This is a genomic window from Mycobacterium hippophais (assembly GCF_027529605.1).
In the GTDB taxonomy this organism is placed as follows: domain Bacteria; phylum Actinomycetota; class Actinomycetes; order Mycobacteriales; family Mycobacteriaceae; genus Mycobacterium; species Mycobacterium arseniciresistens.
In genome coordinates this window covers 171,815-226,943 of the sequence record NZ_JAPZPY010000005.1, presented here as the reverse complement: position 1 = coordinate 226,943, position 55,129 = coordinate 171,815, and the positions used below count along the sequence as shown (strand labels likewise).

Genomic DNA, 55,129 nt, shown 5'->3' with positions numbered 1-55,129 from the left:
GGGTGGCTCGGCGGCCGGCGAGCAGTGAACGGCGCGCAGCGGGTCGCGGCCGCGCCGGCTCGCTGACCGGGCGCTCGACGTGCGGGACCGGCTGGGTGACCGTCATCGGGCACTCCTCGTCGATAAAAGTGATAACGAATGTTTCCTGATATTGCCCTGCGCCGCTGACGGGTGTCAAGATGGGCAGATGGCACAGGTCCGGCCGTACCGCGGCGTCGAGGCGCCCGAGCGGCTGGCCCAGCGCAGGCGCCGGTTCCTCGAGGCAGGCCTCGCCCTGCTCGGCTCCGCCGGCGACGACCTGGCGGACCTGACCGTGCGAGCGATCTGCCGCGAGGCCGGTGTCGGCGTCCGGTACTTCTACGAGGGCTTCACCGACAAGGACGACTTCGTCGGCGCGGTGTTCGACTGGGTGATCGCCGACATCGCGGCCACCACCCAGGCCGCGGCGGCCGCCGCGGCGCCGAAGGACCAGACGCGGGCGGTGATGGCCGAGATCGTGCGCACGGTCGACGGCGACGCCCGCATCGGCCGCCTGCTGTTCAACTCGCAGCTGTCCAATGCCGTGGTGGTACGCAAGCGTGCGGAATCGGGCGCCCTGTTCGCGATGCTCTCCGGCCGGCACGTCAGTGCCGCGCTTCGCCGCGACGAGAACGAACGCATCAAGGCGACAGCACATTTCGTCGTCGGCGGCGTCGGGCAGACCATCAGCGCCTGGCTGGACGGCGAGCTGGCACTGGCTCCGGATCAGCTCGTCGACCAGCTGACCGCGATCATCGACGACCTCAGCGAACCGCGGCTGTTCCGCGACTGAGCGTCCGGTCGGCCGCCGTCTTCGGCGGAGTCTGCGCTTCCTCGTCGGTGAAATCTCGTGTCCAGCAAGCGAACTCGAGCGTGACGCCATCGGGATCGAAGAAGTAGAACGATCGCACGTAGACGCCGGGATGGACCGTCGCCGACACCTGCATCTCGCTCTCGTCGTGATTGAGGATGGGCCCGACGCGGACGCCCTTCTCCTTCAGTTTCCGGCGGTACTCGTCGAACTTCTCGGCGGGCACGTGGAAGGCGAGGTGGTTCATCGAGCCGGTGGCACTGACGATCTCGCCGATGCCCGGGATCGCCGCGGGCGAGGACACCCCCGGCACCCCGTCCGGCGCGTCGCGGAACCAGAAGAACGCGACGCAGTCACCGTTTCCGGCGTCGAAGAAGAAGTGCTGGCCGACGCCACCCGGCAGGTCGAGCGACTTGATCAGCGGCATCCCCAGCACGTTGCTGTAGAAGTCGACCGTCTTCGCCATGTCCGAACAAACCAGTGCCACATGGTTGATGCCGCCGAGTTCGAACTCGCGGTTCGGATTGTGCGGCTTGATCATGCTCGGCTCCTGTGGTTATGGCGAAAAACCGGTCAAGCGGCAGAACTGAATCTAACATCGGTTTCAGACCCGCTCAATGCCCGGAGAGGGGTTCACCGGCTGTGACGACTGCGCCCCGCCACGCCCGCCGCCGGCATTCCCGTGCGGCCGCCGGCTCCTCCGCGCGTGCGGCACTCATCCACGGCGCGGGGGCGTCCTCAGTCCACCTCGATCTTGCTGAATGCCGTTCCGAGATGCGTCAACTGCCGATGTGCCGTGGCGGTGCTGTGGATGCTTGACCACTTCTGCTACACACGATGGACGGGGGGCAGGGCCGCGCGCGACGTCGACGACGACGCGTGCGTCTCGACCCCCGCCGACATCTTCTGTCGGACGATCTACGGCCGGGGGGCTGGGGGAACATGACGAGGACAGTAGGCACACCGGGGGTCATCCGCGAATTCGTGGGGCTCGACTCGCCCACTGCGCGACGGGCCGGCTCGGGCGGGCACCCGTGCCAGGGCATCTACTACCGGGGCGTGGGCCGCAAGCCCAAGGTGGCGATGATCGCCGCCCACTACCAGATCGACTTCTCCGAGCACTACCTCGCGGAGTACATGGCCACCCGCGGCATCGGCTTCCTCGGCTGGAACACCCGGTTCCGCGGCTTCGAGAGCAGTTTCCTGCTCGACCACGCACTGGTCGACGTCGGCGTCGGTGTCCGATATCTGCGCGACGTGCAGAACATCGAAACGGTTGTGCTGCTTGGAAACTCAGGTGGCGGGTCACTGATGGCCGCGTACCAGGCGCAGGCGCTGGACCGCCACATCACGCCGCTGGACGGTATGCGCCCCGCGGCCGGCTTCATGGACCTGCCGCCCGCCGACGGCTACATCGCCAGCGCGGCGCATCCCGGCAGGCCCGACGTGCTCACCGCCTGGATGGACGCCGCCGTGACCGACGAGAACGACCCGGTGTCATCCGATCCCGATCTCGACCTGTTCGACATGGGCAACGGGCCGCCCTACTCGGCCGAGTTCGTGAAGCGCTACCGGGCGGCGCAGGTCGCACGCAACGAGGCGATCACCGACTGGGCCGAGGCCGAACTGAAACGGGTGCAGGCCGCCGGTTTCTCCGACCGCCCGTTCAATGTGATGCGCACCTGGGCGGATCCGCGCATGGTGGACCCCACCCTCGACGCCAGCAGGCGCCCACCGAACATGTGTTACCTCGGACCGCCGGCGAAGGCCAACCGCTCGGCGCACGGCGTCGCCTCGGTGAGCACGTTGCGCAACTGGATCAGTATGTGGAGCTTGCGGCACTCTCAGACGCGCGCAGAACCGCACCTCGCGCGCATCACCTGCCCCGCCCTGATCATCAACGCCGAGCAGGACACCGGCGTGTTCCCGTCCGATGCCCAGCGCATCTGCGGTGCGCTGGCGAGTGAGGACAAGACGATGCGCTCCATCGACTCCGACCACTACTTCACCACTCCGGGCGCGCGAAGCGAGCTGGCCGATCTCGTCGCGAAGTGGATCGGTAAGCGTTGGCGCTGAGGGTGCTGGCGCACTTCACCCCCGGGGGCAAGGTGCTCGATCTGCTGGCCGCCGAGTCCGACTGGCTCGACGTACGGTTCTGCGCCGAGGACGACGACGCCACGCTGCACCGGGAGCTGCCCGACGCCGAGGTGATCTGGCATGTGCTGCGTCCACTGTCAGGAGACGATGTCCGGCGGGCCACCCGCTGCAGGCTGATCCACAAACTCGGCGCCGGGGTCAACACCATCGACGTCGGTGCGGCGTCCGAACGCGGTATCGCGGTCGCCAACATGCCCGGCGCGAACGCCCCTTCGGTGGCCGAGGGCACCGTCCTGCTCATGCTCGCCGCGCTTCGCCGGCTTCCGGAGCTCGACCGCGCCACCCGCGCCGGCGCAGGCTGGCCGACGGATCCTCGTCTCGGCGAGACCGTCCGCGACATCGGCGGCGGAACCGTCGGGCTGGTCGGCTACGGCAACGTCGCGCAGCGGGTGGCGACGATCGTCAGTGCGATGGGTGCGACGGTGCTGCACACCAGCACTCGCGACGACGGACATCCGGGCTGGCGGGCGCTGCCCGACCTGCTGGCCTCCAGCGACATCGTCTCGCTGCATCTTCCGCTCACGCCGGGCACCGCCGGACTGCTCGACCGGGCGGCCCTGGCCCGCATGCGGCCCGACGCGGTGCTCGTCAACACCTCGCGCGGCCCGATCGTCGACGAGTCGGCCCTGGCGGATGCGCTGCGTTCCGGGCGACTGGCGGCGGCCGGGCTCGACGTGTTCGGCGAGGAGCCCGCACCCCCGGACCATCCGCTGTTCGGCCTGCCGAACGTGGTGGTGACCCCGCACGTGGCGTGGTACACCGCGGACACCATGCGCCGCTACCTGGCCGAGGGAGTCGAGAACTGCCGTCGCCTGCTGGACGGCCGGGACCTGGTGAACGTGGTGAACCAGGCGGGGTAACCTGGCCCCCAACCGACCGGTTAATAGGGACGGCCCTCAGGAGGCACGGCATGCCCATCGCGATCACCCCCGAACACACCGACCTCGCCGAATCGGTGCGGTCCCTGGTGGCGCGGGTTGCGCCCTCGGAGGTGCTGCACGAGGCGCTCGAGAACCCGATCCCCAACCCGCCCCCGTTCTGGAAGGCCGCCGCCGAGCAGGGCCTGCACGGGGTGCACCTGGCCGAAGGCGTCGGGGGTCAGGGGTTCGGGATCCTCGAGCTGGCCGTCGTTGTCGCCGAGTTCGGCTACGGCGCGGTGCCGGGGCCGTTCGTGCCGTCGGCGATCGCGAGTGCGCTCGTCGCCGCGCACGACGCCGGGGCCGACGTGCTGAGCGGACTGGCATCGGGCGAGGTGATCGCCTCGTACGCCATCGACTCCGGCCTGACCGCCACCCGCCACGGTGACGGCCTGATCATCCGCGGCGAGGTGCGCGCCGTCCCTGCGGCCGCCCAGGCCTCGGTGCTGGTGCTGCCCGTCGCCATCGAGAGCGGCGAGGAGTGGGTGGTTCTCGACGCCGAGGCCCTCGAGATCGAACCCGTCCAGAGCGTTGACCCGTTGCGCCCGGTCGCCGACGTGCGCGCCAACGCGGTCGAGGTGTCCGAGGACCGGGTGCTGGCGAACGTCAGCCGCACCCTGGCCCGCGCGCTGATCTCGACGCTGCTGTCCGCCGAAGCCGTCGGCGTCGCGCGGTGGGCCACCGACACCGCCACCGGCTACGCCAAGATCCGCGAGCAGTTCGGCAGGCCGATCGGCCAGTTCCAGGCGATCAAGCACAAGTGTGCCGAGATGGTCGCCGACACGGAGCGGGCCACCGCCGCGGTGTGGGACGCCGCCCGCGCGATCGACGAGGCGCGCGAGAACCCCCACAACAGCTATGAATTCGCCGCCGCGGTGGCGGCCACCCTCGCGCCCGCCGCGGGTCAGCACTGCGCGCAGGAGTGCATCCAGGTGCACGGCGGCATCGGGTTCACGTGGGAACACGACGCCAACGTTTACTACCGGCGCGCGCTGGCGCTCGCGGCGAGCTTCGGCCGGTCCGCCGACTACACCCAGCAGGTCGTCGATACCGCGACTGCCACCGGCATGCGCAGCATCGACATCGACCTGGACCCCGACACCGAGAAGCTGCGCGAGGAGATCCGCGCGGAGGTCGCCGCGCTCAAGGACATGGAGCGGGGCGAGCGCATCACCGCGATCGTCGAGGGCGGCTGGGTGCAACCACACCTGCCGAGGCCTTGGGGCCGCGCGGCCGCGCCCGTCGAGCAGATCATCATCGCCCAGGAGTTCGCCTCCGGGCGGGTGAAGCGTCCGCAGATGGGCATCGCCGCCTGGCTGATCCCGTCGATCGTCGCGTTCGGCACCGACGAGCAGAAGCAGCGGTTCCTGCCGCCGACCTTCCGCGGCGAGATGATCTGGTGCCAGCTCTTCTCCGAGCCGGGCGCTGGTTCGGACCTGGCCAGCCTCACCACCAAGGCCACCAAGGTCGACGGCGGGTGGCGCATCACCGGCCAGAAGATCTGGACCACCGGAGCGCAGTACTCGCAGTGGGGCGCCCTGCTGGCGCGCACCGATCCGAGCGCGCCGAAACACAATGGCATCACCTACTTCCTGCTGGACATGGCGAGTGACGGCGTCGAGGTCAAACCGCTGCGCGAGCTGACCGGCAACGCGATGTTCAACACGGTCTTCATCGACGACGTGTTCGTTCCCGACGATCTGGTGCTCGGGGAGGTCGACCGCGGGTGGGAGGTCAGCCGCAACACGCTGACCAATGAGCGGGTGTCGATCGGCAGCAGTGAGCCGCCGTTCCTGGCGAATCTCGAGGGCTTCGTGGAGTTCGTGCGCGACGGGCAGTTCGACCAGATCGCGCAGCACCGTGCCGGTCAGCTGATCGCCGAGGGCCACGCCGCCAAGCTGCTCAACCTGCGCTCGACGCTGCTCACCCTCGCCGGCGGCGACGCGATGCCCTCGGCGGCGATCTCCAAGCTGCTCTCGATGCGCACCGGTCAGGGTTACGCCGAGTTCGCGGTCTCATCCTTCGGCACCGACGGCGTGATCGGGGACCCGAAGACGCTGCCGGGCAAGTGGGTCGAGTACCTCCTGGGCAGCCGGGCGACCACCATCTACGGCGGCACCACCGAGGTGCAGCTGAACATCATCGCCGAACGGCTGCTCGGACTGCCGCGCGACCCGTAGTCCGCCGCCCGCGAGTGTGAACCTGGCGACGGTTTCGGTGCCAGACTCGTCGTGGAGTTCACACTCGCGAGGAGGGGCCACCACGAGCGCCGACGTCACGCTGAGGCAGCTGCGGTACTTCGTCGTGCTCGGCGAGGAACTGAACTACCGGCGCGCCGCCGAACGCCTCTTCATCACGCAGCCCGCACTGTCGACGGCGATCAAACAGCTCGAGCACCAGTTCGGCGTGCTGCTGTTCAACAGGAGCACCCGCGAGGTGGCGCTGACCGACCTGGGGGCGGCGTGGCTGCCGCAGGTGCAGCAGGCGATCTCCGGAGTAGACGCCGTCGTCGACAACCTGGTCATCCTGTCGGGCACCCGGCAGGGCGTGCTGCGGGTCGGGTATCTCATCGGCACCGGCGCGGACCTGCTGTTCCGCGTGGTCCGCCATTTCGAGGCGGCCTATCCCGAGGTCAGCGTCGAGCCCATCGAGTACGACTTCTCCGATCCGACAGCAGGTCTGGCCGACGGCAGCACCGAGGTCGCGATCATCCGGCCACCGGTCGACCTGCCGGAGCACCGGATGCTCGTGCTCGACTCCGAGTCGTGGATGGCGTGCCTGCCGCGGGATCACCCGCTCGCCGACCGCCGCGAGGTCGAGATCGCCGAACTGCTCGACGACCCCATCGTGTGCGCTCCGCTGACGGCGGGCACCTGGCGCGACTACTGGCTGGCGATGGACGCCCGCGGCAACCGGCCGCCGGCGATCGCCGCCGTGGCGGCGACCTACGAGGCCGAGACGACGTCGATCGCGCGTGGTCTCGGCATCAGCTTCACCACCTCGTCGGTGGCCCGGTTCTACGACCGGCCGGGCATCGTTTACGTGCCGATAACGGACCGGCCGCCAAGCTACACCGCGCTGGCGTGGCACCCGCAGAAGCTCTCACCGCAGGCGGATGCGCTGGTCAGGCACGTGCAGTCGCAGTGGAGCTTCGGCGAGGCGGCGCCCGACGCCGACCATTCATAAGCCGTCGTTATGAGTACATCAATACCTCGAACTTCCGGTGTCCGGCCGATGACGCTTTTCTGTCTTCAGGTGTTCTTCCCATCGGTTTGACCTGGAGCGACCATGACTGACGCAATGACATCACCCACTCATTCAGAACAGCGACCTCCGACGCCGGACGCCGAGGACGCCAAGCTCGCCGAACTCGGCTACACGCAGAAGCTCGACCGCTCGGTCGGCACGCTGGCCTCGTTCGCCATCGGCTTCGCGACGATCAGCGCCACCACCGCGGTGTTCACCGGCTTCGGCGCCGGCTACTTCACCGCGGGCGCACCGTTCGTGTGGACGCTGCTGCTGGCCGGCGCGGTGTTCGCGCTGTGGACGTTCATCGCCGCGGACCTCACCGCCAAACTGCCGCTGGCCGGTTACTCCTACCAGTGGATCAGCCGTATCAACGGCCCGGACCTTGCCTGGTTCACCGGCTTCATCGCGCTGATGGGCTGGGTGTGCGGCATGACCGGCGTCGGCTTCATCCTGTCCGGCTATCTCGGCGGACTGTTCGGTTGGAGCATGACCCAGAGCACCCAGATCCTGCTCGCCATCGCCGTCGTGTTCGTGTGCGTGCTGATCAACATCTACGGCGTCCGGTTCGCCACGATGGTCAACAACATCGGCGTCAGCCTGGAACTCGTCATCACCGTCGGCGCCACCGCACTGATCGCGATCATCGCCTTCTCGGCGCCGGAGAACCACCAGCCGATCTCGGTGTTGTTCACCGGCGGCGAGTCCGGTGACAAGGATTCGTACATGCTGGCGTGGCTCGCCGCTGCGCTCGGCCCGTTCTTCGGCCTGATCGGGGTGGAGTCCGGGGCCGACGTCGCCGAGGAGACCAAGGACGCCCGCCGTGTCGTGCCGAGGACGATGTTCTACGCCCTGGTCACCTCGATCGTCATCGAACTGCTGATGTACGTCGTCTACGTGCTGGCCATCAAGGACGCCGCGGCGGTCGAGGCCAACGCCGCCGCGCCCATCGAGGAGATCATCACCCAGCAGGCCGGGCCCGTCGTCACCAAGATCGTCGTCGCCATCGCACTGACGAACATCCTCGCCTGTCTCTTGGCCAACATCCTGGTCGCCACCCGGCTCACCTATTCGATGGCCCGCGACAACATGCTGCCGTTCTCCCAGGTGTGGCGGCACGTCTCGCCGAAGAGCAAGGCGCCCACCTACGCGGTGCTCGGGTTGGGCTGCCTGTCGACGGTGCTGCTGCTCTCGGCGCTGGTCAACGAGAAGGCGTTCAACTACATCATCGGCATCGCGTCGCTGCTGTTCTTCTTCGTCTACATCCTGCAGACCATCGGACTGCTGGTCGGCTACCGCAAGGGCACCATCCCGCAGGGCGAGCCGGGCACCTTCGATCTCGGCCGGTTCCGGTTGCCGCTCTACGTCACCGCACTGGTGGTGTTCGTCGGCGTCGCGATCGCTCTGCTGTTCCTCCCGCAGTTCACCAGCAACAAGTGGATCTTCCTCGGCATCGTGGTGCTGGCCGCCCTGTGGTGGGCCACCGGCTTGAAGTCGCGGCTGCGCAGCGGATCCGCCGGCGCCACCTACGCGAAGACCCACGGCATCTGACCCACCCCCGCTGACTCCGCGTCCACGGCACCGGGCACTCGCACGTCCGCGCCGTGGACGCAGGGTCGACGCAACCATGAAGGGACACATCATGACCAGCACTCTCGGCACCAGCAACCTCGTCGCCGTCGAACCCGGCGCAATCCGGGAGGCCACGCCGCCCGGTTCGGTGATCCAGTACAGCGACTACGAGCTCGACACGTCCAGCCCGTTCGCCGGCGGCGTGGCGTGGATCGAGGGCGAGTACATGCCCGCCGAGGACGCGAAGATCTCGATCTTCGACACCGGGTTCGGCCACTCCGATCTGACCTACACCGTGGCACATGTGTGGCACGGCAACATCTTCCGGCTCGGTGACCATCTGGACCGCCTCCTCGACGGCGCCGCCAAGCTGCGCCTCGACCCGGGGATGTCCAAGGACGAACTCGCCGAGATCACCAAGCGCTGCGTCAGCCTCTCGCAACTTCGTGAGTCGTTCGTGAACCTCACCGTCACGCGCGGTTACGGAAAACGCAAGGGCGAGAAGGACCTGACGAAGCTGACCCACCAGGTGTACATCTACGCGATCCCGTACCTGTGGGCGTTCCCGCCCCACGAGCAGATCTTCGGAACCACCGCGATCGTCCCGCGCCACGTCCGCCGCGCCGGCCGCAACACCGTCGACCCGACGATCAAGAATTACCAGTGGGGCGACCTGACGGCCGCGAGCTTCGAGGCCAAGGACCGCGGCGCACGGACTGCGATCCTGCTCGACTCGGACAGCTGTGTCGCCGAGGGCCCGGGTTTCAACGTCTGTGTCGTCAAGGACGGCGTGCTGGCGTCGCCGTCACGAAACGCGTTGCCGGGCATCACCCGCAAGACGGTGTTCGAGCTCGCCGATGCGATGGGCATCGAGGCCACCCTGCGCGACGTCACAAGCCGTGAACTCTACGACGCCGACGAGCTGATGGCCGTCACCACCGCCGGTGGCGTCACCCCCATCAACTCGCTCGACGGTGAGCCGATCGGCGACGGCGCGCCCGGTCCGATGACCGTCGCGATCCGGGACCGGTTCTGGGCCCTGATGGACGAGCCCGGCCCGCTGATCGAGGCGATCGAGTACTGAGCCCGCGACGGGCAGGAAGCCGCCGACTCCCCTGCCCGACTAGGACTTCGGTACCCCGTCGTCGCGCGGATCCGCTTCGGATCTCGTGGTCGCCGTGCTCGGGTGCTCGCCGCGGGTGAGCGGTGGGATGTGCTCGATGGCGCCCGCCAGCCGCGCCAGACCGGTGCTCACCGCCCGTAGTCCCTGCGACTTCGCGCCGCCGGTGTGCCGCGACCAGCGGTCGAGGCGGTCCCGGCCACGGTCGAGGACGGTCAGCGGAGCCGCCGCCGCGACGTTGCCCGGTGGCCGGCGGGCGACCACCGGGTGCGGGCGGGTCGGCGCTATCCGCCGCACCGCCTCCCACGCGACACCCAACGCGGTCAGCCGGTTCCGGTCGAGAGCCGCCTGCAGCTTCGGCAACAGGACGTCCTCCTCGTCGCGGACGTCCTCCCGCAGCAGCGTCTCGATCCGCCGCCACAGGTCGCGGTGCCGGGTGTCGTCGGGATCGGTCTTCTCGAGTTCGGTCCACAGCTCGTTGATCTGCTGGTGTTCCTGCTCGATCCGCAGTGTGACGGCCTCCCCGTCGGGCAGCGTGCGGCGGATCACCGGCCACAGCACCGATTCCTCGGCGAACGCGTGCGGAAAGACCAGGCGGGCCACCTCGTTCAGCAAGTCCTGGCGCCGGGCGCCCGTCGCGCCGTCGATGGCGTGCAGCAGCCGGTCGAGCTCGACGTGGTCGCGCTTCTGGCGTACCAGCACGCTGGCCCGGCCGCCGAGTTCGGCCGTCGACTGGGTCGCGATCGTGTGTGTCATCTCGACTCCTTTCTTTCGAAGCCGTGACGGCAGGCCGGCGGTGTCGCCGGCCTGCCGATCAGCTGTCGGTCCTCACGTCTTGTCGGGGTCGACCGCGTCCTTGAGCTTGCCGACGAGGCCCTTCTCCGTGCCGAACGCCGGGGTCCGCGGTTCGCCCATCCCACCGTCGTAGGTGCAGTAGAGCTTCGGGTCCGGCGGCGGGCCCGACTGGCGATCGCCGAGCGGCTGCGGGTCGGCGAGGAACTTGAAGGTGTGCCGCCCGTCGGGAGCCGGCCCGCTCGCCCACCGGCCCTTGTCCGAGTCGGCGCCGTCGGACAGGTGCCAGATCGTGCTGGCATGCTCCTCGAACTCCTCGTCGAACAGGTCGTTCGGCGCCACCACGCCCTCCAGTCCGTCGGCCTGCAGCTCCTCGATCGCCGCCAGCCACATGTTCTGGTGCAGCGTGTCGCGGGCGAGGTTGAACTTGAGCATCGACTTGACGCCCGGATCGTCGGTCATGTGCCAGAGCCGCGCGGTCTGCACCCGGCCCTGCGCCTCGGCCGCGACGTTGGCGTAGAAATCGGCCAGCAGGTTGCCCGACGCGACGACGTACTTTCCGTTCCAGGGCGAGCCCTGGCTGTCCGAAAGTGTCGGCGCACCACCGGAGATGATCGCCTGCTGCGGATCCATCCCGCCCATCACCGCGGCGACCACCGGGTCGCCGAGCGCGTTCTTCGTCGAATCGGTTGCCGGCGCGCCCTCGAGCAGCCGGGCCACCATGGTCGCGATCATCTCGACGTGACCGATCTCCTCGGTCGCGATGTCCATGATCAGGTCTTTGTACTTGCCTTTCATGCGGCAGTTCCAGCCCTGCATCAGGTACTGCATCGTCACCGTCATCTCGCCGAACGCGCCGCCGAGCAGTTCCTGGAGTTTGCGGGCGTAGACGGGGTCGGGCTTCTCGGGCTTGACGTCGAACTGCATGTAATCGGTATGCCGAAACATAAGTGCTCCAAGGAGGATTGAGAGTATTGAGTGACCACATCGCCGAACGGGCGAGCTGCTTGACCCCGACGTAGGGGCGGCGATACCCGGGCCGGGCGGCCACAAACCTCGGTTGGAGAAAATTCGCGGCCGGACAAACGCGACGCCCGCGGCGTCAGGCGAGGGCCGCGCGAAGCGCCGCGAGCGCCGCAGCGCTTCGATCCAGCCGACCGGGCTCCGGCAGTGCCAGCCTCGGCCGCCATGGGATGTCCGTGTCGATGCCGCCGAGCCCGCCGAGGATTCCGCAGGCAAGCGCCGCGACGGTGTCGGTGTCACCGCCGAGCATGACGGCTTCGCGCACCGCGTCCGCCAGGCCCCATCGCCGCTGTCCGGTGCGCCGGACCACCGTGATGACCGCGGCCGCCGTCTCGATCCCGTCCAGCGACACTCCGTCGCCGCCCGTCCGCCAGTCACCGGCGACGGCGTCCGACAACGGCGCCCATACGGTGTCCGACCCGGCGAATCGGCCTTTCAGATAATGGATCTCGGCGGAGGCCGCCTCGAGGACGGCGTCGATGGCGGCCGCTTCGACGGCCGTCGCGGCCATCGCCGTCACCACGCAGGCGGCGCCGACGGCCCCTGCGGCGCCATGGGTGGTGCGGGACAGACGCGTCACGACGCGGCGCCGCAGTCCGGCCGCCGCCGTCGGGATGCCCCAGCCGATCGGCAACGCCCGCATGGCTGCGCCGTTCGTGTCGCCGGTGCGCGCACGCAGACCCCCGGTGGCACCGAACCGTTCGACGGCGGCGTGGGTGCTCGGACCGATCCCTCGGATGCCGGGCACCGCGCCGGCGAGGCGGGTCAGGAAGTCACGCTCGTCCACGTGGACGCCGCGGTCGGCGAGGTAGTCGACCACCAGCAGCATCAGTGCCGTGTCGTCGGACGTGGCGCCCGGTGGCCACCCCGCGCGACGCGGCACCTCCGCCACGGCGCCGGGGTCGATGGCCGCCGGCCGGTAACCCTCCCAGGGCACACCCGTGGCGTCCCCGACGGCGAACGCCACGAGCGCCGCGCGGATCCTGTCCTCGAGCGCCGTCATGTCTCCAGCCTGCCCCGCGAGACGGTTCGAGGCGATCGGTCCGGGTAGTCGATGTCCATGACCAACGATGTGGAGAAGCGGTGGGACGACCCGCCGACCTTCCGGGCGGCGATCACCTACACCGCCGTGGTGGTCGTGGTGGCGGGCATCGCGTTCGCGGTCTACGCGCTTGCGGCGCGCGAGTCGCTGGTGGTGGCCTCGACGGTGCCGGCAATCCTGCTGGTGGGCGGCATCGGCGCGTTCGTGAAGACCTACCGGGTGTGGAAGGCGCGTGGCGCGTGGCCGGCCTGGCAGGGCGCCGGATGGTTCCTGCTCGCGCTGATGCTGGTGGCGCTGGCGATACCCGGCGCGGCCATCATGGGCGCGCAGGCCGTCGCGTGACGCTCAGCTGCCCGCCGAGATCAGTGTGTCCCAGGCCGAGAGTGCCGAGCGTGCAATGGCTTCCAGCGTCACCCGGTCCGCCCCGTCCCTGGCCTGGATGGACATGCCCTGCTGGACGGTGACATAGAACCGGGCGATGGCCGATACGTCGGCGCTCGCCGGGATCTCGCCGTTCTCGACGCCCTCGGTGAGCCGGGCAGCCAGGTCGACGGTGTTCTGTTCGCGCATTTCGGTGAGGTCGGCACGTACGGCATCAGTCGCACCGTTGGCGTGCAGCGCCGACAGGACCACGAGGCAGCCGGCCGGGCAATCGCCGCGGGTGAACGAACTGGCGGTCGCCATGAGGAAGCCTTCCACGGCGCCGAACGCGGTATCGGCGTCGGTGACCGCGGACCAGATCTCACCGCCCACGTTCTGCGTGTAGTGGCTCACCGCCTCACGGAACAGGTCGTCCTTGGCGCCGAAGGCGGCGTAGAGACTGGTCGAACCAATCCCCATCGCCGAGGTGAGATCGGCGATCGAGGTGCCTTCGAACCCTCTGTCCCAGAACAACTCCATCGCCCGCTCCAGCGCGCGGGTCCGATCGAACCCCCTCGGCCTGCCACGTGCCGCCACAGCGATCTTGCCTCCAAATATTTTCTGCAACGAATACTACAGAAATGTCTTGACGCCACGCCAGCCGCCTGCCTAAATTTGCAGCGATCACTACAGAAATGGAGCGGGCTATGGCGGCACTCGACGGGAAACGGGCATTCGTGACGGGCGGAAGCCGGGGAATCGGCGCAGCGATCGCGAGAAGGCTGGCGAGCGACGGCGCCGCCGTCGCGGTGGGGTACGAACGGTCAGCGGACGCCGCGCACGCGGTCGCCGACGAGATCACCACCGCGGGCGGACATGCCGTCGCAGTGCAGATGGCCGCTGAAGATCCGGCCTCGATCTCGCGCGCCGTCGACGAGGCAGCCGGGGCGCTCGGCGGCCTCGACATCCTGGTCAACAACGCGGGCATCTATCGCGGCGGCCCCGTCGAGGAGATGACACTCGACGACGTCGACGCGACATTGAACGTCAACGTCCGGGCCGTGATCTTGGCGTCACAGGCGGCTCTGCGCCACCTGCCGGCCGGGGGGCGCATCATCTCGACGGGCAGCAATCTGGCAAGCCGCGTACCCGAGGCCGGGGCAAGCCTCTACTCGGCGAGCAAGGCTGCGCTGATCGGCTGGACGCAGGGCCTGGCCCGCGACCTCGGACCGCGCCGAATCACCGTCAACGTCGTGCATCCCGGCTCCACCGACACCGACATGAACCCGGCGGACGGACCGCAGGCCGAGGCGCAGCTCGCACGGATGGCGATTCCGCAGTACGGCAAGCCGGCGGACGTCGCCGCCCTCGTCGCGTTCGTGGCCGGGCCGGAGGGTGGCTCGATCAACGGAGCCGGGCTGACCGTGGACGGTGGAGCCAACGCGTGACGTCTCCTGACGCAGATGCCGACCAGGTCCTGCGTCGGATTTTCGTCCTGCTCGCACCCGCGATCGCATTGGTGGTGGCGACCGAGTTCATCGTCGTCGGCCTGTTGCCGTCGATCGCCACGGACCTCGGCGTGCCGCTCTCGATCGCCGGCCGGCTGACTGCGGTCTTCGCGATCGCCGCGGCGGCGGCGGGACCGGCCGTCACGCTCGTCGTGGGCCGAGTACCGCCGCGGGCTCTGCTCGCCGCGGTGCTCGTTGTGTACGCGGCGGGCAACGGCGTCGTCGCGCTGGCAACCGACATCACGCCGATGCTGCTTGCGCGGGCCGTTCAGGGGGCGTTGCTTCCGCCGTTCGTGGGTTTGGGAACCGCTGAAGTCCTCCGAATGGCGCCCGCGGCGTCGCGTGGCCGCGCCCTCGCCAAGGCCAATCTCGGCTTCGTGCTCGGCGTGCTGCTCGCATTGCCCGCGGGCATCGCGCTGGCGCAGGGCGGCAACTGGCGTCTGTCGTTCGTCGTGCTGGCTGTCGCCCCGTTGCCGGTGGCCCTCGCCATGGCCCTGCTCTTTCCACGCAGCCGGCGGACGCACGACGCGCCCCCGGCTGGTCTCGCAGATCAACTCGCCCTGCTGCGCCGCCCCCTGTTCCTCGGTCACCTCGCGCTGTCGGTGGCGATCTTCGCCGCCATGTTCTCGGCCTACACGTATCTCGGCGCCTGGTTCGAGGACGTCATGGGGCTGGACCTGAACCGCCTCGCGCTGGCACTGCTGCTGTTCGGCGCCGTTGGCGTCGCGGGTAATTCAGTGGCGGAACGTGTCGCGGACCGGCGGCCGCTGGCGGCCACCGTGGTCACGGCCGCAGTGCTCGCCATCGCCGTCAACGTCGCGGCATGGACGGGGGGTTCGGTACTGGCGTCCGTCGTTCCGCTGCTCATCTGGGGTGTGCTGCACACGGCGGGTGTCACGCTCAGCCAGGTGCGGGTGACGATGGCGGGTGCCGAGGCGCCGGCATTCGCACTTACGCTGAACATCTCGACGGCCAATCTCGGCATCGCCGTGGGAGCGGTCGCGGGCGGCTGGGGCGTGGATCGTTGGGGCATGGCCGGACTCGGCGTGATGCCGGCCGCGCTGACCCTGGCGGCCCTGCTGCTCGTCGTTGCGCTCAGCGCACGACCGCGGCCCGGATCACCTCGGCGCCTGCGACAGGGTCAGGGCAGGATCGAGTCGACGTAACCGCCGTCGACCCGCACGGCCGCGCCGGTGGTCGCCGACGCCAGCGGGGACGCCAGGTACGTCACCAGATTCGCGATCTCCTCGGGTTCGATCAGGCGCTGCAGCAATGACTGTGGCCGGTGCAGGCGCATGAATTCGCGCTGCGCCTCGTCCCACGGCAGCGAGGCGTCCACCAACTCGTAGACGAATTTCTCGACACCCGCGGTATGGGTGGGCCCGGCGATCACCGAGTTGACCGTGACGCCGGTGCCCGCGGCGTCCTTGGCGAAGCCCCGCGACACCGCCAGCAGCGCCGTCTTCGAGACCCCGTAGTGGATCATCTCCTCGGGGATGACGATGGCCGAGTCGCTGGCGATCTGGATCGCCCGGCCCCATCCGCGGTCGGTCATCCCGGGCAGATAGCTGCGGATGAGCCGCACCGCGGCGAGGACATTCACCTCGAAGTAGGTGCGCCACTGGTCGTCGGTGATCTCCCGGGCCGGCACCGCCCCGAAGATGCCGAGATTGTTGACCAGGATGTCGACCGCGGGCAGTTCGCGCAGCAGCGCGGCGACCCCCTCGTCGGTGCTGACGTCGGCCGCGATGCCGAAAGCCTCGCCGTCGATTGCGGCCACCGCCTCGTCCACCCGGTCGCGGCTGCGGCCGTTCACCGCGACGCGGGCGCCGGCCGCGGAGAGGCTGCGGGCGATCGCCAGCCCGATGCCCTGGGTGGAACCGGTGACGAGGGCTGTCTTACCGCCGAGATCGATGTGCACGGTGAGTTACGACGGCCTCGGCCCCCGGACTATTCCGTCAGCTCTCCACGCGCCTCTATTCGTCGTCTCCGCCGACGGTGATCTCGCGGAGCTCCCTCTTGAGGATCTTCCCGGTGGGGTTGCGGGGCAGCTCGTCGAGGAAGATCACCTCGCGCGGCACCTTGTAGCGGGCGAGGTTCTCCTTGACGTAGGTCTTGATGGCTTCCTCGTCGACGCTGGCGCCGTCGGTCTTGACGACGAAGGCCCGCAGCCGGTGCCCCCACTCCTTGTCCTCGACCCCGAGCGCGGTGGCCTCGACGACCTCGGGATGGCCGCTGATGAGGTCTTCGACTTCGGCGGGGAACACGTTCTCACCGCCCGACACGATCATCTCGTCGTCGCGACCGCTGACGTAGAGCAGTCCGTGCTCGTCGAAGTAACCGACATCGCCGGAGGACATCAGGCCGTCGATGATCTGCTTGTGGCCGCCGCCGGTGTAACCCTCGAACGGGAAGGTGTTGCCGACGAAGATGCGACCGACCTCGCCCTTGGCCACCTCCTTGCCGTTCTCGTCGAAGAGCTTGACCCTGACGCCCTTGACGACGGGTCCGACCGTGGCGGGGTTCTTCTGCAGATCCTGCGGGCGGGCGATGGACGCGAACGCGATCTCGGTGGACCCGTAGAGGTTGTAGACGACGGGCCCGATGTCCTTCATCGCACGCGTCGCCAGTTCGGCGCCCAGCTGCGAACCGGACACGAACACGATGCGCAGCTTCGACAGATCGGGCTTGGGGTCGGTCTTCTCCAGCTGATCGAGGATCCGCGACAGCATCACCGGGACGACGACCATCGCCGTCACCCCGTGCTTCTCCAGGTCGGCCAGCACGGTCGCCGGCTTGAACCGGCGCCGCAGCACCAGCGTCGAGCCCAGCATCATCGCGATCGTCGCGTGCAGGAAGCCGAGCGCGTGGAACATCGGAGCCGGCAGCGACGTGATCTCGCCGGCCTTGAACGGCACGTGTGACAGCACACCGCCGATGGGGGCGAGCGACGGTGGGGTGCTGCGGTTGGCGCCCTTGGGGGTACCGGTGGTGCCGCTGGTGAGAATGATGATCGACGAGTGCTTCGACGCCTTCGGGGCGGGATTGCTGTTGCTGCGCTCGACGATCTCGGCCAGGGTCTCCGCGGAACTCTCGGACGGTTCGTCGGTGTCGGGGTTGGTGCCGAGCGCCCGCAGGAACCCGAGTTCGGGCTCGGCCTGCGCCATCGCCTTGGTGTACTCGTCGTCGTGGATGATGATCTTGGCGCCCTCGCGTTCTGACACCTCCTTGACCTGAGGGCCGGAGAACTCGCTGTTGAGCAGGATGATGCGGGCACCGGTGCGGGCTGCGGCGTACACCGCGACGAGGAACCAGCGGTGGTTGCGGGCCAGGATCGCCACTCCGTCTCCGCCCTTGACGCCCTTCGCGAGTAGGGCGTTGGCGACCGCGTGCGCCGCGGCGTCGAGTTCGCCGAATGTCATCTCGCCGTCGTCGTCGATCACGGCCGCTTTGTGCGGCGTGCGTCGCGCATTGAGGGCGGGGATCATGCCGAACTCGCCCCAGCGGCGGATGTCGGCCACCATGGCGGCGACGTTCTGCGGCGGCTCGAGCTTGAATGCGCCGGCCTCGAACATCTTGCGCGCGTAGTGCAGTTCGGCCGAGCCCCGGTCGAGATACTGCTTGGCCTTCGCGGCAGCCTGCAACGGGAATTCAGTCAGCTTCGGCATGCCCACACCATATGTGTTCCATGTCGCACCGGAGGGCGGTATCGCCAGTCCCTACCATGGCTGGCATGGCCGGATCGGCGTCGAAGGGTCAGTCGCTCGAAGTGGCCGGTCTGCAGGTCCAAGTGACCCATCCGGACAAGGTCGTCTTCGAGGCGTTCGAGGGGCGTCCGGCGGTCACCAAGCTCGACCTGATCCACTACTACCTCGCGGTCGCCGACGGCGCGCTGCGCGGGGTCGACGGCCGGCCGATGATCCTGAAGCGGTTCGTCAAGGGCATCACCGAGGAGGCGGTCTTCCAGAAGCGCGCCCCGAAGAACCGTCCGGATTTCGTCGATGTCGCCGAGCTCCGCTACGCGTCGGGCACCTCGGCGGAGGAAGCGGTGATCCGGGACGCCGCCGGGTTGGCGTGGGCGGTGAACATGGGCTGCGTCGATCTCAACCCGCATCCGACGCGCGCCGACGACCTCTCCCATCCCGACGAGCTGCGCGTCGACCTGGATCCGATGCCCGGCGTCGACTGGCGCCAGATCGTCGCCGTCGCCCAGGTTGCCCGCGAGGTGCTCGAGGATCACGGCCTCACGGCGTGGCCCAAGACGTCCGGCTCGCGCGGTTTCCACATCTACGCGCGCATCCACCGCCGCTGGCCGTTCAAGTTCGTCCGGCTCGCCGCGCAGGCGGTCGCCCGCGAGGTGGAGCGGCGAGCGCCCGAGCTCGCCACCGCACGGTGGTGGAAGGAGGAGCGCGAAGGCGTCTTCGTGGACTTCAACCAGAACGCGTTCGACCGCACCGTGGCCTCGGCGTACTCGGTGCGCGCACTCCCCGACGCCCGGGTGTCCACGCCGCTGCGGTGGGACGAGGTCGCCGGATGCCGACCGGAGGCGTTCACCGTGGCGACCGTGCCTGCCCGGTTCGCCGAACTCGGCGACCCGTGGGAGGGCATGGACGACCACCCGGGCGCCCTGGACGGGCTGCTCGACCTGGCCGACCGGCTGGGGCCGGCCGAGAAGGCGCCGCGGGGGGCCGCCCGCGGATCGAATGCGGGAACCGGACGACGCCAGTCGACGATGCCGTTGATCGAGATCGCCCGAACCAGGACCAAGGACGCGGCGATGGCGGCGCTGGACACCTGGCGCGGTCGGCACCCTGCGGCCGCCGAGCGCCTGGCGCCGGCCGACGTGCTGGTGGACGGCATGCGGGGACCGAGCTCGATCTGGTACCGGATCCGGATCAACCTGCAGCACGTGCCACAGGATCAGCGGCCACCGCAGGAAGAGCTGCTCGCCGACTACAACCCGTGGGAGAACTACTCCGGCGGCCAGACCAGGGATCGCTGAGCGAACACCTGTCGAGTATTCGGCGAAACGGCCCGGTACCCACGCAACGTTAAGGATATGCGGCCGGATCCTAAGACCTCCATGTGAAACCCGTGGGTAACAAAAGCCGTTGAGACCTGCCGAAATTGGGTTCTTACCAAAGGCTTAGCGGTCACTACCCAGCCGCCTTAGATTGGCCGCTTAGCTTTGGGGTCATGTTCGGAGCGGCAACAAGCGAAACGTCGCTACAGCGAACCAACGGAGGGAGGCAGGTCATGGCACTGAGAAGCGTCGACTCAACCCCCGGTGTTGCCTTTCGGTACGGCAACCCGGCGACCGACTGCGACGGGGTGCGGATGCGGGCATGCTGCCGTCAGCTGGCCACCGTGGTGACGGTCAGCGGAGACATCGACACCCGCAACGCGAACTGCGTCCGCGCCTACGCCAAGCGCAACATCCTGGCCGAGAAGCCGCTCGTGATCGACATGAGCAGCGTGACCTCCTTCTCCATGCAGGCGGTCGAGTTGCTGTTCGATCTGGATGACGACTGCTACCGCACCGGTGTGGAGTGGGCACTGATCGCCAGCCCCCCGGTGCTGCAGGCGCTGCGGGCCACCGGCCCGGAGTCCGACTTCCCGATCGTCGGCTCGGTGCCCGAAGCCATGCATCACTTCCGCGAGGGCATCCTGGCTCGCCGCCGGTTGCTGCCGCTGCTGACCAAGACCGCCTAGAGAAAGTCGAGAAGACCATGTTGATTGACGTCCGCTGGCTGTCGTTCCTGCTGAAGCGCCGGCATCACCAGAGTCATCCCGCCGCCGCGTAGCGGCGACTGACCGATCCGATCGCCCCCCCGGTCACCGGCGGTGCGATTCTCTCGTCGACCCGAAGGCCGCGGAGCCACCTGGCTCCGCGGCTTTCGTCGTCCGGCGGCCCTGTTCACCTGCGTCCCTGCAGCACACCCTCGATGTTGCGCTCGGCGAGTGCGGTGATGGACATGAACGGATTGCACCCGAGGTGTCCGGGCAGCAGCGACGCGTCGTTGACGTACAGGTTGTCGTATCCGTTCACCCGGCCGTAGCCGTCGGTGGCGCGGCCGCGGACACAACCGCCCAGCGGGTGGACGGTGTTGGGCGCGAACACTTCCCCGTCGAAGATGTCGTCGCGGTACTCGACACCGTTGGCCTGGGTGATCCGGTCGAACACCGCGCGGGTGCGGGCGGTCAGGTGCTCGGTATGGCCCTGTGGCCACAGGATGTCGATCGAGTCGGAGCTCTTGTCGTATGTGATCGCGGCGCGGTCGCCGGTCTTGACCATCACGTAGTAGCCCAGCGCATACGTCTCGACCGGTAGGGGAACGGAGAACATGCTGGCGTACACCGGGTTGTCCGGATCGTCGCGGCCGTCGAGGTTGATCATGCCCATGATCGACTGCTGGGTTCCTGCCGGTGTGCTGTCGCTGAGCATGTGCGCGACCATCATGTCGCCGTTGTTGCCGTAGCCGCCGCCGATCTCCGAACTCAGGTTCGGCAGCGTGCCCGTGTCGCGGGCCTTGAGCAGCAGCTTCGTCGTGCCCAGCACACCCGCATTGAGATGTAGCTGGTCGCAGCCGATCTCCTCGCGGGCCACCTCGGTGCCCCAGCGGTCGATCTCGCGCACCGACACGACGTACTCTCCGCTGCGCTCCCGCCGGATGTCGGTGACCTCGGTGAGGGGGCGGAGGCTGACGTTCCCGGTGGCCAGTGCCGCGGCGATGTAGGTCTGATCGACGCTGCCGAACCGCCCGTGGTTGTTGCCGAACTGCTGCTCGAAGTCCAGCGCGGACCGCGGAACCCGGCCCGCCTCTTCATCTTTCATGTAGTCGAAGGAGTAGGCGCTGCCGTTGTAGTCGACGGGGTAGCCCGCGGCCGCCGCGTACTGGCGACCCACCCGGGCGTACTGGTAGTACGGCGTGCGCTCGAACCAGTCCATGTCCCGGTAGTTGATGCGCAGCGTGGACTTGGCCCGCTCGATGTAGGTGCCGAGGAACTGGGCGGGATCGATGTCGGGGAACACCTCCCGCACCTGCGCCGGGGTGGGGATCGCCGCGATCGCCGCGTTGACCATCGATCCGCCTCCGACGCCGATTCCCCGGAAGACGTTGTGGGCGCCGTGCACCGACTTGTCGCAGATGCCGGCCTGTACCGGCTGGGCCGACGGCGTGCGCTGGGCCACCATCTCCATCGAGATGCCCTGGAAGGACGGCACCAGGCTGGGCGGGGTTTTGGTGAACCAGCCCGCCCGGGTGTCGGCGGGCAGCATCCTGGAGAACCGCTTGCCGTCGTCGTCGGCGGCATCCCAGAGCCGTCCCATCTCCAGGATGAGCGTCTGCACTCCCGCCTGCCCGAGGCGCAGCGCCGACACCCCGCCGCCATAACCGCTGCCCACGACGATGGCCGGGTAGTGGCTGCGGATGCGCGACGGGCGGGCACCCGACTCGAGCCACACCGCGGCGCTGCCGGCCCCCGCGCTCGCCGCGACCGCGGCCGCACCGGCCTGGAGGAAGCGTCGTCGCGAAAGCACCGTCATCCCCGGCTCTCCGATCATTCGTCGATTCGGACTAGAGCGAATCTACAATACTTAACTACAAATGCAATCCCATGTGTGGTTTACACCCTGAAGACGAAGTCGGACTTGTCCCGCACGCCGCAGTCCGGACAGTTCCAGTCCGGCGGCACAGCGCTCCACGGTGTCCCTGGCGGAAATCCTTCCCGGTCATGGCCTGCGTTTTCCTCGTACCGGTAGCCGCATTCCGGGCAGAACGCCGAACCCACTGATGCTCTCCTCTCACACGCGCCGATCACTGGCCGGCCCCGCGCGACTGTAATCAGTGTTATGTTACGAGCGTGTTACCACATTTGCAGAGTTGGTAACAGCAAGGTAGATAGGTACCCCATGGGATCCACTGTGTCGTTGAGTCGCCCTCGCACCGTGCACACCGAGCGTGGCGAGATCCCCATTCCGCGATGGCACGACCCGAAGCGCTACCTCTGGCTGCTGGGAGCGGTCGTACCCGCCAACGTCGCCGCGTCGTGGCTGGCCGTGTACCTCACGGGCAACGGCCTGTTCTGGTGGTTCACCGCGGTGCTCGCGTTCGTCGCCGTGCCCGTCCTCGACTGGGCGGTGGGCGAGGACGCCGAGAATCCGCCCGACAGCGCGCTGGCCTGGTTGGAGCACGACCGGCTCTACCGCTGGGCGACGTATTTGTATCTGCCCAATCAGTACGGGTCGCTTCTGCTCGCATGCTGGTTCTGGGCCGGCGGTGGGTGGCTGACGATGTCGTTCGCCGACAAGGTCGGCCTGATGGTGACCGTCGGCATCATCGGCGGCATTGCGATCAACACCGCCCACGAGCTCGGGCACAAACGTGCACCCGCGGAGAAGCGGCTGAGCAAGGTGGCGCTGGCGCAGACCTGGTACGGCCACTTCTACATCGAGCACAACCGCGGCCACCACGCCCGGGTCGCCACCGCGGAGGACCCGGCGAGCGCCCGCTTCGGAGAAAGCCTGTACGCGTTCATTCCCCGTTCGGTGCTGGGCAGTCTGCGCTCGGCGTGGCGGATCGAGAGCGCCCGGTTCGAGCGCCTCGGCCGGTCACGCTGGACGCTGCGCAACGACGTCCTCAACGCCTGGTTGATGAGTGCGGCGCTGTTCGTGGTGCTGATCGTCTGGTTCGGAATCACCGTGCTGCCGTGGCTGATCGGTCAGGCGGTGATCGGATTCTGCCTACTCGAGGCGGTGAACTACCTCGAGCACTACGGGTTGCGCCGGCAGAAGCTCCCCGACGGGCGGTACGAACGGGTGCGCGCCGCGCACAGCTGGAACAGCAACACCGTGGTGGCCAACGTGTTCCTGTTCCACCTGCAGCGCCACTCGGACCACCACGCGCATCCGCTGCGTCGCTACCAGGCGCTGCGCCATGCCGACGAGGCGCCGCAGCTGCCCGGTGGATACGCCACCATGCTCGTCCTCGCCATGGTGCCGCCCCTGTGGCGCCGGGTGATGGACTGGCGGGTCATCGAGCACTACGGCGGCGACATCCGGTTGGCCGCGCTGAGCCCCCGGCACCAGCGGGGCCTGCTGGTCGCCTCCGCTCCGACCGGTCAGTGACCGCCCACCGCACCTGAACTGGCCTGCACCATGATCCGGACGGCTTCGTTGCGGTTCATCGACCCGAGCATCTGCGCACCCGCACGCATCATCTCCCCCACCATCCAGGTCGGCCCGTTGGTCAGGTTGTCGAACGCCTCGGAGATGACGTCCTCGACGGTCGCGGCATCGGGCAGCGGTTCGTCGGCCGTGATCGTCGAGCCGCGTTCGCGCTCGAGCTTTCTCAGTGCCGGCGTGTCCGTCTTGCCGAGGATCAGCCCCAGCACGTCGACGCCGCTGTCGTGCAACTCCGTCCACAGCGCCTCGGCGAACACCATGTCGAACGCCTTGCTGGCGGCGTAGGCGACCATGTTGGGGGCGCCCGCGAGCCCGGCGCCCGAGCCGAAGATCACGATGCCCCCGCGCCCGCGCTGCACCATCGCCGGCGCGAAGTGGTGGCACAACTGCATCGGCACCATGCAGTTGCGCTGCACCATCGCCTCGGCCGCCGACACCGGGTTGGCGAGGAACGGTTCGAAGTTCGGATCCGCTCCTGCGCAGTGCACCAGGAATCCGACGTCCAGGTCGGCGGTGGCGTCGGCGACGGCCTCCGCCGCCCCGGCGTCGGTGAGATCGATTGCGAGAGTGCGGGTCTGGACATCGGTCTCGCTAATGATCCGCTCCGCCACCTTGTCGAGCACCGCCGCCCGCCGCGCCAGCAGGACGACATTGACGCCACGCTGCGCGAGCCCTTCGGCGAACGCGGCGCCGACGCCGTCGGATGCACCGGCCACCAGCGCCCACGGTCCGTAACGGTCGGCGAAGCTCACGACCCGCCTCCGACGGGAACCACCCGCACGACGGTGAACCGGCGCCGCGCGATGCGCCAGCCCTCGGCGGTGCGGGTGAGGTCGTCGTCGTAGAAGCCGACGGCGTTCACCCCGGAAGTGTTGTCGGCCGACATGATCAGCGCATCCACATAGCTGCGCGCCGACGCCGTGTCACCGTCTACGGCGATCGCCTTATTGCTCATCCGGTGCAGCGTGTGGCCTGCCATCGCGTGCGTCTGCTCCATGAAGTCGGCGACGGCGTCGATCCCGTCCCAGCTGCCGATCTCGCCGTAATCGAGGACGCAGTCATCGGTGAACACCGTGCGGAACAGCGGCCAGTCACGCCGGTCGATGCCGGTCGCATAGCGCACCAGGACATCGGCGATGTCGAGGCGGTCCTCCAGTGCGGTCATCGAGTCGTCTCCAATCTTTGCGATTTCGGCGTGTCTCGTTGCGGTGAGCGCGCCGAAACACGCCGAAATCGCCAGGTGGTCAGGCGATGGCGCCGGCAGCCTTGAGGGCGTCGATGCGGTCCCAGTCCATGCCGATGTCCATCAGCACCAGTTCGGTGTGCTCCGACGCCTGCGGGGCGCGCGTGGTCTCCAGCGGTTCGTGGTTGAACTGCACCGGGCCGCGGACGACCTTGAACGGGGCGCCGCCGTCGTTGGCCTCGACCTCGACGACCATGTCGTTGGCCAGTGCCTGCTCGTCGGCGCCGAGGTCGACCAGGCTCTGGAACGGCGCCCACTGCCCCCTCATCGTCTTCAGGTGTGTCCGCCAGTAGTCGAACGGCTTGCTGCGAATCGAGTCGGCAATGTATTCGACTGCCGCAGCGGCATTCTCGATCAACGGCAGGACATCGCTGAACCGGGGGTCGTCGGCCAGTTCGGGCAGCCCGAGGTGCTCGAACGCGTCGCGGATGTATCCGGTCGGGCTCACGATGCACAGGTTGATGGTGCCGCCGTCGGAGGTCAGGTAGTTGCCGAGGAACGGGTTGACCGTCGGCCCCACGGAATCCGGCATCTGCGAGCGCATGGTCTCGCCGGTCTCCATGCCCTGGGTGACGCTGGCGCCGGCGGCCCACCAGGCGGTGCTCAGCAGCGACACGTCCAGTTCCACGGCCTCACCGGTGCGCTCGCGGTGGAACAGCGCCGCGGAGATGCCGCCGGCGATGTTCATCCCGCCGATCGAGTCGCCGAACGCCGGAATGCCCTGCGACAGTGCGCCTCCGATACCTTCGGGCGTCAGTGCGTGCCCGACGCCGCTGCGGGTCCAGAAGGCGGTGCCGTCGAAGCCGCCGGTGTCGCGTTCGGCTCCCTTGTCGCCGTAGGCGCTGCCGCGGGCGTAGATGATGTTCGGGTTGGCGGCGCGGATGTGCTCGATGTCGAACTTGTTCTTCTGGCGCTGCGCGGGCATGTAATTGGTCAGGAACACGTCGGAAGTCTTGGCGATCTCGTAGAGCACCTCCTGGCCGCCCCGTGTGGAGACGTCGATGCCGACGCTGCGCTTGCCTCGGTTCGGGTGCTCGATCAGCGGGTGGCGGTTGGGGTCCAGTTGGATGCCGCCCATGTTGATGAACCCGCGCTGGGTGTCGCCGCGCACCGGATGCTCCACCTTGATCACGTCGGCGCCCCAGTCGGCGAGGATGGCGCCGGCCGCCGGAACGAACGTGAACTGTGCGACCTCGAGGACGCGCACGCCGTCCATCACCTTGATCAATTTCGGACCTCTCTCCGTCGAACGGTCTCCCTCACCCTAGTGGTCTACCGTTGCACCGACGGTACGAACGGACCCGATGAACAGGACGTCAGCGCCCGATCGCCTTAGGGTCGAGCAATGAATCGTCTCGACCACTTCTTCGAGATCTCGGCGCGTGGGTCGACGGTCGGCACCGAGATACGCGGCGGTGTCGTCACGTTCATCGCGATGGCCTACATCATCGTGCTGAATCCGATCATCCTGTCGAGTTCGGAGGACGTCACCGGCGGCAGTTTGGAATTCGACCAGGTGTCGGCGACGACGTCGCTGGCCGCCGGCGTGATGACGATCCTGTTCGGCGTCATCGCCAGGATGCCGTTCGCCTTCGCCGCCGGGTTGGGCATCAACTCGTTCCTGGCGACCACCGTCGTCGGGGAACTCACCTGGCCCGAGGCGATGGGCCTGGTCGTCATCAACGGCCTGATCATCGTGGTGCTCGCCGCGACCGGTCTGCGCAGGCTGGTGTTCGACGCGGTGCCGATGGAGCTCAAGCTGGCGATCACCGCGGGCATCGGATTGTTCATCCTGTTCATCGGTGTGGTCGACGCGGGCTTCATCGGCTCCACCGGGTCGCCGTCTCCTCCGGTGGGCCTCGGCTTCGGCGGCGTCGGCTCGATCAACACCGTCCCCACGGTCATCTTCGTCTTCACGCTGCTGGTGACCGGTGTGCTGGTGGCCCGGCGGGTGCGCGGAGGCATCCTCATCGGGCTCGTCGCCGGCACGCTGGTGGCCGTCGCGGTCGAGGCGATCTGGGAACTCGGCAAGGCCACCGAGCGACCCGGCGGCTGGAGCCTGTCGGTGCCGACGCTGTCGGGCTCACCCTTCGCCCTGCCCGACCTGTCACTGGTCGGCGCGTTCAGTCTGGACAGCTTCGGCCGGATCGGCGTGCTGGCCGCGCTGATGCTGGTGTTCACCCTCGTCTTCACCAACTTCTTCGACGCGATGGGCACGTTCACCGGCCTGTCCCGGGCGGCGGGCCTCGCCGACGCCGACGGCACGTTCCCGCGGTTGAGGTCGGCGCTGATCGTCGAGGGCGCCGGCGCGGCGGTCGGCGGTGCGACGTCGGCGTCGTCGAACACGGTGTTCATCGAGTCCGGCGCCGGTATCGAGGAAGGCGCACGCACCGGGCTGGCGAACCTGGTCACCGGCGCGCTGTTTCTCGCCGCCATGTTCATCACCCCGCTGGCCTCGATCGTGCCGACCGAGGTCGCCGCGGCGGCGCTGGTGGTCGTCGGCGCGATGATGGTCTCGCACCTGCGCCACATCGACCTGTCGGAGTTCTCGGTGGCACTGCCCGTCGTGCTGACAGTGGCGACGATGCCGTTCAGCTACTCGATCGCCAACGGCATCGGTGTCGGCTTCATCTCCTGGGTGGTGCTGCGCTCGGCCGTCGGCAAGGCGCGCGAGGTCAGCCCGCTGCTCTGGGTGGTCGCCGCCGGCTTCCTGCTGTACTTCGCGCGCGACTGGATCGAGTCCCTCGTCGGTGCGTGATCGGGACGGTTGAATGCGACCGTGGCCGGTAACCTGCTCACCATGACGGAGACCCGATGAGCGCCGGTCTGTTCGCCCTCCTCGACGACGTGGCCGTGCTCGCCCGCCTCGCGGCGGCGTCGATCGACGACATCGGCGCGGCCGCCGGTCGCGCCACCGTCAAGGCCGCAGGCGTCGTCGTCGACGACACCGCGGTGACACCGCAGTACGTGCACGGTCTGGCGGCCGAGCGGGAACTGCCGATCATCAAGCGCATCGCGATCGGGTCGCTGCGCAACAAGCTGCTGTTCATCCTGCCCGCGGCGCTGCTGCTCAGCCAGTTCCTGCCGCAGTTGCTGACGCCGATCCTGATGCTCGGTGCGACCTACCTGTGCTTCGAGGGCGCCGAGAAGGTCTGGGGGCGCATCCGGGGACACGACGATCACGCCGCCCCCGTCGCGGCCGCCGGTGAGGACGCCGAGAAGTTCATGGTGACGGGGGCGATCCGCACCGACTTCATCCTGTCCGCCGAGATCATGGTGATCGCGCTGAACGAGGTGGCCGACCAGTCGTTCTGGCCGCGCCTGGTCATCCTGGCCGTCGTCGCCGTGGTGATCACCGCCGCGGTGTACGGCGTCGTCGCCGGGATCGTGAAGATGGACGACGTCGGGCTGGCACTGGCGCAGCGCTCGTCGAAGTTCGCCCAGCGCATCGGCCGCGGCCTGGTCGCGTTCATGCCGAAACTGCTCGGCGCGCTGGCGCTGATCGGCACGGTCGCGATGCTGTGGGTGGGTGGCCACATCCTGCTCCTCGGCACCGACACCCTCGGCTGGCACGCGCCCTACGGACTGGTCCACCACGCCGAGGAGGCCGTACACCACGCCGTGGCGGGTGTCGGCGGTGTGCTCGCCTGGCTGGTCAACACCGCCGCCTCGGCGGTGATCGGCCTCGTGGTCGGCGCCGTCGTGGTCGCGATCGTGCACGTGCTGCCTTTCGGCAAGCGCGAGAAGCACTGACCGCCGGCCGTCAATCGCGCCGGAGCACCTTCCGCAACGGCCACAACGCCACCTGGCCGGCCAGCGTGCGCGCACTCTCGGCGAGTGACGGCGGCACGTGGTCCGGATCCATCAGATCGTTCTCCGCGAACGGGCCGACATCGGCGGACACCATGAGGCGGCTGAAGCTGCGCAGTGACCGACCGCTGGTGCGCGACGCGTCGACCGCGGCGCGGAACGAACCGCACCTGCTCAGCTCGGCGCGGAACGCCTCGACCGAGTAGCCGAGGTGTTCGGCCACGAGATCGTCTCGGGTGTAGAGGATCTCGCGGCGCATGCGATCGGCGGTCGGGTCGCCGGGGATTGCTTCGATCGCCACGTCGCATTCGCTGTCGAAGCCCAGCGAGCGGTTGTTGAGGTTGGACGACCCGATGCGCAGCAGCCGGTCGTCGATCACCATCACCTTGGAGTGCACGTAGGTCGACACACCGCCGGGGGCCATCGGCCAGTAGACACCGAGGCGGTCGTGCTGGTCGGCGGCCCACAGCACGCGGAGCATCCGTTCCCTGGCGCTGTCCATCGACTCCTGTTCGAGCCGGCTCTCCGCGCTGCGCGGCAGGATGATGACCACTTCGGGGCCATCGGCTTCGGACAGGCGGGCGGCCAGCGCCTCGGTGAGACTGCGGGCGGCCAGGTACTGGTTCTCCAGGTAGATCACGTCGCGAGCGGCGGCGATCGCGGCGAGGTTGAGCGCCTCGACCTCGCGGACCTCGTCGCGCTCGGGCAGGGCCGGCTGGGTGCGGGCGACGGCCACCTCGACGTCGCGCAGCATCGGCCGCAACCGGGCCGGCCAGATCGACCGGTCCGACGGCACCGGTTCGAGCGTCGTGCCGGTCGCCGCCTGCCAGCGCTGCCGGGCCTGCTCGGCAAGGATTCCCGCGGCGTCGCCGTCCACCGCGGCGGCGACCTCGTGGCGCGGCCCGTAGCTGTCGCCCGCCATGGAGCGCGTCGGGTCGTCATGGGCGTGGGCCCGGGTGTCCCACCGCCCGAGCGTCAGGTCGATGCCACCGCAGAACGAGATGGCGTCGTCGACCACCACGATCTTCTGGTGGTGGACCGCCCCGGTCGGGTGGGCGCCGTCGACCGCGAAGTGCATGCGCCGCGACGTGACCCTGTTGAGCAGGGACACCGGCGTCACGCCGTACCAGAACGCGTCGAACGCCGGCAGCAGCCGCAGGTTGGACCGCAGCAGGTACACCTCGAGCTCCGGCCGCCGCCACACGAGCCAGTGCAGGAATGGGCCCAGCTTGTTGGGGCCGGGCAGCGTCTGCTCCCGCTCGAAGAAGGTCCGGTAGTCGAGATCCCAGCCGATCACCATGATCCGGTGCTGTGCACCCAGCATGGCCGCCTTGACGTGGCGCAGGTAGTCGGCGCCGTCGACGATGCGGGCCAACCGGTCCGCGTGCCCGGTGCGCCAACAGGTGTCGCCCGGCCTCAGCACCGTCACTTCGCCGCGATCGAGGGCCTCACCGGACCCCGCCGCATCCTCTGCCACCTCTGACATCGTCACCCTCCTCTGTCAGTGTGTTGGACACCCATGGTCGGCGGACGCGAATACGCAGCGGATATGCCGATGGTCACAACTGCGGTCCGATTGTGCCGTGAGGCGCACGGGGTCCTGATCGAGGCGTCGCATCACATCCCGCCGCTTCGCCTGCACTTCGCCGGCGAGCGCGGGTACAACCAGGACATGCGTACTGCAGACATGGAGGCACTCGGTGGTGTCGTGACCGAAGGGCTGACGGTCCTCAACAGCGTGGTGCGTGGCGTACACACCGGCATCGCGGGGCGGGTCTTCGGCTCGATCGGCCCGGTGGCCCGGCCCGTCGAGGCGGTCCACGACGTCATCGCGGGCGCCGTCTACAACACCATCGACGCGGCGGGGCATCGGCTTCCGCCGGCGCTCGGCTCTTTCACCGCGGCCGGCATCGCCTTCGACGACGACCCTCCCCTCGACGAACGCGCGGGGGTGGCCGAGTTGATCGCCGCGCTCAACGGGATCTACGGCGACGAGCTCGCCGAGCGCGGCAACCAGTTCGCCGCGCCCCTCTCGGTGCGCGCCGACGGACGGCGGGTCGAGCTGACACCCGATGGCGTCGCCGCGGCATTCGCTCACCCGACCGACCGCATCGTGGTCTTCGTGCACGGGCTGTGCCAGACCGAGGCGTCGTGGCGGCGTCCGCCCCGTCCCGTCGAGGACGCCGACCCGCGGTCCTACGGCGAACGCCTCCGCGACGACCTCGGCTTCACTCCGGTCGACATCCGGTACAACACCGGGCTGCACATCTCGACCAACGGCCGGCAGCTCGACGAACTGCTCACCCGCCTCGTCGAGGTGTGGCCGGTGCCGGTGCGCGACATCAGCCTGGTCGGCCACTCCATGGGTGGACTGGTGGTGCGCAGCGCCTGCCATTACGGGGACCGCGCGGATCACGGGTGGACGCAGGCGGTGCGGCAGGTCGTCTGCCTCGGCTCGCCGCACCTGGGCGCGGACCTGGAGAAGAGCGTCCATGTCGCGTCCTGGCTGCTGGCGAAGCTCGGAGAGACCCGGCCCGTTGCCGAATTCCTCAATCTCCGCAGCGACGGCATCAAGGACCTGCGTTTCGGCGCCCTCACCGACACCGACTGGTGCGACGCGGATCCCGACGAGTTCCTGCGCGACCGCTGCGCCGAGGTGCCGTTCCTGCCGCACGCGAGGTATCACTTCGTGGCGACGTCCATCGCTCCCGCCGCCGTCGGCGCGATGCTCGGCGACCATCTGGTGCGCCCGTCGAGCGCCTCTGGGCGTGGCCGGACCCGACGGATCCCGTTCGAGGAGCACGACGGCCTGGTCCTGACCGGCCTGCACCACTTCGACCTGCTGAACCATCCCCGGGTGTACGACAAGCTGTCCGCCTGGTTGAGCGCCCGCTAACGCAGGCTCTCGGCCGCTGACCGGACCGCGGCGGTCACCGCGGCCACGAGTGGGCTGTCGAGCTTCCAGCACTGCCAGAACAACGGCACGTCGAGGTGCACGTCGGCGATCCGGACGAACGACCCGTCCGCCAGGTCGGCCGCGGCCAGTTGCTCCGGGTACATGCCCCACCCGAGGTCGGCGCGGACCGCGGCGCCGAAGCCGTCCGCCGTCGGCACGAAATGCACGGGGCGGGTGATGTTCCGCCGGAACACCTTGCGCAGCAACAAGTCCTGCAGCGCATCGTCACGATTCCACGCTAGTGACGGCGCCGCCGCGGCGGCTTCGGCGGTGAATCCGGCGCCGAGGTGCCGCTCGTGGTAGCCCGGCGACGCGACCGGGACGTAGCGCATCACCCCCAGTGGCACGCTGCGGCACCCCGGCACCGCGGCGCGCTCGGTGGTCACCGCACCCATCGCCGCCCCCTCGCGCAAGAGCTTCGCGGAGTGGTCCTGATCCTCGATCGTGATGTCGAGCAGGACGTCGGGCATCCGGGCGAGCGCCGCGGCGAACCACGTCGACATCGAGTCCGCGTTCACCGCGATCGCGACCCGTGGCGCGCGTGAACCACCGCCCATCTCGCCGAGCGCTTCGGCCTCCAGCATCGCCGTCTGGGCCGCCAGCCGCAGCAGTGGCACCGCCGACGGGGTGGGCCGGCACGGCTTCTCCCGGACGACGAGCACCTGGCCGACGCGTTGTTCGAGGGCCTTGATGCGTTGGCTGACCGCGGACGGCGTGACGTGCAGGCGGCGGGCGGCCGCGTCGAAGCTGCCGAGTTCCACCACGGCGGCGAAGGCGGCGAGCTGCTGGCCATCGACGTTCACGTCAGCAATTCTAATCTCAGCGCAGAGTCCGCAATATTCCTTAACAAGATTGACGCCGTCGGCCCGCCGCCGAACTGCATGTCCGGGCCAGGACCGCGACGTCGGTAGGCTGGGCTGCGCCGCGTCAGGAAGAAGGTGAAGCACGCGTGACCGATGAGGACCAGTCCGCCGCGAACGGCCCGACGGCGCGCTCCGGCTCGCCTTCTGAGCCCGATTCGGCCACCCGACGGGTGTTCGGGCGGCCCGACGGGGTCGAGGGCGCATTCGCAGGTCCGGACCGGACGCCTCCCGACGGCCCCGATACCCCGACGAACCAGTCGCCCGAGCCGGTGCTGGCCGCCGCGTTCGGACGCGCCGAAGCCGATGACGGCCGGTCCGACGATGCATCCGAGGCGGTGGCGGTCCAGCCTGCGTACGACGAGGCCACTCCCGCTGCCGCACCGCCGCCCCCACCGGCTCCGCCGGAGGTCCGCGGGCCCAAGCTCGGTGTTCGGGACCTGTTGTTCAGCGGACAGGTGTCGCGGTTCGCGCTGGTCGTCGTCGCCGTCCTGGCGATTCTTTCCGGACTGCTCGGAGGCTGGATCGGCAGCAAGACGACGTCGGTCATCGAGGCGTTCACCACCCCCAAGGTCGAGCTGTCCCAGAGCGACCCCGACGAGGCACCCGAGGGTCGCTTCGCGCGGGTGGCCGCCGCGGTCGCCGATTCCGTGGTGACCATCGAGGCGATGGGCGACTCGCGGGGATCCCAGGGCTCAGGAGTGGTCGTCGACGGCCGCGGCTACATCATCACCAACAGCCACGTCGTCGCCGAGGCCGCCCGCAAGCCCAAGGAAACCAAGCTGACGGTGATCTTCAACGACGGCAAGACGGTGCCGGCGAACCTCGTCGGCCACGACCCCGACACCGACCTGGCAGTGCTGAAGGTCGACAACGTCGACAATCTGACCGTCGCGCGGCTGGGCAATTCAGACGCCCTGCGGGTGGGTCAGGAAGTCATCGCCGCCGGTGCGCCGCTCGGTCTGCGCAGCACCGACACCCAGGGCATCATCAGCGCGCTGGATCGTGCCGTGGCGGTGCCGCGGGACGAGTCCGGCGACGAGTCCACGGTGATCGCCGCCGTGCAGACCGACGCGTCGATCAACCAGGGCAACTCCGGCGGACCGCTGATCAACATGGACGGCGAGGTGATCGGCATCAACTCCGCCGCGAAATCGCCGTCGGGCAGCTCCAGCGGTCTCGGCTTCGCCATCCCGGTCAACGAGGTCGCGCGCGTCGCCTCGGCGCTGATGCGCGACGGCTTCATCGCCCACCCCACCATCGGGGTCGAAGCCAAGACGGTCGGCGACGAGGCCGAGGGCGGCGCTCAGATCCAGAAGGTGAAGTCCGGCAGCGCTGCGGAGCGGGCCGGGGTCAAGCAGAACGACATCGCCGTCAAGCTCGGCGATCGCGAGATCACCGACCTGAACTCGTTCATCGTCGCCGTGCGCCAGCTCGAGGTCGGCAAGGACGCCCCGCTCGAGGTGCTTCGTGACGGCAAGCCCGTGACCTTGACGATCGCTCCTGACGCGGGCGAACCCTCGACGAACTGACGATGGCCGCCTCGCTCGTGAGCGAGGCGGCCATCTTCGGGCCTGCTAGCGGCCCCAATGTCCCGGGTAGTGCGGGAGACGAACGTCATCCCAGTGACCCGGCGGGACCCCGTTGAAGGGGCCGGGCAGCTTCTTGAACTGGCCCGGCGGGATACCCGTCACCTGGCCGATGTGTCCCGGAGGCGCCTTGAAATCCACGTGCGGGATACCGGGGACCGGCACCCAGTAGTCGTCGTGTTCGGCCTGAGCCATGCCTGCGCCGAGCCCCAGCGCGGTGACGCCCATGGCGCCCGCAGCGATCGAGGTGACTGCGATTTTCTTGAATTTCTGCATGTTTCTTCCTTTCCTTCGCGCGAAGCCGTGTCGTGAAGACAACGCACGCGTTGTGCAGGAACGCGGTCCACCACCGCATCGGGTGGTACTGACCCTGTCGTTACCCCCCACACTGTCTATCGCCCTGCCACCCGGGGGCGTTAACAGTGCCCGCCGCCGATCAGCTGGTGATCTTGCGGCAGTCCTCTTCGATGAGGGTCGCGATCACGCCTCCACCACCTTCGATGCCGTATTCGGCCCGCCGGCTGTCGACACAGTCTTCGTATGCCATCGTGTTCGAGCACTGAACCAGCGAGAAGCCGAGCAGGCCCACCACCGCGATGACGGATATCAGGAGGATGAGCCGTCCGGCCGTGGTCAGCGCCATGAAGTACTCGTGGATCTGCCTCAGGACGCCCGGTCGGTCCGCGTCTGCCATGCCCACCCCCTCGCCGCGACGAATGCTACCGGCGGCGGCGGGCTCGCCTGGTTCGGCGTTGACTTTGTCTTCAGATCGCCGATATCGCAGATTTCGCGATCTGAGCGCAAAGTCAGTGACAAAGCTACGTCGACACCTGGCCAAATGCGGCGTTCCGCCTGGCCCGCTCGGTCATCGAGGCGATCACGCCGCCGTCGTTGAGGATGTCGGTGCCGGTGAGGTAGCCCGCCCTGTCGCTCACACAGAAGGCCAGAAGTTCCGCCATCTCCTCCGCGGTGCCCCAGCGCGGGACGGCGGCGTCGGTGACCATTGCGCCGGCGCCGGCCTTCTCCTCGAGCCTGCCCATCTCGGTGTCGACCGAACCCGGCGACACCGAGACGATGCGCAGCCCGCGGCCGTTGAACCGTTCGGCCTGCGCGGCGCTGTACCACTTGACGAAGCTCTTGCTCAGCGCATAGGCCAGTCCGGACCGCGCCTCCTCGGGCGCGATGCTGCACGCCGTCGCCATCTCGGCCAGGAACGCGTCCCGGTCGGCGACCGCCAGCGGGAAGTGTCCGCTGGGAATCAGGCTGTCGGGCAACATGTGTGCGGCCATCGACGCCACGTTGACGATCGCGGCGCCCTCACCGGCGACGCCGAAGAAGGCCTCGTTGACGTTGACCGTGCCGATCGCGTTCGTCGTCATGACGTAGTCGGCGTCGCCCATGCTGGGGCTCACGCCCGCCGTGTGCACCACCGAGGCGATCGGACCTAAATCGGTCGCGGTCTTCAGCAGCGCCGCCACCGCGTCCGCATCGGTGACGTCGCAGTGCACCGCGGTCGCGGTGATGCCGAGGTCGTCGAGCGCGGCGGTCGCAGCATCGAGGCGGTCGTCGCGGACGTCGCAGAGGACGATGCGGTGCTGCCGTCCGAGGAGCTTGGCCGTGGCCAGGCCCATGCCGCCGGCGCCGCCCGTGATCACCGAGACTGGTTCCATATCAGCGACGGTAACCGTGCCGACCCACCGCGTCGGTCACCAGGTCGTCTTCGCAGCGTTGCAAGCTCTCACCAAGTTTGTGTCGCAACGCCTTTCGCTAACGAGACGGCGCCCCCGCCGGTGCTGCACCGGCGGGGGCGACCAACCCCTTGTTATGCGCGCGGATTCCCGGGGCCCGCCACGGTTCCCCGCGTGGCCGGGTAGTCGGCGTCCTTGCGGCGCTTGAGGCCCGCGAGCCCGATCAGGCCGAGCAGTCCCGCCAGGCCCCACAGACCGGTGTTGTCGCCGTCCTCTTCCTCGGCCTGCTGCGCCACCGTGGTGGTGGTTGCGGGTGCCGGTGAGTTCAGTTCAGTTGCCTGGGCGACGCCGGCCCCCCCGAACAGAAGGGTCAAAGTGGTGGTGCCGATGACGATCGTCCTGCGCATGTGCGTACTCCTCCAGTTGTTGTGATGGTGGAGCCGTATGACCCCGAGCGTGCTGCTCGTCCCCCCGGCTCGCAGACCCATTGATTCCCCGCCGACGGGCAGCGAAACCTCTGATTTTCAGATTCGCGCGCCGAGCAGCAAAATGCCCAGCTCAGGGCTTCGAATTAATGTCTCTTGGCGTTAAATACCTAGTACAGCTAAGCCGCTCGGCTCACACGATCGGCATCAGACGTGTCAGTGTGGACAACTGATGTTCGTGGTCGCCGTCGAGTTTGACCAGCAGGGTGGTGATGGACGCTTCGCGGTATGCGGCGATGCGCTCGGCGATCGCCTCCGGCGTTCCGAGCAGATTGGTGAGGCGGCCGAGGTCGATGGGGACGGCGGCGCGGGCTTCGTCGTGTCGCCCTGCCTGCCAGAGATCGACGACGCGGGCGACCTCGCGTTCGTAGCCGAGGCGGTTGAAAGCGTCGTTGTAGAAGTTGCGGCCGCGGTCTCCCATGGCGCCGATGGTGAATGCGTAGCCGTCGGCGTGGCGGCGGGCGGCGGCTTCGGCTGCCGATGTGTCGCTGTGGAATTCGAGGGCGACCGGTGCCACGAGGTCGATGTCGCTGAGCGCGCGGCCCGCAGCGTCCGCGCCCTCCCGCAGCGGCCCGAGGAAGACATCGGCGGCTTCGGGGATGAAGGCGTTGCCGAGCCAGCCGTCAGCGACCTCACCGGTCAAACGAAGGTTCCTCGGGCCCATGGCGGCGATGTAGACGGGGACGTGGCGAGGCGCCACGAGTGGCCGCAGAGCGGCGCCGCTGCTGTTGGGCAGCGGCAGGGGGTAGATCTCACCGGGGTGTTCCAAGCGATCGCCGCGACTGATGATCCGGAGGATTTCGATTGTCTCGCGGGTGGTTTGGACGGGCTTGTGAAACCGGACGCCGTGCCATCCCTCCATGACCCGCGGCCCGGAGGTTCCGACACCGAGCATGAATCGGCCCGCAGACAGTTCCTGCAGGCTCAGCGCCGACGTGGCCAGCAGTGCGGGACTGCGCGAACCGAGCTGGACGACGAAGGTGCCCAGTCCGATGCGTTCGGTGTGCGCGGCAAGGTAGGCCAGTCCGGTGAGGGCGTCGTATCCCCACACTTCGGGCACCCATAGGGAGTCCACGCCGAGCTGCTCGACCTCGGCCGCGAATTCCGCGGCGCCCGGCAAGCGGGGCTCGACGGCGAGGCCGATCTTCATGGGCTGTCGGTCGCAGAGCCGACTTGTTCGGCGAGCCAGGCGAGGTTGGCACTCATGTTCTGCTGCCATTCCTCCAGTCGGCGGGCGACGATCCTGGCTTCTTTGTCCGGCGTGGCGAGGATGGCGAAGGTCAGCCCCGAAGGACCCGGACCCATCCTCGCCCACTGGCGCACGATGGCGCCCCGGCTGGAAGGCTCGACTTCGAAGCCCCACGTGGCAGTGACGCCCTCGGCGCCGTGGACGTTCCAGGTCCAGCGCCGGCCCGGCTCGACTTCGGCGACTTCACAGGTGGTCTGCCAGTCGCCGAGGGCGTCGTGCTGGCTGCGGCCGCGGAAGCGAGCTCCGACTTCGACGTGATCGGCGCCGTTGAGCCACTCGACGTGCTTGAGTTCAGCCGACATGTGCAACGGCAGTTCGATGTCGGTGACGTATTGCCATGCGGTCCCGGGGTCGCAGGACACCACCTGCGTCACTTCCACAGTGGGCTGATCGCGGTATCGCATCATGCATCCTTCATCGGCATCCCCGATGCTACCTCCGGCCTCCTTCGGTCAGGCGAGACGTGACCGCAGAGTGGAGACGCCGGCTCCGGTCACGTTGTCGAATGCCACGGTGCGTCCGCATATCGCCATCATCACCGCGACACCGGGCCCTCGGACCGCAGCGCCCTCACCCCAGGTTCGGCCGGTGTCCTCGTCGTGAAGGGCGATACCGCGAAGGCGACGCCGGGGAAAGAAGCCGATCTGCGTTGGTCCCGTCAGGAAATCGATGGCGCGGGCCACCAGCAGAGGATCTGGTTGATGCTCGATGCCCAAGGGGATGCGCATGTCACCACCGTGCACCAAGACATCGGCCAGACCCGACATCGGCCCGGCCACGGGTGGGCTCAGCGGATGATCGGCCTCTCGTTCGAGGGTCTGTGCGATGTCGACGGCCGAGGCACGCGCTCGACGACGAGCCAGCGCGTCGATCCCGCGGTCGATGCTGCCGTGGCGAACGCCACTGATCAAGAACCCACGGAAGCCGTCCTTGAAATCGCTGACGAGATGCGCAGCAACCGTTTTCACATCCCAACCGGCACACAGACTGGGGGTGGCCAGCTGTTCGGCATCGAGGCCGTGAAGAAGTTCGGCGATGGACCGGCGCTCGTCGGCAACCGCCGCGAGTACCTGCTCACGTTCACCTCGGCTCAGGCGCACATCTGCAGACTATCGGGCCACGGCCGCGCGGCGAAGCGGCGGAAGCCGGACGAAGACGAAAATCAGTTGCCCGATTGATCTCACGTGCGTTGACTGCCATGGATGGAGGAGGGGGAAAGGCTGTCGTTGGGCTGGGAGGCGCTGCGCGCCGATGCGCTCAGCAGCGTCTGGGGTCGGCACACGTATCGCGTCCGTGTGGAGGGTTGCCCGCCGTGGGTGCTGCGCGCGGAGCTCAGGCCTCAGCGTGACAGGCGCCGCGTAGATCCGGTGTCAAACTCTAGGTCGATGAGACCCCCACTACCTCCGTTCGACCGCGAGAGCGCCGTCCAGAAGGTGCGCAGTGCTGAAAACGGTTGGAACACACGAAATCCTCACCTGGTCGCCGAGGCATACTCGGCAGCAAGCCGATGGCGCAACCGTTCGACCTTCCTACGCGGTCGTGAGCAGATCGTCGAATTCTTGACGTCGAAGTGGGCCGCGGAACTCGAATACCGTCTGATCAAGGAACTCTGGGCGTACGACGGCGACCGGATCGCGGTCAGGTTCGCCTACGAATACCACGATGCGACAGGTCAATGGTTCCGCGCCTACGGCAATGAGAACTGGGAGTTCGACCCCGACGGCCTGATGAGGACGCGGCACGCGAGCATCAACGATCTGCCCATCACGAACGATGATCGCAAGTTCCACTGGCCGCTTCTCGGCCCTCGACCGGAAGACCACCCCGGCCTCAGCGATCTGGGGCTCTGACCGGCTAGCAGGAAACGGAGTACCCAAGAAGCCGTCGTTGCCGCACTCGCGAGCCGACCCCGGAGGCAGATTGGGGCTTGATCGCCATCGTTCAGCCGAACAGTGGTAGCGCCCGCTTGCGCGCCAGCGCCGCCATGCCGCGCTGAATGCTGTCCTCCACCTCGTGGTACTTCTGCTCGACGTAGTCGTCATCCTCGGCGCGGGCCGGATCGTGATCGACCTCCACGGCGGGCATCAATCGGGTGCGGATCTTCGCCGGCAGCGGCAGCTGAGGCAGGGCCGCGGGCGCGATACCCCATGGCAAGGACACCGCTACCGGAAACACCTTGAGGCGCAACAATTTGTCCAAACGTAGCGCCCGCGACAGGCCATCGCCGCGAATCAGCACCGGCATGGCATCGGCCCCGCCGACTGTCGCGATCGGCACGATCCGCACTCCTGCCTTGATCGCCATCCGGACGAACCCGGCCCGGCCCGCCAGATTCGCGACGTCACGCTCGGTCCACGGCCGCAGCGAATCCACCTCGCCGCCGGGCCACACCGCTACGTCGCGACCCTCGGCCAGTGCGGTGGCCATCGAGTCGGGCGCGGCGGGTAGCACCCCCATCGCGCGGAAGTACCGGCCGATCACCGGTATCGCCATCAGTGCGTCGTGGGCAGTTCCGTGCAGTGGTCGCTCCTGACCGAAGCGGCGCCACCACTGGACCCCGACGGTCCAGGCATCCCAGACGAACGGGGCGCCCGAGTGGATGCCCACGAGCAGCACCGGCGGGTCGGGCAGGTTCTCCCAGCCGTCGAACTCCATCCGGAACCAGTGATCCACAAGGAAGTTCCACAGGTACTTCTGGCGCTGCATGGTGGCCTCGTCCTGGCCACCCAAGTCCCACTGACCTGCGCGCTCGCTGAGCCAGCCGCTGATTACTCCGTCGTCGCCGCTGCGCCGCTCGGCCATCTTGCGGCGGGCCTGCTCAGCATGTTGCTGGGCCTGTTCACGGATGGCGTCGGTGCCGTCATTCGCGAGAGTCGATGACCTGCTGCGCGATGTCGGCGAGCCTCACATTGCTCTCCTGGGAGAGCCGGCGCATCATCTCGAAGGCCGCCACGTCGTCGAGCTTGTAACGCTCCATGATGATGCCCTTGGCCTGACCGATCCGGTCCCGGGTCGACAACGCGGACCGCAGCTGTTCGCTCTGCCGGTTGGCGAGAATCGCGGCGGCCGCGTGGGCGGCGAGGATGGTCCCGATGGTCTCCGTCTCGGTGGTCCAGGCGTGTGGACGGAAGCTGAACAGGTTCAGAGCGCCGGCGGTGCGGTCGGCGGTGTACAGCTTGAAGGACAGGCCGCTGAGGATGCCGAGGTCCACGCACGCCGGTGCGTACTGCGGCCACCGTGTCTCGTTGCGGAAGTCATCGGTGCGCACGATGACGTCGTCGAGTGCGGCCTGCACGCAGGGACCCTCGTCGAACGTCATCTGCAGCTCGTGAAGTTTGTCCGCGAACTCGCTGTTCGCCGGCAGTGTTTCGAAGGTGTGGCCTTTGCCGATGAGCAGCGTCGCTGCGACATCGACATCGGGAATCAGCTCAATGGCCGCGCCGGCAACCCCCGCAAGCACTGCCTCGATCCCGCTCGGGCCGGCCAGCGCGCGTGCCAGCTCGGCCATCCGTCCTGCCAGGCCGGGGTTCGAGGAAAGCATCATTGCTGGCAGTCTCCTCTACTTTGCGACGTTCAGGTGGGCGAATGGCGCCTGTTGGAGTACCGCATCTGCCCGGGCGGCAACGCTGGCTTCACAACAACCACTGAGCCAAGGGATGTACGAAGTATCTCAGCGAAAACGCTTCGTATACCGCGCCGATGATGAGCAGGATGGCGGCAGGTAGAGACAGCCAACCGAGCTGTCGCAGACCTTCGACGTAGCCTTCCCGCCGCTTCTGGACACCAGCGGTTGCCGGACGGATCCAGCACTTGCCCAGCAGGTACACGCCGAGCAGGACGAGGATGTAAGCCTGGAACTCGATGATCAACGTCAGGGAGTGGGGAATGAGAGCCACCCAGCCGATGTCACTCGCGGGGACGAGGGTCACCCCCGTCGAGGCGGCCCAGTAGGCGAACAGTGCGATGCCGGCGAACGGCACGATCATCGACGGCAGAACGATCGTCAGCACGCACATCTTGACGGTGTTCACCGCAAGAATCACGAGTGCGAACAGCCAGGGAGTGGCGATGAGCGATTGCACCAACTCGGCTGTGCCGTCGTCCTCCAGTCGCGTCTGCTGTACCTCACTGAGCGCAGGGAACAGAAGCCCGGCACCGAAGCCGGCGAGGAACAGTCCGTACATACACGCATTCATGGCGAAATAGGCGCGGGTGTTCTCGCGGATGATGCGCAACGGCTGCCAGCCAGACAGCCGGCGTGTCGTGTCGGGACGCCCTTTCGAAGTACGTGCGTCGGTCGCGCGCAAAGCGTTGGCGCGCTCGGAATCTGCCATTCCGGTCCTTCCCGGCGAGTCGGAGGCGGCCGAGCGCACCGCCGACGACGGCTCGGCGAGCGACCCCGATTGGTCGCGCGGTCCGGTCGCCCTCTGAGCTCTCCCATAAAGCGTTGCAAGACAACAGGTTTTGTGACTGAGGGGACCCACACACCCGCGGGCCACGGCGTGTAACAATACGGTCCGGTCCGTTTCGCGTCAATACGGACCGTTGCGTATTGAGACCACGGGCAAATCGCTAGGGTTTCGACATGCCCGCGAATCGCAACGAAAACTCTCGTCGCGCCATCCTCGAGGCGTCCATCGCGATGATCGCCGAACTGGGGTACGACAACATCTCGATCGAGGCGATCGCCAGGCGGGCCTGCGTGAGCAAGCAGACGATCTACCGGTGGTGGCCCTCCAAGGGTGCGGTGGTCCTCGAAGCTGCGACTCAGAGTCTTGATCCGGTGGTCGCGTTCCCCGACACCGGGGATCTCGTCGCCGATCTCCGGACACAGCTGACTGGGATCGTGGAGGTGATCGCGACGACGGGGTTCGGACCGGCATACCGAGGCCTGATCGCCGCCGGCCAGTCCGACCCCGATCTGTTGCATGCCCTCTTCGACCAGATCATCGAACCCAACGTCAAGGCGTTCAGCGCACGAATCGCCTTAGCCCAGGAGCGCGGCGAGATACGAGCCGACACTGACGTGGAAACCCTGCGCGAAGTGCTCTACGGCGTCATCGAATACCGGCTGTTCCACGCGATGCCGATCGAGCCCAGCCACATCGACGCCCTGCTGAAGATCGCCTTCCATGGTGTTCGCCTGCGGTAGTGGACAGTTGACTCTCCACGCTGCCAAATCGCGCCCCGCGGTGTTCCCGTACACCCGTACACAACGGACCGTATTGACGCGAACCGGACCGGACCGTATTGTTATCTTCCGCAGCCCTTGAACGGCTGGGCGCTCTCATTGCACTGAACGTACTGTCCCTCAACGCTTTACGTATTCACGAGGAGCTGCTCATCGACCACCAGCCGTGCGCCGCGGTCCCGGCATCTGATGCCCTGGACGCCATCATCGACTTCGTGACGAGAACGGTGAAGCGCAGCATTGCCGCCGGACTTCGTGTTCGGTGAAGTCGACAGCCCATACGCCGACACCGCGTTGGCCGGACTCTGGCGACACCGGGCACCTGTTCGGTTCACAACATCGAGGGAGGTTCGAATGACAGACGTCCGATCGGGTGAGGGTTGGCCGGCATTACGCGTCGACGACTGGGAACCGACGCGCCGATCGCTGCACATGTGGACCCAGATCGTGGGCAAGGTGCGGCTGGCCCACGCGCCACTGCTCAACCACTGGTGGCAGGTGCCGCTGTACGTGTCGCCGCGAGGGTTGACGACGTCGGCGATCCCCTTGGGCACCGACTCCTTCGACATGGAGTTCGACTTCGTCGACCATGCCCTCGCGGTGCGGGTGAGTGATGGCGGCGCCGCCACCATCGATCTGCAGGACACCTCCGTGGCGCGGTTCCACCAAGCGGTGCTGGACACGCTCGGCAGTCTCGGTATCGACGCGAACATCTCGAACGCGCCCAACGAAGTGGATCCCGCCGTCCCGTTCGCCGAGGACACGCACGCCGGCTACGACCCCGCCGCTGCCAACGCATTCTGGCGACAGCTGGTGCAGGCCGACCGGGTGATCGGCCGGTTCCGTGCCCGGTTCATCGGCAAGGTCAGTCCCGTGCACTTCTTCTGGGGTTCCTTCGACCTGGCATGCACGCGGTTCTCCGGTGGCCTGGCTCCCCGGCATCCCGGAGGCGCGCCGAACTGCGGCGACTGGGTGATGGAAGAGGGGTACTCGCACGAGCTGAGTAGTTGCGGCTTCTGGCCCGGCGGCGCGGCCGAAGGAGCGTTCTACTCCTACGCCTATCCCGAACCGGCGGGGTTCGCCGACGCCTCAGACAAGCCCGCCGGTGTCTTCTACGACGCCGGCCTGCGGCAGTACCTGTTGCCGTACGAGGTCGCGCGCAAAGCGAAGGACCCCGACGGGGCGGTGATGGACTTCCTCGAGTTCACCTACGGCGCGGCCGCCGATTTGATGGGATGGGACCGCGGCGCCCTCGAAACCGACCCGAACCGCTGGACACACAAAGCCCGACCTTCGTGACGGCCTGAGCGGCGTACTTCGAGAAGGCGTCAACCGTCCGCAGATTAGTGTGGAGCGATGAAGCCCCGTTCGCTGCAGCACGGCGCGGCGCCACGGTGGGACGTCGTGCAGCCGGTGCGGCGGGTTCGCCCCAACGGCGTCAGCATCACCGGGTTCCGGAACCAGGGCGCAGGTGCGATCGATCTGCCGCTGATCCCATATCCCGCAATAACGGTGATCTTGGAGTGCGGCGACGGGTCGCTCACTGTGAACGGCGGCACGGATCGATCGCAGCGCGGGAGCTTGGTGTCCGGACTCCACACCGGAGCGATGCGTATGAGCGGCACCAACATCGAGTGCGTCGAGGTACGCCTCTCCCCCGTCGTCGCATACCGCGTGCTCGGTGTTCCGCTCGTAGAGATGGCTGGAGGCGTCGTGCCCGCCGACGCTGTCTGGGGCCGTGCCGCAGATCGAGTCCGACAGCAACTGGGCGACGCCCCTACGTGGGACGACCGCTTCGCCGCGACCGAGGCGCTGCTCACCCGCCATGGTCGAGACCGGCCATCGGTCGATCGGGAGGTGGCCTGGGCCTGGGATCAGCTCATCGTCAGCCGGGGTGGCCTGCGCGTGGAACATCTTGCCGAGAGCATCGGCTGGAGCCGTAAACGGCTGTGGTCCCGGTTCCGGTCGCAGATCGGCCTCCCGCCGAAGCATGCAGTTCGACTTTTCCGCTTCAGTCATGCAGCTCAAGGGCTGGCCGCGGGTGACAATGCAGCGCAGGTCGCCGCCGACTGCGGGTTTGCCGACCAGTCTCATCTGCACCGCGAGGTGCTCGCCTTCACCGGAATGACCCCCACCTCCTTGGCCGGTGCGCCGGAGCTGGTCCTCGAGGACACCACCCGCGCAGAGGGAACATTCGTACAAGACCCGCGCTGAAGACTCGGAGATGGTGGGGCATGCAGAAATACGACCCCGTCGCCCTGTCCGAGACGCTGTCACCCTTCGACTTCCGGGAAGTCGCGCCGTTCAATGGCGCGGCATTCGGCATGTACTACGGCGACCACCTCGCGCAGGCGGACTGGGAACTACACCCCGACACAGACGAGCTGCTGATGGTGCTGCGCGGCAGCGTCACTGTCGAGATACTCGTCGGTGCCGACCGGCAACGCATCCCGCTCGAGGCCGGACAGTTCGTCATCGTGCCGAAAGGGCACTGGCATCGGCATGTCGATGTACGGGAGGTGGTCGAGCTCTTCTTCACCCCGGGAGCGACCGTGGAATCCACGGACGACCCCCGTCTCGCGTCTTCCAACCGAGCCGATGCCTGATTCGCCGATGCGCGACAACGGATTTACGCCAGTGGACCTGGCTGGGGCGCGCGTGCTGCTGACCGGCGCCACAGGGGGAATCGGGCAGGCGCTGGCGACGGAGTTCGCCGCGCGCGGAAGCCGAGTAATTCTCACCGGACGGCGCGCCGATGTCCTCGAGCCGCTGGCTGACCACATTGGTGGGCGTGCTGTCCCGGCCGACTTGACCGACCGCGCCGCGGTCGAGCACCTGATGCGTGCCGTCGGCGAAATCGACGTACTGATCGCCAACGCCGCACTGCCGGCGACGGGTTTCCTGTCCGACTACTCCGTCGACCAAGTCGACCGGGTACTCGACGTCAACCTGCGCGCAGTGATCGTTCTGGCCAAGTGGGCCGCCGAACGCATGGTTGCGCGACGCCGCGGTCACATGGTCTTCGTCTCGTCCCTGTCGGGCAAGACAGCTTCGTCACAGGCGTCGCTGTACAACGCAACAAAGTTCGGGATGCGCGGCTTCGCCCTCGCGCTTCGCGCCGACATGCGCCCGCACAATGTCGGCGTGTCGACGATTTTTCCCGGTTACATCAGCGACGCAGGCATGTTCGCTGATTCCGGCGCGACACTGCCACGCGGCATCGCTACCCGGTCACCACTCGACGTAGCCCGGGCTGCGGTTCGTGCCATTGAAGACAACCGCGCCGAGGTGGACGTCGCGCCGCGGGGCCTCCGGACCGTCGCACTTCTCGGCGGCGCGATTCCCGACCTGGCCGCCGCCCTGCAACGCCGCCTCGGCGCTGATCGGATCACCGCACAGCTCGCGGAGGGCCAGCGCAGCAAGCGGTGAGCGGCGGTCGAACCTCACCAGCCACGTACTGGCAGACCATGTCTAGGGCCGGTGATCAGTCGTAGCCTGGATGGGTGTCCAGCAGAGACGACGTGGACCACTGGCCGAATGTGTTGCGGTCCCCGTCCGGAACCCCCAACAGTTCACTGATCACGGTCACCGGAAGGGGCAGACAGAGAGCGCGCTGAAAGCGCGCACCACGACCGATCGCACCCGAGCGTGCTCACGGCCATCCATCATCGAGATCGAGTCGTGATTGCCCGGCTCGGCAAGCGCGGCGCGAGAAAACCTCGGGTCGGTCAGGAGTTGACGAATGTCACTGTGGCGGGTCAGCAGCCAGGTCGCCTGGCCATCGACGTCGAACCGGTGAGCCGGGGCGGTGTTTCAGGCGCAGGTTCGGCGGAGAGCATCAGTGCGCCAGACGGACAACAGGCGACGGCGCGCCGCACGGCGGCGAGGTGAGCTTCGGCTGGTGCCTGCGTGCGCAGATCCACTAAGCCGGTGCCGTCATCCTGATCGAAGACATCAGGGGCGGTGGTGGCGCACATGCCTGCACCGATGCACACCTCGGTGTCGGCATGTAACCGGAAGACGTTGTGGGACAGGCGGGCTACCACGTGACGGGGAGGGCGTGAACACCGTATACGGCGTGGTTGCGCCGGTAGGCGACGTCGTCGAAAGGTACCCCCAACGCCAGATTCGGGAAGCGTCGCAGCAGCGCGGGGAAGGCGATGCGCATCTCGGCTCGAGCCAGCGGTGCTCCCAGGCAGTGGTGCACGCCGTGCCCGAACGCGACGTGTCCGGGCGCGCCGCGACGCACGTCGAGCCGGTCGGCATCAGTGACGAAGTCCGGGTCGCGATTAGCGGCGGGAAGGTAGACGACCACGTGTTCGCCCGAGGGAATGATGTGGTTGCCAATGGTGACCTCACGGGTCGTGATGCGTTCGACGCCGCTGGGCACGATCGACAGCCAGCGCATCAGTTCTTCGACTGCGGGCTCGATCAGAGCGGGATCGTCGCGCAGCGCGGCGAGCTGGTCGGGGTGGCGCAGCAGGGCGAGCGTCCCCAACCCCAGCATATTGGCGGTGGTTTCGTGCCCGGCGATGAGCAGCAGTGAGCCGATGCCGACGAGTTCGTCGTCCGAGAGGTCCGCGCCATGACTGCGTACCAGTGCGCCCAGTAGGTCGTCGCCGGGATCGGCTTGCGCCATGGCGACGAGTCCGGCCATGTAACGACGCTGTTCTCGGTCGACCTGCAGTTGTTCGGCGGAACTCAGGGTCGAGTCCACCATCGCTTGCGCCCGCTGCTGGAATTCGTCGCGATCGTGGTAGGGCACACCGAGCAACTCGCAGATGACCAACGATGGCACCGGCAGCGCGAAATGAGCCACCAGGTCGGCGGGCTGGGGTTGAGCTGCCAGGTCGTCGAGGAATCCGTCGACTATTTGGGTGATGCGCGATTCGAGCGCGGCGATGCGGCGGGCGGTGAAGGCGGAGATGAGCATGCGGCGCAGCCGGGTGTGCTCGGGTGGGTTCATCTCGAGCAGGTTGCCGGCTCGCATCGCGGCAGCCTCCTCGTCGCTGACCGGGCCGTAGTCGGCTGAGACAACCGCGAAGTCGGCGCTGTTGGCGAGAACGGCGCGCGCGTGCTCGTGATTGGTGATGACGTACGCCGGCTTGGGGGCGGACGAGAACATCACAGAGACCCGAGTCAGCACACCCTCATCGCGGGCTTTGGTCAAATCCGCATCGGGGTCGAACACGTTGTGGCGCTGCAGAATAATCGGTAACTCGGTGCTATCGGTCATCGTTGAGGTCCTCTCGATCGTCGGATTGAGGTCGGGCGAGCATCGTGGTGGTCGTCAGCTCGAGGAGGAGGTCGGTCTCCCCTGCGACTTCGCACACCTCGGCCAGGTGCACGATCGCGTCGCGATCGCCGTGTCGAACCGCTTCGGCGGCCAGGCGGCGGGCATCGGTCCAACGCTGCGCACCGGCCAATGCGAGAGCGGTCATCGTCAACGCGGTGGGAGCGTTGTGACGGGCCGCCTCGCGGGCCAGCCGTTCGGCGTCGTCCCATTGCCGACGTTGCGCCCACACTGCTGTCAGCGCGGTCAGCGCCGAGCCGGGTCGCGGGGACTTCACGGCAAGCATCTCGGCGTGCACCCAGTCGTGCCGGGTGGCGGTGCGCCGGTCGACGAACGCCGCCAGGGCGGCGGGTTCGCCGCGGGCGGCTGCGGCCCGGGTGCCGGCGCGGTCGAAGTGGCGCGCCTGCGCGATCTTGACCCCGGTGACCGAGGCTTCGAGCATGCCGCCGACGTCGGCTCCGACGACCGGTCTCGCGATCGCCGCGGCGGTGCGACCGGCCGCCGCGCGTAGTGCGGACAACCTGATTCGGCCGGTGGCGGTTTCACTCGGCCGCACCGGGTCCTGGCGGTCGAGCGGCGGCGGTGTGGCCGCCGGAATGAGGCGCCACGAGACGACGGCGGCGGCCACGAGCAGCGCGGCGGTCACCGCTGAGGTCATCTGCATCGCGGTCACGAAAGCCTCCCGGCTCGCGGTGACAATCGGTTCGCGCAGGCTTGCTGATGCGTCACTGGCCGCGGTCATGGCCGAGGCGATGGATTCGCGGGCGCGTTCGGCGAGGTCGTCGGCGAGGCCGGTGGGGAGGGTGAGATGGCCGCGGTAGAGCGCGGTGTGCAACGAGCCCAGGAGGGCGATGCCGAGTGCCGCGCCCAATTCGTACCCGGTTTCCGACACCGCTGCCGCTGCTCCTGCCCGTTCGGCCGGTACGGCGGACACGACGGCATCGGTGGTGACCGTCAAGGCCAACCCGACACCGAACCCGGTCACCGCCAGGCCGGCGGCCAGCCACCCGTACCCGGGCACGACCTCCGCCGCCGCGACCGTGGCCACCCCGGCCGCTGCGCACGCCAAGCCCGCGCCGATGACCCGCCCGCGACCCAAGCGCGCCACCAGCCAGCCGGCCAGGAACGCGGTGAACAGGCTCGCCAACGTCATCGGTGACTGCGCGACGCCAGCGGCAAGGGGCCGCAAACCGCGCACCAATTGCAGGTACTGCGACAGGTAGAAAAGCAATCCGCTCAGCGCGAAGATGGCGAGCACGTTGGCCGCCACCGCGCCCGAGAAGGCCTTCGACCGGAACAGTCCCAGATCGAGGAGCGGAGCCGCGGCACGGCGCTGCCGAGCGACGAACAACGAGCCACACACGGTCGCGAAGGCCGCCGCCACGACCACGGTGACGTCGAGGCCCTCGCTGGCGAGGAGCTTGATCGCGTAGACCGCGGGAATGATCGTGGCCACCGACAACACGGCGCCCAGGACGTCCAACGGCGCGGACTGCGGCGACCGCGACTCCGGCAACAACCAGGCTCCGGTGACCAGGAGCAGCACCATCACCGGCAGGTTGATCACGAACACCGAACCCCACCAGAAGTGTTGCAGTAGAGCGCCGCCCACCAGTGGTCCGGCGGCGGCGCCAGCAGTCGCCGCGCCGCCCCACACCGCGATCGCGGTGGTGCGCTGGCGCGCGTCCGGGAACATCGTCCGAATCAACGACAACGTCGACGGCATCAACGTCGCGCCGGCCACGCCCAACAGGGCGCGCGCCGCGATCAACCAGGCTGCCGTCGGTGCGATCGCTGCGAGCAGTGACGCCGCCCCGAATCCCGCCGCTCCGATCAGCAGCAGTCGTTTCCGGCCGATCCGGTCTCCCAGGTTGCCCATCGTGACCAGCAGCCCGGCCAGCGCAAAGGAGTACACGTCGACGATCCACAGCAGCTGCGTGGCCGAGGGGTCGAGATCTTCGGCCAGCGACGGGACCGCAAGCGAAAGCACCGTGGCGTCGACGGCCAACAGGACCACCGCGAGTACCAGGACGGCCAACCCGAGCCACTCCTTGCGGCCAGCGGTCCTCGCCTCCCCGTGATCGTCGGTTCGGCCGTCCATCGACCGCTCCACACCTGCCATGCCGTTAACATACCGTCCAGACGGTCGGCTAGCCACCTTCGATGGGTATGCTCGGGAAGTGACTACGGTGCAGCGCGATGCGATACGCACTCGCCGCGCCCTGTTGGAAGCGGCGGAGCGTGCGCTGATGGCTCACGGCCCCCAGGTGAGCCTCGAGGTCGTCGCCCGGGACGCAGGTGTCTCCAAAGGTGGTCTGCTACATCATTTTCGCAGCCGGGAAGCGCTGCTGCGCGCGCTGTGCGAGCACTGGATCCAGCAGTACGACGACGCCGTCGCCAGACACCTCGAACCAGACGACGGCCGGCCGGGCCGATTCTGCCGCGCGCACATCAGGGCCTCGTTCGATCCGTCGATCGGCGACGGACCATGGCGGAACGTCGCGGTGCAGTCAGCTCTTCTGGCCATCCCCGGCCTCTTCGAACACGCCCGCATCAACGGTCGCCGGTGGGAAACCGAGATGGCCGGCGACGGACTGCACCCGCAACGGGTGCTCCTCATCGCGCGCGCACTCGACGGCGACTCGATGACCGAAGTCTTCGACGCAGAACCCGACCATGACACGCGCCATGAGCTTCGAGACCTGTTGCTTGCCCTCACCGAACGCAATGAGCCCTTGGTCTGAGCAGCACCGTCATCCGGTCGCGGCGACCCTGACTCCGAGCGGGGTGCGCCCTGTCCTGCGACTGAAGGCGCGGTGGAAGGAGTTCGGGTCGTCGTAGCCCAGGAGGAATGCGATCTCGGTCAACGACAGTGCGGACTGGGTGAGGTAATGGCGAGCCAGGTCTTCGCGGACCTCAGCGAGGATTACTTGGAACGTCGTGCCTTCCTCGCCGAGGCGGCGCTGCAGCGTGCGGGTGCTGATGCCGAGGTAGCGTGCGACGCCGTGCGTCGTTCCGGCACCGGCGGGCAGTAGTTCGACCAGGATGGCGCGAACCTTGGTGCCGAGCGCGGCGTCGGCCGCGAGATCATCGAGGCGTCGGCGCAGCTCGGGTTCGAAGAACTCCCACATACCCGCGTTGGCGGTCAGGAACGGCCGGGAGGCGTCGAGGCGGGAGAACCGGATGAGGGTGGTGTCGCCCCGCTCCACCCGTGTGCGCAGCCAGTCCTCGACTGCTGCGAGGTTGCGCGGCGGCTGCGGCAGCACGACACGCGCAGGTACGACGCGGGTGCGGGTGCCGATCCGGGCCAGGGCCGCGAAAAAGGCGACTTCGACGGCGGGCAGCACAGCCGGTGGGGAATTGCCTGCGGGCCAGCAGAACTCGAGGCTGACACCGTCGGCATCTGCCTCGATCCACAGGCGAATCGGCCCGAGCAGACGTTTGTGCACGGCGATGCGTTCGGCTGCGACCTGCAAATTGGGACTGCACATCGCCGCGAAGATCGGCGGGTCGAAGACCTCGGGGCTCAGCGTGCCGGCGATCGTCGTCGCCAGCTCCCGATCACCCACGAGTTGATCCAGAGCATCGAACAGTGCGTAGTACTGAGGCGGGGTCAGCGCCGCATCCTCACGGCCCAGCAGGTCTCCGGGTAACCCCGCCGCGTCGAGCAGGTCGGCCGCCCGCACGCCGAGGTCGGCGAGAAGTACCCGCACGAACGGCAGCGACAGGCGAAACGGCGCGACGAGAGTGCTCATGCTCCGACGACGGCGCCCACGTCGACTCGGAGACCAGTCTCACTCTCGGCCGCGCGCCACAACGCGTCGATGGCGGCATTGCTGCCGGGCCGTACCAGTGGCTTGCGAACCGGCGGGCCGTTCGTGCCCCACAGCGGCCCGTAGAACCCGCCACCTGGTGCATCCGGATCGACGGCTGCCCGCAACTGACTGAGCGCGCCGCGGTCGGTCGACATGCCGATCACCTTGACCAGTCTCTCGGAGACAGTGCCGAGTAGTCCGGCGCTGCCGTGGGCCTGTGTGGTGGTCTGCAGGTCGGAGTTCGTCAGGCCCGGCTGGGCGGACAGTGCCTTCGCGTCGATGCCCGCGTCGTCGAATTGCCTCTGAAGGCCGACCGCCAGGTGGCGCATCGCGAGCTTGGTCTGGCCGTACATGCGCCACTCGTCGAAGTTCTCGCGCATGTGGGGGTCGGCGGGATCGACGGCGCGACCGGTGTGCTGCGCAGTGCTCGACAGGGTCACCACTCGTGCGCCGGGTGTGGCGACCAGCACGGGCAGCAGGTGCGAGATCAGCGCCCAGTGACCGAGGACGTTGATGCCCATCTGGGTGTCGAAGCCATCCACCGTCGTCCCCTGAGGAAGCGCCATCACACCGGCGTTGCACATGAGGATGTCGATGCGGTCGTGCGCGGCGGCGATCGCCTTTGCCGCGGCCGCGACAGAGGCGAGCGAACCGAGATCCAGGTCGACGATCTCGAGTGACGCGTCCGGGTGCTCAGTGATGATCTCTGCGTGTGCGTCGGCTGCCTTGGCCTTGTTGCGGACCGCCATCACCACGTGGGCGCCGGCACCGGCGAGGGCCTTGGCGGAGGCGAGTCCGAGCCCGCCGTTGGCTCCGGTGACGACGGCGACCCTGCCGTGCAGATCGGGGATCTTCTTCGTTGACCAGCTCATGGGTGCCCCTCGTGTCGTGATGCTCAGTGATTCCAAAGCTACGACAACGGAGTCGGCCTTGTGCTCGCAAAGCGCGCCAACTGACTCGCACTTCGCGCCGCCACTGTCGACGCTTCACTGCGGTGCGATGCGCCGGCAGGCAGTAGTTGGCAGCAGATTGCAGTGACACCACACGGGTCATTCGAGCAGGCTCACGGCATGGACACGTGCCCGCCAGGACATCCCTTCGTCGCGAAATTCGCCGACTTCTGGGACGCGCCGTCCCCAGCGCGACTGCCCGAACTGCTGCACCCGGATGTCGTGCTTCGCCAACCGCTAGCACGGTCAACGGTCGGGATCACCCGAGCCCAACGCCAATTCGAGCGCTTCTGCCGCTGCCTGCCCGGTCTGCACGCGCGCATCGATCACTGGGTCGCCGACGGTGATCGGGTCTTCATCGAATTCACTCTGCACGCCGACTTCGGCCGGGACACCCTCACCTGGCCGACCGTGAACCGGCTCGTCCTTCGCGATGGGAAGGCCATCGAGCGCGTGACCTACTTCGACCCGCTCGCCGTGCTGCCGACGTTGCTGCGACACCCCTCGGTGTGGCGGCAATGGCTCACCCGCTGAAAACGCTCGTCGCTCGATGACGCGTACCGCCAACTGAACGGAGAAGACCATGCATGAAGACCTGGTGTCAGCAGAGTCGGTTCGCGACCTGGTCGGCCGCTACGCCGAAGCGAAATGTCATCAAGACACCGAGGCGGCATTGCGGCTGTGCACCCATGACTTTCTTCTCCACACCGAAGCGGTGCACAACACCACGGTGGGGAAACGCAACGTCGGCCGCCTCCTCGACACCTTCTTCGGCATCTTTCCCAACTACCACGTCACCCTCGAGGACAGCGTTCTCACTGGCTACGGCTACACATGCTGGGGAACGTTGCGCATGACCATGCACGGACGCATAGGTCCTTGGCCTGCAACTCACCGCACCGCGACACTGCCGTTCGTCTGCGTATTCACGATCAGAGACGGGCTGATCGCAAGCGAGCACTTCTTCTTCGACCGCTACGCCATGTGCGATGCCCTGGGCCTTCCCGCGGCGAGGTTCGAGCGCCTCTCCCAGATCGTGGCCCTCCTACCGCAGCGGCTGCGGTCCGCCTTCTGAGCCGAGAACACGGGCGCAGGTTGCGCGATGTGGATGCGCCACGACGAGACCGTCGGCTCGAGGATCACTGCGTACGGTCGAGGAGTTCACCCAGCTGTGTCAGGGCGCGCCGCCACATTCGTTCCATCCCGTTGCGTGCCATCTTCTGTCGTCGGTCGTTGATGTCGAATCCGCTGTGCGTGAGCAGTAATCGGGTGCCGCGACCCTCACGGTGGACGGCCCAGTCCACAACCCAACGCGCCGGGCGAGTGGCGCGCAGATCAACCCAACTCAGCACCAACTGCTCACCCGGACGCAGCTGCAGGACCTCGCAGGCGATCTCACCGGGAGGCTGGGTAGGCACCATGAAGACGAAGTGGGTTCCTTCCGCGGCGGCTGCCATCCCGGTGGACGGCATCAGCCATTGCTCGACCACCTTGGGATCGGTCAAGGCGCGCCACACCAGATCGGGTTCGTGCGGGTAGAACCTGCCGATCTCCACCGCTGTCGGATCAAGCTCGGGGTCGGTCGTCACGACTAACAACTCCTGATCGAAAGCCCTCAGGCCGGCGGCGCGGCCTCCACAGGGACCAGTTCGGTGAGCCCGGTCATGGCGAGGGTGGACATCAAAAGCTGCGGGGCGATGACGTGGATCTGCTCACCGCGAACGAACAGCGCATTGATCGCGGCGCTGTCCAGATACTCCAGTGCGCTGAGGTCCACGATCAGCCGTTCATCATCTTGCTCGAGGGTGGCGGTCGCTGCGGAGAGCGCCTGATCGAAGTCGTCGATGTTGCTCAGGTCGATCTCGCCTGCGGCTCTGAGCACCAGCCTGCCGTCGTCACGGCGAGCGGTGTCGAGCGTGAGAAGCGTTGGCATCAGGCAATCCTCGCTTTCAGGTGAACGGTCGTTCCGGAGGCGTGGGTGTCGATGGTGACGTGGTGCATCAGCGACCGCATCAAGGCGGTGCCCCTCCCCCGAAGGGAATTCGTCGGGAGCGGCGCCTTCCAGGTGCCGGTGTCAGAGACGGTGATCTGCACTCCGTCACCGATCGCGGTCGCGTTCAGGGTGATGACTCCGTCCGGGTCAGCGCGATGACCGTGTTCGACGGCGTTTGCGACAGCTTCTCCCACGGCGACAAGCACTTTCATCGCCTGTTCCGGATCGGCGTAGACCTTGTTCAACCACTCCCGCAG

59 protein-coding genes (2 of these 59 cut by a window edge) are annotated in these 55,129 nt (G+C 67.9%); 26 read left to right on the top strand and 33 right to left on the bottom strand.

All coding sequences use genetic code 11. The annotated features are described in order from the left end of the window. A protein-coding gene (locus O6P37_RS14250) for an oxygenase MpaB family protein (protein WP_269894684.1) crosses the window boundary here: on the bottom strand, positions 1–106 show its beginning. The gene continues 806 nt to the left of window position 1, outside the view; the window shows 106 of its 912 coding nt (coding positions 1–106); it begins with the start codon at positions 104–106; its stop codon lies off the left edge, out of view. Between the two features lie 81 nt (positions 107–187). On the opposite strand from O6P37_RS14250, the gene O6P37_RS14245 reads away from it, so the two are divergent. Then, the gene (locus tag O6P37_RS14245; RefSeq protein ID WP_269894683.1) at positions 188–811 is read left to right on the top strand and encodes a TetR/AcrR family transcriptional regulator; all 624 of its coding nucleotides are present in this window, start codon (positions 188–190) and stop codon (positions 809–811) included. Here O6P37_RS14245 and O6P37_RS14240 read toward each other — a convergent pair. Further along, on the bottom strand, positions 783–1,370 hold the full coding sequence (locus tag O6P37_RS14240) for a VOC family protein (RefSeq protein WP_269894682.1): 588 nt from the start codon (positions 1,368–1,370) through the stop codon (positions 783–785). The genes O6P37_RS14245 and O6P37_RS14240 overlap by 29 nt on opposite strands. A gap of 401 nt (positions 1,371–1,771) precedes the next feature. Here O6P37_RS14240 and O6P37_RS14235 point away from each other — a divergent pair, with 401 nt between their 5' ends. The 6 genes from O6P37_RS14235 (at position 1,772) to O6P37_RS14210 (ending at position 9,805) form a co-directional block, all read left to right on the top strand. Next, positions 1,772–2,905 (top strand): alpha/beta hydrolase, encoded by a 1,134-nt coding sequence (locus O6P37_RS14235; RefSeq protein ID WP_269894681.1) that lies wholly within the window; start codon positions 1,772–1,774, stop codon positions 2,903–2,905. Next, positions 2,902–3,846 carry a 2-hydroxyacid dehydrogenase gene (locus tag O6P37_RS14230; protein WP_269894769.1) on the top strand — a complete coding sequence of 315 codons (945 nt, stop codon included), beginning with the start codon at positions 2,902–2,904 and terminating at the stop codon, positions 3,844–3,846. Before O6P37_RS14235 ends, O6P37_RS14230 begins: the two co-directional genes overlap by 4 nt. A gap of 50 nt (positions 3,847–3,896) precedes the next feature. Next, on the top strand, positions 3,897–6,083 hold the full coding sequence (locus O6P37_RS14225; RefSeq protein WP_269894680.1) for an acyl-CoA dehydrogenase: 2,187 nt from the start codon (positions 3,897–3,899) through the stop codon (positions 6,081–6,083). Positions 6,084–6,120: 37 nt separating this feature from the next. Beyond that, positions 6,121–7,089, top strand: coding sequence for a LysR family transcriptional regulator (locus O6P37_RS14220; protein WP_269894679.1), 969 nt, complete (start codon positions 6,121–6,123; stop codon positions 7,087–7,089). Between the two features lie 102 nt (positions 7,090–7,191). Continuing rightward, positions 7,192–8,700 (top strand): APC family permease, encoded by a 1,509-nt coding sequence (locus O6P37_RS14215; RefSeq protein ID WP_269894678.1) that lies wholly within the window; start codon positions 7,192–7,194, stop codon positions 8,698–8,700. Between the two features lie 91 nt (positions 8,701–8,791). Then, positions 8,792–9,805, top strand: a complete 1,014-nt coding sequence (locus O6P37_RS14210) for an aminotransferase class IV (RefSeq protein WP_269894677.1) — start codon at positions 8,792–8,794, stop codon at positions 9,803–9,805. Between the two features lie 39 nt (positions 9,806–9,844). On the opposite strand, the gene O6P37_RS14205 is transcribed toward O6P37_RS14210, so the two are convergent. The 3 genes from O6P37_RS14205 to O6P37_RS14195 all read right to left on the bottom strand — a co-directional run bounded on the left by O6P37_RS14205 (position 9,845) and on the right by O6P37_RS14195 (position 12,659). Then, positions 9,845–10,597, bottom strand: a complete 753-nt coding sequence (locus O6P37_RS14205; protein WP_269894676.1) for a hemerythrin domain-containing protein — start codon at positions 10,595–10,597, stop codon at positions 9,845–9,847. Positions 10,598–10,669: 72 nt separating this feature from the next. Beyond that, complete coding sequence (locus tag O6P37_RS14200) at positions 10,670–11,581, bottom strand: manganese catalase family protein (protein WP_269894675.1); 912 nt, start codon at positions 11,579–11,581, stop codon at positions 10,670–10,672. Between the two features lie 154 nt (positions 11,582–11,735). Then, positions 11,736–12,659 carry an ADP-ribosylglycohydrolase family protein gene (locus O6P37_RS14195; protein ID WP_269894674.1) on the bottom strand — a complete coding sequence of 308 codons (924 nt, stop codon included), beginning with the start codon at positions 12,657–12,659 and terminating at the stop codon, positions 11,736–11,738. Between the two features lie 57 nt (positions 12,660–12,716). On the opposite strand from O6P37_RS14195, the gene O6P37_RS14190 reads away from it, so the two are divergent. After that, positions 12,717–13,040, top strand: coding sequence for a hypothetical protein (locus O6P37_RS14190; protein ID WP_269894673.1), 324 nt, complete (start codon positions 12,717–12,719; stop codon positions 13,038–13,040). A 3-nt stretch (positions 13,041–13,043) separates the two neighbouring features. Here the strand turns inward: O6P37_RS14190 and O6P37_RS14185 are convergent, their stop codons facing one another. Continuing rightward, complete coding sequence (locus tag O6P37_RS14185; RefSeq protein WP_269894672.1) at positions 13,044–13,598, bottom strand: TetR/AcrR family transcriptional regulator; 555 nt, start codon at positions 13,596–13,598, stop codon at positions 13,044–13,046. A gap of 167 nt (positions 13,599–13,765) precedes the next feature. Here O6P37_RS14185 and O6P37_RS14180 point away from each other — a divergent pair, with 167 nt between their 5' ends. Together O6P37_RS14180 and O6P37_RS14175 are read left to right on the top strand one after the other, a co-directional pair. Then, on the top strand, positions 13,766–14,506 hold the full coding sequence (locus O6P37_RS14180; protein WP_269894671.1) for an SDR family NAD(P)-dependent oxidoreductase: 741 nt from the start codon (positions 13,766–13,768) through the stop codon (positions 14,504–14,506). Next, positions 14,503–15,732, top strand: a complete 1,230-nt coding sequence (locus O6P37_RS14175; protein ID WP_269894670.1) for an MFS transporter — start codon at positions 14,503–14,505, stop codon at positions 15,730–15,732. The genes O6P37_RS14180 and O6P37_RS14175 overlap by 4 nt, the downstream gene beginning before the upstream one ends. Here O6P37_RS14175 and O6P37_RS14170 read toward each other — a convergent pair. Then, the gene (locus tag O6P37_RS14170) at positions 15,708–16,487 is read right to left on the bottom strand and encodes an SDR family NAD(P)-dependent oxidoreductase (protein WP_269894669.1); all 780 of its coding nucleotides are present in this window, start codon (positions 16,485–16,487) and stop codon (positions 15,708–15,710) included. The two genes, O6P37_RS14175 and O6P37_RS14170, sit on opposite strands and share 25 nt — an antisense overlap. A 55-nt stretch (positions 16,488–16,542) precedes the next feature. Beyond that, complete coding sequence (gene fadD2, locus O6P37_RS14165) at positions 16,543–18,234, bottom strand: long-chain-fatty-acid--CoA ligase FadD2 (RefSeq protein ID WP_269894668.1); 1,692 nt, start codon at positions 18,232–18,234, stop codon at positions 16,543–16,545. A 65-nt stretch (positions 18,235–18,299) separates the two neighbouring features. Here fadD2 and O6P37_RS14160 point away from each other — a divergent pair, with 65 nt between their 5' ends. Both O6P37_RS14160 and O6P37_RS14155 read left to right on the top strand, forming a co-directional pair. Next, the gene (locus O6P37_RS14160) at positions 18,300–19,568 is read left to right on the top strand and encodes a DNA polymerase domain-containing protein (protein WP_269894667.1); all 1,269 of its coding nucleotides are present in this window, start codon (positions 18,300–18,302) and stop codon (positions 19,566–19,568) included. 254 nt (positions 19,569–19,822) lie between these two features. Beyond that, positions 19,823–20,278, top strand: coding sequence for an STAS domain-containing protein (locus O6P37_RS14155; RefSeq protein WP_269894666.1), 456 nt, complete (start codon positions 19,823–19,825; stop codon positions 20,276–20,278). 205 nt (positions 20,279–20,483) lie between these two features. Here the strand turns inward: O6P37_RS14155 and O6P37_RS14150 are convergent, their stop codons facing one another. Continuing rightward, a complete protein-coding gene (locus O6P37_RS14150; RefSeq protein ID WP_269894665.1) occupies positions 20,484–22,130 on the bottom strand; it encodes a GMC oxidoreductase in 1,647 nt (548 codons plus the stop codon). A 62-nt stretch (positions 22,131–22,192) separates the two neighbouring features. Beyond that, positions 22,193–22,357, bottom strand: coding sequence for a rubredoxin (locus O6P37_RS14145; protein WP_264014691.1), 165 nt, complete (start codon positions 22,355–22,357; stop codon positions 22,193–22,195). 139 nt (positions 22,358–22,496) lie between these two features. Here O6P37_RS14145 and O6P37_RS14140 point away from each other — a divergent pair, with 139 nt between their 5' ends. Then, positions 22,497–23,693, top strand: coding sequence for an alkane 1-monooxygenase (locus O6P37_RS14140; protein WP_269894664.1), 1,197 nt, complete (start codon positions 22,497–22,499; stop codon positions 23,691–23,693). Here O6P37_RS14140 and O6P37_RS14135 read toward each other — a convergent pair. From O6P37_RS14135 to O6P37_RS14125, 3 genes are all read right to left on the bottom strand, one after another. Continuing rightward, entirely contained in the window at positions 23,687–24,502 is an 816-nt protein-coding gene (locus O6P37_RS14135; protein ID WP_269894663.1) for an SDR family NAD(P)-dependent oxidoreductase, read from the bottom strand. The two genes, O6P37_RS14140 and O6P37_RS14135, sit on opposite strands and share 7 nt — an antisense overlap. Continuing rightward, positions 24,499–24,915: a nuclear transport factor 2 family protein gene (locus O6P37_RS14130; protein ID WP_269894662.1), complete on the bottom strand. Its 417-nt coding sequence runs from the start codon at positions 24,913–24,915 to the stop codon at positions 24,499–24,501. The genes O6P37_RS14135 and O6P37_RS14130 overlap by 4 nt, the downstream gene beginning before the upstream one ends. Positions 24,916–24,994: 79 nt before the next feature. Then, positions 24,995–26,209: a CaiB/BaiF CoA transferase family protein gene (locus O6P37_RS14125; protein WP_269894768.1), complete on the bottom strand. Its 1,215-nt coding sequence runs from the start codon at positions 26,207–26,209 to the stop codon at positions 24,995–24,997. A 129-nt stretch (positions 26,210–26,338) separates the two neighbouring features. Here O6P37_RS14125 and O6P37_RS14120 point away from each other — a divergent pair, with 129 nt between their 5' ends. Together O6P37_RS14120 and O6P37_RS14115 are read left to right on the top strand one after the other, a co-directional pair. Further along, on the top strand, positions 26,339–27,751 hold the full coding sequence (locus tag O6P37_RS14120; RefSeq protein ID WP_269894661.1) for an NCS2 family permease: 1,413 nt from the start codon (positions 26,339–26,341) through the stop codon (positions 27,749–27,751). 56 nt (positions 27,752–27,807) lie between these two features. After that, complete coding sequence (locus tag O6P37_RS14115) at positions 27,808–28,746, top strand: DUF808 domain-containing protein (RefSeq protein ID WP_269894660.1); 939 nt, start codon at positions 27,808–27,810, stop codon at positions 28,744–28,746. Between the two features lie 10 nt (positions 28,747–28,756). Here O6P37_RS14115 and O6P37_RS14110 read toward each other — a convergent pair whose 3' ends face one another. Next, on the bottom strand, positions 28,757–30,289 hold the full coding sequence (locus tag O6P37_RS14110) for a phospholipase D-like domain-containing protein (protein WP_269894659.1): 1,533 nt from the start codon (positions 30,287–30,289) through the stop codon (positions 28,757–28,759). 69 nt (positions 30,290–30,358) lie between these two features. On the opposite strand from O6P37_RS14110, the gene O6P37_RS14105 reads away from it, so the two are divergent. Continuing rightward, the gene (locus tag O6P37_RS14105) at positions 30,359–31,699 is read left to right on the top strand and encodes an esterase/lipase family protein (RefSeq protein ID WP_269894658.1); all 1,341 of its coding nucleotides are present in this window, start codon (positions 30,359–30,361) and stop codon (positions 31,697–31,699) included. Here O6P37_RS14105 and O6P37_RS14100 read toward each other — a convergent pair. Then, positions 31,696–32,562: a LysR family transcriptional regulator ArgP gene (locus tag O6P37_RS14100; protein ID WP_408633171.1), complete on the bottom strand. Its 867-nt coding sequence runs from the start codon at positions 32,560–32,562 to the stop codon at positions 31,696–31,698. The genes O6P37_RS14105 and O6P37_RS14100 overlap by 4 nt on opposite strands. 146 nt (positions 32,563–32,708) lie before the next feature. Between O6P37_RS14100 and O6P37_RS14095 the strand changes: the two genes are divergently transcribed. Then, a complete protein-coding gene (locus tag O6P37_RS14095; RefSeq protein WP_269894657.1) occupies positions 32,709–34,151 on the top strand; it encodes a S1C family serine protease in 1,443 nt (480 codons plus the stop codon). Positions 34,152–34,196: 45 nt separating this feature from the next. Here the strand turns inward: O6P37_RS14095 and O6P37_RS14090 are convergent, their stop codons facing one another. The 7 genes from O6P37_RS14090 to O6P37_RS14060 all read right to left on the bottom strand — a co-directional run bounded on the left by O6P37_RS14090 (position 34,197) and on the right by O6P37_RS14060 (position 38,730). Then, positions 34,197–34,484 (bottom strand): hypothetical protein, encoded by a 288-nt coding sequence (locus tag O6P37_RS14090; RefSeq protein ID WP_269894656.1) that lies wholly within the window; start codon positions 34,482–34,484, stop codon positions 34,197–34,199. A gap of 160 nt (positions 34,485–34,644) precedes the next feature. After that, positions 34,645–34,902, bottom strand: coding sequence for a hypothetical protein (locus O6P37_RS14085; protein ID WP_269894655.1), 258 nt, complete (start codon positions 34,900–34,902; stop codon positions 34,645–34,647). 124 nt (positions 34,903–35,026) lie between these two features. After that, entirely contained in the window at positions 35,027–35,878 is an 852-nt protein-coding gene (locus O6P37_RS14080) for an SDR family oxidoreductase (protein WP_269894654.1), read from the bottom strand. A gap of 152 nt (positions 35,879–36,030) precedes the next feature. Beyond that, the gene (locus tag O6P37_RS14075; RefSeq protein ID WP_269894653.1) at positions 36,031–36,303 is read right to left on the bottom strand and encodes a WGxxGxxG family protein; all 273 of its coding nucleotides are present in this window, start codon (positions 36,301–36,303) and stop codon (positions 36,031–36,033) included. 211 nt (positions 36,304–36,514) lie between these two features. Beyond that, positions 36,515–37,531 carry an LLM class flavin-dependent oxidoreductase gene (locus tag O6P37_RS14070; RefSeq protein ID WP_269894652.1) on the bottom strand — a complete coding sequence of 339 codons (1,017 nt, stop codon included), beginning with the start codon at positions 37,529–37,531 and terminating at the stop codon, positions 36,515–36,517. Beyond that, entirely contained in the window at positions 37,528–38,004 is a 477-nt protein-coding gene (locus O6P37_RS14065; RefSeq protein WP_332909790.1) for an SRPBCC family protein, read from the bottom strand. The genes O6P37_RS14070 and O6P37_RS14065 overlap by 4 nt, the downstream gene beginning before the upstream one ends. 78 nt (positions 38,005–38,082) lie before the next feature. Next, complete coding sequence (locus O6P37_RS14060; protein ID WP_269894650.1) at positions 38,083–38,730, bottom strand: maleylpyruvate isomerase family mycothiol-dependent enzyme; 648 nt, start codon at positions 38,728–38,730, stop codon at positions 38,083–38,085. Between the two features lie 285 nt (positions 38,731–39,015). On the opposite strand from O6P37_RS14060, the gene O6P37_RS14055 reads away from it, so the two are divergent. Next, positions 39,016–39,480, top strand: coding sequence for a nuclear transport factor 2 family protein (locus tag O6P37_RS14055; protein WP_269894766.1), 465 nt, complete (start codon positions 39,016–39,018; stop codon positions 39,478–39,480). A gap of 91 nt (positions 39,481–39,571) precedes the next feature. Here the strand turns inward: O6P37_RS14055 and O6P37_RS14050 are convergent, their stop codons facing one another. From O6P37_RS14050 to O6P37_RS14040, 3 genes are all read right to left on the bottom strand, one after another. Further along, positions 39,572–40,432 (bottom strand): lysophospholipid acyltransferase family protein, encoded by an 861-nt coding sequence (locus O6P37_RS14050; protein WP_269894649.1) that lies wholly within the window; start codon positions 40,430–40,432, stop codon positions 39,572–39,574. Between the two features lie 58 nt (positions 40,433–40,490). Next, positions 40,491–41,174 (bottom strand): ANTAR domain-containing protein, encoded by a 684-nt coding sequence (locus O6P37_RS14045; RefSeq protein WP_269894648.1) that lies wholly within the window; start codon positions 41,172–41,174, stop codon positions 40,491–40,493. Between the two features lie 88 nt (positions 41,175–41,262). Beyond that, positions 41,263–41,964 (bottom strand): stage II sporulation protein M, encoded by a 702-nt coding sequence (locus O6P37_RS14040; RefSeq protein WP_269894647.1) that lies wholly within the window; start codon positions 41,962–41,964, stop codon positions 41,263–41,265. Positions 41,965–42,215: 251 nt separating this feature from the next. On the opposite strand from O6P37_RS14040, the gene O6P37_RS14035 reads away from it, so the two are divergent. The 5 genes from O6P37_RS14035 (at position 42,216) to O6P37_RS14015 (ending at position 46,250) form a co-directional block, all read left to right on the top strand. Next, positions 42,216–42,782 (top strand): TetR/AcrR family transcriptional regulator, encoded by a 567-nt coding sequence (locus O6P37_RS14035; RefSeq protein ID WP_269894646.1) that lies wholly within the window; start codon positions 42,216–42,218, stop codon positions 42,780–42,782. 393 nt (positions 42,783–43,175) lie between these two features. Next, complete coding sequence (locus O6P37_RS14030) at positions 43,176–44,120, top strand: DUF5996 family protein (RefSeq protein WP_269894645.1); 945 nt, start codon at positions 43,176–43,178, stop codon at positions 44,118–44,120. A 57-nt stretch (positions 44,121–44,177) separates the two neighbouring features. Further along, positions 44,178–45,035 (top strand): helix-turn-helix domain-containing protein, encoded by an 858-nt coding sequence (locus O6P37_RS14025; RefSeq protein WP_269894644.1) that lies wholly within the window; start codon positions 44,178–44,180, stop codon positions 45,033–45,035. A gap of 20 nt (positions 45,036–45,055) precedes the next feature. After that, positions 45,056–45,427 (top strand): cupin domain-containing protein, encoded by a 372-nt coding sequence (locus O6P37_RS14020; RefSeq protein WP_269894643.1) that lies wholly within the window; start codon positions 45,056–45,058, stop codon positions 45,425–45,427. Positions 45,428–45,434: 7 nt separating this feature from the next. Then, entirely contained in the window at positions 45,435–46,250 is an 816-nt protein-coding gene (locus tag O6P37_RS14015; RefSeq protein ID WP_269894642.1) for an SDR family NAD(P)-dependent oxidoreductase, read from the top strand. Positions 46,251–46,579: 329 nt separating this feature from the next. On the opposite strand, the gene O6P37_RS14010 is transcribed toward O6P37_RS14015, so the two are convergent. From O6P37_RS14010 to O6P37_RS14000, 3 genes are read right to left on the bottom strand one after another with little or no spacing between them, the layout of a single operon-like run. Next, entirely contained in the window at positions 46,580–46,867 is a 288-nt protein-coding gene (locus O6P37_RS14010; RefSeq protein ID WP_269894641.1) for a ferredoxin, read from the bottom strand. Next, on the bottom strand, positions 46,861–48,057 hold the full coding sequence (locus tag O6P37_RS14005) for a cytochrome P450 (protein ID WP_408633170.1): 1,197 nt from the start codon (positions 48,055–48,057) through the stop codon (positions 46,861–46,863). The genes O6P37_RS14010 and O6P37_RS14005 overlap by 7 nt, the downstream gene beginning before the upstream one ends. Continuing rightward, the gene (locus O6P37_RS14000; RefSeq protein ID WP_269894639.1) at positions 48,047–50,236 is read right to left on the bottom strand and encodes an MFS transporter; all 2,190 of its coding nucleotides are present in this window, start codon (positions 50,234–50,236) and stop codon (positions 48,047–48,049) included. The genes O6P37_RS14005 and O6P37_RS14000 overlap by 11 nt, the downstream gene beginning before the upstream one ends. Positions 50,237–50,303: 67 nt before the next feature. Here O6P37_RS14000 and O6P37_RS13995 point away from each other — a divergent pair, with 67 nt between their 5' ends. Next, positions 50,304–50,858, top strand: coding sequence for a TetR/AcrR family transcriptional regulator (locus O6P37_RS13995; RefSeq protein ID WP_269894638.1), 555 nt, complete (start codon positions 50,304–50,306; stop codon positions 50,856–50,858). A 9-nt stretch (positions 50,859–50,867) separates the two neighbouring features. Here the strand turns inward: O6P37_RS13995 and O6P37_RS13990 are convergent, their stop codons facing one another. Next, positions 50,868–51,869, bottom strand: a complete 1,002-nt coding sequence (locus O6P37_RS13990; RefSeq protein ID WP_269894637.1) for an AraC family transcriptional regulator — start codon at positions 51,867–51,869, stop codon at positions 50,868–50,870. Beyond that, positions 51,866–52,801 carry an SDR family NAD(P)-dependent oxidoreductase gene (locus O6P37_RS13985; RefSeq protein ID WP_269894636.1) on the bottom strand — a complete coding sequence of 312 codons (936 nt, stop codon included), beginning with the start codon at positions 52,799–52,801 and terminating at the stop codon, positions 51,866–51,868. Before O6P37_RS13985 ends, O6P37_RS13990 begins: the two co-directional genes overlap by 4 nt. Positions 52,802–52,999: 198 nt before the next feature. Here O6P37_RS13985 and O6P37_RS13980 point away from each other — a divergent pair, with 198 nt between their 5' ends. Both O6P37_RS13980 and O6P37_RS13975 read left to right on the top strand, forming a co-directional pair. Continuing rightward, positions 53,000–53,413, top strand: a complete 414-nt coding sequence (locus O6P37_RS13980) for a nuclear transport factor 2 family protein (RefSeq protein ID WP_269894635.1) — start codon at positions 53,000–53,002, stop codon at positions 53,411–53,413. A 49-nt stretch (positions 53,414–53,462) separates the two neighbouring features. Beyond that, a complete protein-coding gene (locus tag O6P37_RS13975; RefSeq protein ID WP_269894634.1) occupies positions 53,463–53,954 on the top strand; it encodes an ester cyclase in 492 nt (163 codons plus the stop codon). A 64-nt stretch (positions 53,955–54,018) separates the two neighbouring features. On the opposite strand, the gene O6P37_RS13970 is transcribed toward O6P37_RS13975, so the two are convergent. The 3 genes in view from O6P37_RS13970 to O6P37_RS13960 are tightly spaced (at most 26 nt apart) and all read right to left on the bottom strand, a layout consistent with a single transcriptional unit that may run on beyond the window. Further along, complete coding sequence (locus O6P37_RS13970) at positions 54,019–54,468, bottom strand: SRPBCC family protein (RefSeq protein WP_269894633.1); 450 nt, start codon at positions 54,466–54,468, stop codon at positions 54,019–54,021. Between the two features lie 26 nt (positions 54,469–54,494). Continuing rightward, positions 54,495–54,812, bottom strand: a complete 318-nt coding sequence (locus O6P37_RS13965) for an STAS domain-containing protein (RefSeq protein WP_269894632.1) — start codon at positions 54,810–54,812, stop codon at positions 54,495–54,497. Next, positions 54,812–55,129: the end of a SpoIIE family protein phosphatase gene (locus tag O6P37_RS13960; RefSeq protein ID WP_269894631.1), read on the bottom strand. It continues 2,238 nt past the right edge of the window; the window shows 318 of its 2,556 coding nt (coding positions 2,239–2,556); its start codon lies off the right edge, out of view; its stop codon occupies positions 54,812–54,814. Before O6P37_RS13960 ends, O6P37_RS13965 begins: the two co-directional genes overlap by 1 nt.

Excerpts from the sequence above, each read along its gene's own strand:
- O6P37_RS14035 (WP_269894646.1), top strand. The coding sequence starts at position 42,216 with ATGCCCGCGAATCGCAACGAAAACTCTCGTCGCGCCATCCTCGAGGCG.
- O6P37_RS14225 (WP_269894680.1), top strand. The coding sequence starts at position 3,897 with ATGCCCATCGCGATCACCCCCGAACACACCGACCTCGCCGAATCGGTG.
- O6P37_RS14195 (WP_269894674.1), bottom strand. The coding sequence starts at position 12,659 with ATGACGGCGCTCGAGGACAGGATCCGCGCGGCGCTCGTGGCGTTCGCC.
- O6P37_RS14000 (WP_269894639.1), bottom strand. The coding sequence starts at position 50,236 with ATGGCAGGTGTGGAGCGGTCGATGGACGGCCGAACCGACGATCACGGG.
- O6P37_RS14080 (WP_269894654.1), bottom strand. The coding sequence starts at position 35,878 with ATGGAACCAGTCTCGGTGATCACGGGCGGCGCCGGCGGCATGGGCCTG.
- O6P37_RS14045 (WP_269894648.1), bottom strand. The coding sequence starts at position 41,174 with ATGATGCTTTCCTCGAACCCCGGCCTGGCAGGACGGATGGCCGAGCTG.
- O6P37_RS14160 (WP_269894667.1), top strand. The coding sequence starts at position 18,300 with ATGGCCGGATCGGCGTCGAAGGGTCAGTCGCTCGAAGTGGCCGGTCTG.
- O6P37_RS14125 (WP_269894768.1), bottom strand. The coding sequence starts at position 26,209 with ATGGACGGCGTGCGCGTCCTCGAGGTCGCACAGTTCACGTTCGTTCCG.
- O6P37_RS13980 (WP_269894635.1), top strand. The coding sequence starts at position 53,000 with ATGGACACGTGCCCGCCAGGACATCCCTTCGTCGCGAAATTCGCCGAC.
- O6P37_RS14210 (WP_269894677.1), top strand. The coding sequence starts at position 8,792 with ATGACCAGCACTCTCGGCACCAGCAACCTCGTCGCCGTCGAACCCGGC.
- O6P37_RS14115 (WP_269894660.1), top strand. The coding sequence starts at position 27,808 with ATGAGCGCCGGTCTGTTCGCCCTCCTCGACGACGTGGCCGTGCTCGCC.
- O6P37_RS13975 (WP_269894634.1), top strand. The coding sequence starts at position 53,463 with ATGCATGAAGACCTGGTGTCAGCAGAGTCGGTTCGCGACCTGGTCGGC.
- O6P37_RS14005 (WP_408633170.1), bottom strand. The coding sequence starts at position 48,057 with ATGACCGATAGCACCGAGTTACCGATTATTCTGCAGCGCCACAACGTG.
- O6P37_RS14215 (WP_269894678.1), top strand. The coding sequence starts at position 7,192 with ATGACTGACGCAATGACATCACCCACTCATTCAGAACAGCGACCTCCG.
- O6P37_RS14085 (WP_269894655.1), bottom strand. The coding sequence starts at position 34,902 with ATGGCAGACGCGGACCGACCGGGCGTCCTGAGGCAGATCCACGAGTAC.
- O6P37_RS14040 (WP_269894647.1), bottom strand. The coding sequence starts at position 41,964 with ATGGCAGATTCCGAGCGCGCCAACGCTTTGCGCGCGACCGACGCACGT.
- O6P37_RS14130 (WP_269894662.1), bottom strand. The coding sequence starts at position 24,915 with ATGACCGCACTGGAGGACCGCCTCGACATCGCCGATGTCCTGGTGCGC.
- O6P37_RS14120 (WP_269894661.1), top strand. The coding sequence starts at position 26,339 with ATGAATCGTCTCGACCACTTCTTCGAGATCTCGGCGCGTGGGTCGACG.
- fadD2 (WP_269894668.1), bottom strand. The coding sequence starts at position 18,234 with ATGCCGAAGCTGACTGAATTCCCGTTGCAGGCTGCCGCGAAGGCCAAG.
- O6P37_RS13965 (WP_269894632.1), bottom strand. The coding sequence starts at position 54,812 with ATGCCAACGCTTCTCACGCTCGACACCGCTCGCCGTGACGACGGCAGG.
- O6P37_RS14055 (WP_269894766.1), top strand. The coding sequence starts at position 39,016 with ATGAGACCCCCACTACCTCCGTTCGACCGCGAGAGCGCCGTCCAGAAG.
- O6P37_RS14185 (WP_269894672.1), bottom strand. The coding sequence starts at position 13,598 with ATGGAGTTGTTCTGGGACAGAGGGTTCGAAGGCACCTCGATCGCCGAT.
- O6P37_RS14190 (WP_269894673.1), top strand. The coding sequence starts at position 12,717 with ATGACCAACGATGTGGAGAAGCGGTGGGACGACCCGCCGACCTTCCGG.
- O6P37_RS14180 (WP_269894671.1), top strand. The coding sequence starts at position 13,766 with ATGGCGGCACTCGACGGGAAACGGGCATTCGTGACGGGCGGAAGCCGG.
- O6P37_RS14070 (WP_269894652.1), bottom strand. The coding sequence starts at position 37,531 with ATGAAGATCGGCCTCGCCGTCGAGCCCCGCTTGCCGGGCGCCGCGGAA.
- O6P37_RS14245 (WP_269894683.1), top strand. The coding sequence starts at position 188 with ATGGCACAGGTCCGGCCGTACCGCGGCGTCGAGGCGCCCGAGCGGCTG.
- O6P37_RS14235 (WP_269894681.1), top strand. The coding sequence starts at position 1,772 with ATGACGAGGACAGTAGGCACACCGGGGGTCATCCGCGAATTCGTGGGG.
- O6P37_RS14200 (WP_269894675.1), bottom strand. The coding sequence starts at position 11,581 with ATGTTTCGGCATACCGATTACATGCAGTTCGACGTCAAGCCCGAGAAG.
- O6P37_RS14150 (WP_269894665.1), bottom strand. The coding sequence starts at position 22,130 with ATGATCGGAGAGCCGGGGATGACGGTGCTTTCGCGACGACGCTTCCTC.
- O6P37_RS14015 (WP_269894642.1), top strand. The coding sequence starts at position 45,435 with ATGCGCGACAACGGATTTACGCCAGTGGACCTGGCTGGGGCGCGCGTG.
- O6P37_RS14050 (WP_269894649.1), bottom strand. The coding sequence starts at position 40,432 with ATGGCCGAGCGGCGCAGCGGCGACGACGGAGTAATCAGCGGCTGGCTC.
- O6P37_RS14020 (WP_269894643.1), top strand. The coding sequence starts at position 45,056 with ATGCAGAAATACGACCCCGTCGCCCTGTCCGAGACGCTGTCACCCTTC.
- O6P37_RS14030 (WP_269894645.1), top strand. The coding sequence starts at position 43,176 with ATGACAGACGTCCGATCGGGTGAGGGTTGGCCGGCATTACGCGTCGAC.
- O6P37_RS14110 (WP_269894659.1), bottom strand. The coding sequence starts at position 30,289 with ATGTCAGAGGTGGCAGAGGATGCGGCGGGGTCCGGTGAGGCCCTCGAT.
- O6P37_RS14155 (WP_269894666.1), top strand. The coding sequence starts at position 19,823 with ATGGCACTGAGAAGCGTCGACTCAACCCCCGGTGTTGCCTTTCGGTAC.
- O6P37_RS14075 (WP_269894653.1), bottom strand. The coding sequence starts at position 36,303 with ATGCGCAGGACGATCGTCATCGGCACCACCACTTTGACCCTTCTGTTC.
- O6P37_RS14205 (WP_269894676.1), bottom strand. The coding sequence starts at position 10,597 with ATGACACACACGATCGCGACCCAGTCGACGGCCGAACTCGGCGGCCGG.
- O6P37_RS14090 (WP_269894656.1), bottom strand. The coding sequence starts at position 34,484 with ATGCAGAAATTCAAGAAAATCGCAGTCACCTCGATCGCTGCGGGCGCC.
- O6P37_RS13990 (WP_269894637.1), bottom strand. The coding sequence starts at position 51,869 with ATGAGCACTCTCGTCGCGCCGTTTCGCCTGTCGCTGCCGTTCGTGCGG.
- O6P37_RS14240 (WP_269894682.1), bottom strand. The coding sequence starts at position 1,370 with ATGATCAAGCCGCACAATCCGAACCGCGAGTTCGAACTCGGCGGCATC.
- O6P37_RS13985 (WP_269894636.1), bottom strand. The coding sequence starts at position 52,801 with ATGAGCTGGTCAACGAAGAAGATCCCCGATCTGCACGGCAGGGTCGCC.
- O6P37_RS14025 (WP_269894644.1), top strand. The coding sequence starts at position 44,178 with ATGAAGCCCCGTTCGCTGCAGCACGGCGCGGCGCCACGGTGGGACGTC.
- O6P37_RS14105 (WP_269894658.1), top strand. The coding sequence starts at position 30,359 with ATGGTCACAACTGCGGTCCGATTGTGCCGTGAGGCGCACGGGGTCCTG.